The organism is Methanoculleus thermophilus, from assembly GCF_001571405.1.
Taxonomy (GTDB): domain Archaea; phylum Halobacteriota; class Methanomicrobia; order Methanomicrobiales; family Methanoculleaceae; genus Methanoculleus; species Methanoculleus thermophilus.
Genome location: NZ_BCNX01000007.1, coordinates 57,672 through 114,330 on the forward strand (window position 1 = coordinate 57,672; position 56,659 = coordinate 114,330).

The following is a 56,659-nucleotide window of genomic DNA, read 5'->3' on the forward strand; positions in this document are numbered from 1 at the left end:
GCGGGAAGAGGGCGTAGGACTGGAAGAGGTGGCCGATATTTCGGTTCTCGGCGGGGATATCGATCCGCTCTTCATCCGAGTAGAGTGTCCGGTCTCCGAGAACGATCTTTCCACTCTTGGGGGTGAGGATGCCTGAGATCAGGTTCAGTACCGTGGACTTGCCCGCTCCGTTCTCGCCGATAAGGACGAGGGTTTCACCGGGTTGGACTGAGAACGCGACGTCGAGGGTAAAGTCCCGGAGGTGTCTTGTGACGTGGACGGAAAGCATCAGTACCTCCTCCTGGCGGCGATCTTCACCGCGGCAATCACCGCAAACGATATCATCACGAGGATGATGGCAAGGCTGATTGCGGCGTCGAGATCGCCCTGCATGGTCGTATAGATAGCAAGCGGCATCGTCTGGGTCCTGCCCTGGAAGTTCCCGGCGAACATGATCGTGGCGCCGAACTCTCCAAGCGCTCGGGCGAAGGAGAGGATTGCCCCGGAGACGAGCCCGCCCCACGCGAGTGGAATGGTGATCCGGAAGGCGACGGTCGCGGGCGATGCTCCGAGGGTTCGCGCAGCATCCTCGTAGAGGCGGTCGACCGCTTCGAAACTTGCTTTCGCCTGCCGGATGTAAAACGGCGAGGCGACAAAGACCTGAGCAATTACGACCGCAAGCGTGGTGAAGGCGATATGGATGCCGAAGATATCGAGGTACTGCCCGATAACTCCACGGCGTCCGAACGCCATCAGCAGCGCAATGCCCGCCACCGCTGGCGGGAGGACTATAGGGAGATCAGTGAGGGTGTCGACCAGTTCCCTGCCGCGGTACTCCCGCCGGGCGTTCACCAGGGCAAGCGGCGTCCCGAAGAGGACAACGATCGCCGTGCTCACCGCCGCGGTGATGAGGGAGAGCGCGAGAGCGTCGAGCACCACCGGTTCGCCGAGCGAGCGGAGGAACGCCTCCGGCGATATGCGCAGGAAGAGCGAGACTACCGGCAGCGTGATGAAGAGGAGAAAGATCCCAAGGAGGACGGCAGTGAGGAGGGCAAGTGTCACCCTCCCAAACCGCGTCCGGCTGCCGGAGGCGAAGGCCTCACGCTCAGGCAGGGATCGGGTCAAATCCATACTCAGTCAGAATGGCGCTGCCGTCCGGGCCCCGGACGAATGCTATGAATGCCTCTGCCTCGGCCTTGTTCGGCGACTCCGCAAGGATACCGAGCGGATAGGTTGCCTTGACGTTGTACACGGCCGGGATCTCGATCCGCATCACTTTCTCGAGGTCGTCCTTGGAGACGTCCGACTTGTAGACGATCGCCGCGTCCGCCTCACCGAGCGCGAGCTTGGGCACCACGGAGCTCACCGCCGTCTCCTCGGAGATAACGTTTGCCATCACGGCGTCCCGGTATGCCGGGCCATATGCGGAGTCTGCAGCCAGTTTATCGAGCATCTGCCGGGTGTAGTCCCCGAAGGGGACGTCCTTTGTGCCGATGACGAGTTTTACACCAGATTTGTTCAGGTCGGCAAGACCCGTGACCCCTGCCGGGTTGTCGACCGGGACGATCAGGGCGAGATTGTTCTCAAGGAACGGTGTCACGGTGCTGTTCACCATGAACCCGCCGTCCTGGAGGGCCTGCATGTGCTTTGTGCTCGCAGAGACAAAGATATCCACGTTCGCCCCCTGTTCGATCTGGGTGCGGAGCGCCTGTGAGCCGTCGAATACAAACTCGACCTTGACGTTCTCGTTCTGCGCCTCGTAGGCTCTGCCGATATCCGTGAAGGCTCCTGTGAGCGATGCGGCCGTAAAGACAGTCAGGGTCGTCTGCTCGGGTGCGGAGGTGGTCGTACACCCGGCGACCAGGAGACCGGCGACCATCAGCAGAGATATGGCAGCAAGAGCTACCCGGGATGTTCTTATCATATGTGCATCACTCGTAAGAGAATTGCGGCCCAATATATTTAATTTAGCTGATTTAAGCCCAAATTAACGAGATTTGGTTTACGAAACTGCAGAGCATAAAAATGTACGCAATATCTGCAGGCCTGCCGCCCAAACAGGGGTGAGGTAGGAGTATCAGACGATACTGCACAAACGCAGGTCACCCGATTGCCGGAGTCGATGAAAAATGGTTTAAAGAGAGACGAAAACGCCGATGCGGCCCAAAATAAGAAGAATCTCCATCCTGGACATCCCCAGCGCAGGGGCGCCTTGCAGCCGGTAGGCCGTATCCGGAAAGATATGCTGGCAAAGGCGCTTTTACCCGACCCGTGGCAGTCTCGTTCGATCAGGTGCGCCGCCGCTTCATCTCGTCCAGAAGTTCACGCCGGACATCTTCGATGCGCTCGTTCACCATCCGAACGAGGGGTTCGTCCTCGTAGAGATCGTACGATGTGGTCCCCCGGCACCGAGTCTCTTCGAGCGTCTTAGCCTTCGTCAATTCCCCGATAACGGACTGAGCCATATTCGAGTACTCACCGCGATCAACCTTCTCCTTCAGCCACCGGTACAGGTGACCCGGGAGCCGAACACCCACCTGCTTGCTTGAGATATTATCGGGGGATTCCATCTTCCTATTCAGGTATCCGGCAGAGCAATTATATTATAGTGTTTTTATTCTTCTCGGGAGATACCATAGGATACCCATAGGTATCATTAAACGATCGCGACCCCCATAATGATCCATGAGACAGAACAGAATGGTCGGCCCGCACCGGCTGAAAAGTGCAACGGGGGCGGAAAAGAGATGGTGCTGCATCACCTGGAGGGGGATTGGCAAGTGCGCGATTTAGACGCGACCCGAAAGACAATATGGCAGTCGCGCACCGCCGGAGGAGGCGGGCCTGTTTCCTGCCCCATCTGCGGGTGTCGGAGCCGCATAAAGGACTTCGTCTCCATCAAACCGCAGATGCATGCTATCCACCAGTGTCTTGGGTGCGGCTGCTGGTTCGACGATCTTGGGCCGGCATGCCCAACGTGCAGATCCTCCGGCGAATATCTTGGGTATGTCGATGTCCCCGGGCGCGGCATATATACACAGTATCGGTGCCGGAGATGCGGCCATGGGTTTATGCTCAAGATGCAGGAAAGCACAGATGACCGCCAGCAGAACTGATGGGGAGCCGATCCCTTCTCTCCAGTACCTGATATTCAAGGGAAAAAGAGTGGTGTTTTATGTCCCGATAGCCCAGCTGGCCATGTACTTCTCCTGCTCGGGCGTCAGCCGGTCGATCGAGAGGCCGAGCGCGGCAAGTTTCAGCCGTGCCACCTCTTCGTCGATGGCGGACGGGACGTCATGGACACCCGGAGCAAGTTTACGCCCATGCTTTGCAACGAACTCGGCAGAGAGAGCCTGGACGGCGAAACTCAGGTCCATCACCTCGATGGGGTGGCCCATCCCCTTCGGTGTTGCAAGGTTCACGAGCCTGCCTTCGGCAAGAACGTGGATGGTCTTGCCGCCGAGGATGTATGTGTCGATACCGTCCCGACGGACGATGGAGTCCGAGTGCGATTCAAGCCAGTCGACGTCGATCTCGACGTTGAAGTGTCCGGCGTTCGCAAGGATCGCCCCGTCATTTAAGTTCGGGAAATGCCGCTCGGTGATGATACTCGTATTGCCGGTGGTGGTGACGAAGATATCACCTAACGGCGCCGCCTGGTCCATCGTCATGACGTCAAACCCATCCATGTGCGCCTGGAGCGCCCTTCTCGGGTCGACCTCGGTCACGATGACCCGGGCGCCGAGGCTCCGTGCTTTCTGCGCGAGTCCCCGACCGCAGTAACCGTAGCCCGCGACAACAAACCGCTTGCCAGCGACGAGGACGTTTGTCGTGATCATGATCGAGGCGAGCGAACTCTCCCCGGTGCCGTGTACGTTGTCAAAGAAGTGCTTCATCGGGGTATCATTGACAGCAATGACAGGGAACTTGAGCGCCCCGTCCCGCTCCATCGCACGGAGCCTGTGGATGCCAGTCGTGGTCTCCTCGCACCCGCCGATGACCGTATCAAGCACTTCCTGGCGCTCGGTATGGATGCGGTAAATGAGGTCCATGCCGTCGTCGATGGTGATCGCAGGGCTGGCATCGAGCACCCGGTCGATGGCCGCATAGTACTCCTCGACGCTTGCACCCCGGCGAGCATAGGAGTGAATCCCTTCCCGGGTATTGAGCGCCATCGAGACATCATCCTGGGTCGAGAGGGGGTTGCACCCTGTGATATGCACCTCAGCTCCACCCGCTGCAAGAGTCTCGACCAGCACCGCAGTCTTTGCCTCGACATGCAGGGCCATGCCGATGGTCATACCGGAGAAAGGTCTCTCCTCGACGAAGCGCTTCCGAATGGACGCGAGTACCGGCATATACTGCCGCGCCCATGCAATTTTCAGGTCTCCTGACTCCATAAAACCACCAGACCGGTCTTTGCGCCCGGATATTCTTTGGTTTGCCTGTAAGGGTATCTTCTGTGAGTACTTAAACCTGAGGTAAGCGGAAGGTCATGGAGGCTCACAGCCCAAAACAGGGTTGTCGAACCCAAACCCATGCTCACGCGCAACGGGGATGCCGAAACAATCTGAGGTCTGAAACTATAGATCTGGAAGTCATCCCGAATACAGTGGACTGTGGGGGCAGCGCATCAAAAAACGGCGATCTCTCCCGAAGAGCCGTCTGCCGGGCTGGTGACCGAAAAATTGAGACGTGCAACCGCAACCATCAGATGACACCTCACCCTGCGGTCGGCCGCAGGTGCATGCCTGCCCCTCACAAAAAGAGAAGAACTCTCGAACCAAACCCTCATCACCTCCCGCTTCAAAACCACTACGCATGGTTTTGACCAAGCGGATCATCCCCTGCCTGGACCTCAAAGACGGGCGGGTAGTCAAGGGCACGCACTTCGTCGGCCTGCGCGACGCGGGCGATCCTGTGGAACTCGCCCAGCGCTACAATGAGCAGGGTGCGGACGAGGTGGTCTTCCTTGATATCACCGCCACCAGGGAAGACCGGAGCACAATCATCGACGTCGTGCAGCGAGCGGCCGATGAACTCTTCCTCCCGCTCACCGTCGGCGGCGGCATCCGGACAATCGACGACATGAAGCAGATCCTCCGTGCGGGTGCGGACAAGGTGAGCATCAACTCAAGCGCCGTCGCCGACCCGGACCTGATCACGCGTGGGGCGGAGCGGTTCGGCACCCAGTGCATCGTCGTCGCAGTGGACGTCCGGCGAAACTACAGAATGGAGCCGGGAAAGACCCCCGTTGCCCTCGCCGACGGCCGGGAGTGCTGGTATGAGGTCGTGACCCATGGCGGGAGCCGGGCCACGGGGATCGATGCCGTTGTATGGGCAGCGGAGGCCGAGGAGCGAGGGGCCGGCGAGATCCTGCTCACCAGTATGGAGACCGACGGGACAAAAGAGGGGTTCGATATCCCGATCACGAGAGCGATCTCGGAGGAGGTCGGGATCCCTGTAATCGCAAGCGGCGGCGTGGGGACGCTTGAGCACTTCTACACAGGATTCACGGAGGGAAAGGCTGACGCATGCCTTGCGGCAAGCGTCTTCCACTACGGGGAACTCACCGTCCGCCAGGTCAAGGAGTACCTGGCGGAGCGGGGTATCCCGGTACGGCTTTAAGATCAAGTGCGAACGCCGCGACCGAATGCTCAAGATCGAAGGCGGCGAGAACCGCCGGGTGAATCTCCCCAAAGACCCCGACTATTTTTCCATCGACGACGATATCCCCGCGGCGGCCATCGATAAACGCGGGATCGGTCGATTCCACGACCGTGTAGGGAAGCGAGAGTTCGCGGCAGAGGACGTCCACCGCTGCATACGCTTCAGAGAAGTCTGCGCCCGGGTGGATGCTGACCCCCGCGGCCTTCTGGAAGGTGACGCAGTCCTCGACCACGTCCCCCACCGCAAAGAGCCTCTGCGGGAGCTCGCGGTGCTTGTTCGCCTGGAGCGTCTCCATCAGCAGGGGAAGGAGGTCGGTTCTGACCACCGTCTGCTCCTCACTGATCGGGTGAAGAACCCGCAGGGTTCCGGGAGCGGGCTCGCGCTGCATCATTGAATACAGCACCCGCTCGTTTGAGAGGGTGAACGGGATCACCTCAAGATATCCTAGACCAATCATCACCGACCGAACCGCCCTCTCGATCGCAGTGATCGGGTGCTCCTTTGCGACCGTGGTGGTCGCCGGGAGGGCAGCATCGAAGTTCTCGATACCATAGGCGATCGCCACGTCCTCGAAGATGTCCCAATCGTGGAGGATGTCTGCGCGGTAGCAGGGGATGAGCACCCGAACATGCGAGTCGCCGTCGGGTTCGGCCTCAAAGCGCATCCGGCGGAGGAGCCGCGCCATCTCATCCGGCGTGAGGGGGATGCCGAGGAGGCGGGAGCACTCCGCGACCGAGACCACCCGCTCTGTCGGCGCAAGAGTGGGCATCTCCTCTCCCGCGACGGTGACGGTCTCGATCGTCGCCCCGGCCTCGGCAAGCGCCGTGCAGATGATATTAACCGCCGTCATCACCGCCTTTCTGTCGGTGCCGGTGCAGTCGAGCAGGATATTCTTCGTCGCCGTCGTGACCCTCGTCAGCTCGCCGTTGATGATCGGCGGGAAGGAGAGCACCCGATCGTTAGCATCGACGATCAGCGGGAACTTATCGAACTTCTCCACCAGGTGGGCGTAGTCCCGGCCCTTCGGGTGGTCGGAGAGGATCTCCTCCATCGTCATCTCCTGTTCGAAGTCGAGCGGGACGAAGGACCGGCTCCGGGGCGAGGCGATGTAGTGGAAAGGCGGCGTGACCTTATCCAGATCGTGAACACCAATCGCCACCTTGCTCCGCCCGCGTCCCACCGCCCAGTGAAGCGCCTCCTGGAGACCCATCAGGCTCTCGATAGCCTCCTCGTCAAGACTGACGTTCCGGATCACGGCCGAGTCCAGATACGGTCGGATATCGGCAAGACCCGGATCGACCGAGAAGGTGATGCCGGAGGGGCGGGTGGTGTAGACCGGAAGCCCCTCCTCGATTCCTAGGAAGCCGCGCATCGCCCGCGCGACACCTTCGGGAGAGTAGAGGTCCGGCCGGTTCGGGAAGAACTCAACGTCCACATGGTCTTCTTCTATTCGTTCAATATCGGCCCCGATCATAGGGATGCGGTCGATAAGCGTCTCTCGGTCGGTACCGGCCAGCCGCTCCAGGTACCGGTAGGGTAGTGTGATTATTGCCATATTACCGCCTCCCGCCGTAGGTTGGCGTCTCCCGGATCCACTCGACGTCGCTCCGGTAGAGCTGCCTCAGATCGCGCAGCCCAAGTTTTAGCATCGCCACACGGCTGATCCCGAGACCCCACGCGAGCACCGGGTGCTCGATCCCGAAGGGCGCGGTCACCTCCTCCCGGAAGATGCCCGCACCACCGAGTTCAACCCAGCCAAGCCCGTCGACGTAGACCTCCGGCTCCACGGAGGGCTCGGTGTAGGGGAAGTAGCCGGGGCGGAACCGGACCTTCTCAAAGCCCATCTTGGCGTAGAACTCCTTCAAGAACCCGAGGAGGTGACGGAAGTTGACACCTTCGTCCATGACGATCCCCTCGAGCTGCTCGAACTCCGCTAGATGAGTGGGGTCGATCGCCTCCCGCCGGTAGACCCGGCCTATGCAGAACGCCCTGACCGGGGGATTCGGGTGTGCTGCCAGGTGCTGGATCGAGAGGCTCGTCGTGTGGGTCCGGAGCACACACTGCTTTGCTTTCTCGGCACTCCAGGTGCCGCCCCAACCGGTGGAAGAGGTCTCGCCGCCGTGTTCGTGCATATCGCGGACACGCTCGTATCCCGCCGGGAGCGGCCAGCGCTCCCCAAGGAAGAAGGTATCCTGCATCTCCCGTGCGGGGTGGTCCTGCGGCTGGAAGAGGGCATCGAAGTTCCAGAAGGAGCTCTGCACAATCCCACCCGCCATCTCCTCAAAGCCCATATCGAAGAGGACGCGGCGCATCTCATCGAGGAGACGCTGGTATGGGTGCGTCTTGCCCGGGTAGGCGCGTTTTGGAAGCTTCGTGACGTCATAGCGCCGGAGCGGTAGGTTCTTCCATTCGCCGGAGAGGATCTGCTCACGGGTGAGCGTGCCCACCTCTTCGCGCAGATCAAGCCCTCCCGCAAGGAGTTCACGGCCACGGGGCGTGATCGAGACGGTGTAGGCGACGGTCTCAACCTCTTCGACGAGCCCGCGTCTTGCGAGGTCGGCGACCCCTTCACCGTCCTCGACCGCACCGGTCTCGCTCACCCTGGCGAATGCGGTTTCGTCAGGTCCCAGGGCGGCGTTGCCGGTCTTCTGCACGACCCCGTCCCGGATGGTGACCCATCCTTTTTTACGCATCCAGCCGATAGCGATCTTCGCAAGCGGGTGGGCCTGGAGGTCCCGCATCGGGATGGTCTCTTCAAAACTCTCAAGCACCTGCCGCTCGGGGAGGCCTCGTCCGGCATAGGCCCGCCCTTCTTCGGTCAGGACATATTGACGGGAGACATGCTTCTCCACGTCCACAAGCCCCCGCTCACTCGCGAGGTTCGCATACTGCACCACCGCCTCCCGGCGGGTCTCCATCCTCTCCGCAAGGGTGGCCGCGTCGGCCGACCCTGCCGGACCCAGCGCAACCAGGAGTTTCTTCTCGTTTAACGTCAGTTCCACAGTCACACTTCCTCTGCAAGATGCTCGACGGAATCCATCTTGTCCCGCAGTTCCGCAAGGAACGCCTGCACACGCTCCAGTGTCTCCTTTTTGCACTGCCCGCAGGTGAGTTCGCCGCTCTCACACCGGCGACGGAGATCGGCGAGTTCAATATCGTCCTCGAGCATGTGGAAGAGGTTTAAGAGGTAGACCGAACATGCGTCGGGCTCCCCCCCAAGACGCTTCTGCTCCTCAAGCGTCATCCGTCCGCCGGTCAGTGCCGCCATGACCTTCTTCTTGAGCGACTTGTCTGACTCATAATAACCAATCAAACTCTCGGGCACGCTGCTTGACATCTTTCCGCCCTGGAGCCCGGGCATGAAGATGTGGTAAGTCGACGAGGGGAGGTAGAACCCAAACCCTCCGTGAGCGATCTCGATCTTACGGACGGCATCCTCCACCTGGCTCATCGGAAGACCCACAAGATCGACATGGCCACCGTATTTTTTCGAGCCGGGGAAAGCCCGATGAACGGCCTCAAGAGCCTCATCTGGCGCGTTCTTCGACCGGACACTGATGTGATCGCCCCGGTCCTCGACCGTGAACATCCTGAGCTTATAGGCCACATCCCGGGTGAGCCGGATATGCGGGTCCTGGTCGAGGCCGACCGGGACGATGGTGGGCGCAGGGCCAGCATCGAGTTGTGGATAGAGGATATCGGCGACCTGGGTGACGACGCTCATGGCATGGGAGAGCGAGGTCTCGGGTCCGAACCCGTAGATCGCCGCCATCTCGGAGAAGTTCACCTTTGTGGACGCCTCGAATGCAAGGTCTTTTAAGCGCTCGTTCTTGCTCTGGTAGTAGGTCGTGCCCTTAAATCCAAGGGCATAGAGAGCCTTGAGGTACTCCTTTCCGTACTCGCGGCACTTCTCCCACGAGATGCCGCGGACCGCGTGCGCCTCCCGGTCGGCGATGGCAACATAGCCGTTCCCGCCCTGCTGGACGTGCCAGACCACCTCCTTCATGACCATCAGGTGCCCGAGGTGTGGGAGGCCTGACGGCATGAACCCGGTCAGCACGTGAAACGGGGTACGGTTCCGGATGGCGTCGGCTATCAGGTGGTAGTCCCGGTGCCCGACGACGATACCTCTGCGCATAAACGACGGTACCTCGGGAAGTCTCTGCGTGACCTCTCCGATCGGTTCGATGCCAAACTCGGCAAAGAGTCGATCTACATCGATGGTCTGACTGCTCGACCACGGATTCATCTCTGACGGCATGGATTGACGCTCACAGTTTAATTCGGGCAAATTCTATGTATCTGATATCGGTATTGTATACGCAGGCAAACAACATTTTCTTTTTGACGCTGTGAGCAAGCCTGACCGAGCGGGATACGGCGCTCATCGGCAAGGATGTCCCGGACGGAACGGCGTGGACAAGCATCTCGGAATGGCTCTTCTTCCCGGAGTAGACACGGAAGTGATGCCCGAACTTGTAGCCGGTCCTGGGAATGTAGCCCTTCTCCCGTAAATCCGAAAAGACCCGCTCTTTCTCCCTGATCTCGACGTCCGCCTCCGCCACAAGGTCAAGGAGCTGCTCTGCAGTCATCTCTTCGTTGTTGTGCGCAAGAGTGAGGCATTGCCGGCGCATGAGGTAGATCGATTCGACAGGGCGGAGAAGGAGACGCTCGGGATCAAGCCTTTTCCCGTACCAATCATCCTCGATCGAGGTTCCCGGCGGCAGATGGGCCAGCGCATAGGTTCCAAAGAGTGAGGCCATCACCGGAGTCGTGCATCCGGCCGGCTCCCCGACACCGGGGAGGTCCTGCACCCGCACCTCGTAGTACGTCAATTCGTCCTCATCGTCCACGACTGCGAGGAGGTACTGTTTGCGCATATTGACCGCAGCGAGGACGTCCTGGCTCAGCTGGTCGAAGTCGATGAGGTCACGCTCAGAGAGGACCCGAATCAAATATCGGGACTTTCCGGCTCCGGGTTTGTGACCGCGGCGGAAGACCCGGAAGTCGTGCGGACCGGGCTGGATCACGTATCCACGCTCGCGGATGTCATGGTAGACGAGATACCTGCGGATAAAGTTAGGCTGACCGGCGAAGAGACCAAGCAGGGTATCAAAGTCAAAGTCCATCACGGTGATCTTACCGCGCCCCATGAGGTAGAGCGCTTCTTCCGGGGATAGCCGAAGACCGGTCCCTTCCAGCCTTCCATAGCCGCCCTGCTCATAGAGTACGCGCCCTTCGCTCTTCAGGCGCACCCAGGTTCCGTCGAATGTTGCCAACACGCACTAAAACTATAGGGAGTTCACGTTCATTAAGGGATTGTCGGCGCACCGGTAAGAAACCAGTATGTTTTTTGCACGTTGCACCGCATCAGTGATCGATTCCATGACAGGAAGAGTTCGAGAGATCTGGCAACCGAAAACGGTCATGGCAGTACTGCTCATCGCAGTGCTGCTCTCGATGGGGATGGCCTCTGCAGCCACGACAACCCCAACCATTGCCTGGAATGCGTCATTTTCACCGGAGAGTTACAGCAAATTCGATGCTGTTGCACCGATCACAGACGGCGGTTATATCGCTCTCGGCTTCGCTGTTACAGATCTCTACGGCGGTAGTGAGTACACGGTGCTCATAAAGACCGATGGTCAGGGAAACGAGGTGTGGTCGAAGAGATTCCCTGATATGGCACCGGCCTCGGTCGCAGAAACCGCCGATGGAGGCTATATCATCGGCGCTTATAACACCAGCAGAACCGTGGTGGACCAGCGGTTCGTCTACCAGGGCAGCTCGTTCCTGATCCGAACCGACGCCGCCGGGACGGAAGAGTGGCGGCAGGTCTTCCCGGACATGAAGGTCTCAGCAGTCCAGCCGACCGCCGACGGAGGCTACGCTGTCATCGGCTGGCTCTGGAACCCACTCGGATCGGAGAGCGACACGACGGCGACCATCATAAAGACCGACGGCAACGGCCAACCCACCTGGAACCGGACCATACCCGGAAAAGCTGCATACGCAGGGATCGTTACTGCCGATGGCGGGTACATCATCGGAGGGACAACATCGCCCTTCAACAACGATCTCGGGGATGCCTTCCTCCTCCGCCTGGATGCCGAGGGGCAGACGCTCTGGGAGAGGAACTACCAGGCCCCGGTCGTCTACGATATCACGGAGACCGATGACGGGAGGTTCTTCTACACAAGCAATTACTGGTACGGACTCGTTGAAGAGGATGGCACCGAGGTCTGGCTCAAGAATATAGAGGGCTTAAGCGGGCATGCCGCCGCTCTGCAGCCCGGAGGCTACGTGGTTGCAGGCACGAACGCGAGGACCAGTGAGGGGTTCATCTTCGGGACCGATGAGGACGGGACGATTCTGTGGAACAGAACGTTCCCTGATGCTGGAATCAATGCAGCAAGCGGCGCACCCAACGGTACCTACACCCTTGCTGGCATTCGATACCCATCAGATGGCTCCAGCACCGCCTGGCTGATCAACCTCGAAGGGGTGACGGCAGCCCCTACCGGGACTCCTACACAGGCAGCACCGGGATTCGGTGCGATCGGTGCCGGGGCTGCTCTCCTCGTGCTTGCAGGAAGGAAGTGGAGAGGGTAACTCCCCGTCACACCGCTTTTTTCGCCTAAAGGCCATCTTTTCGGAAGTACAGGTACGTTCCCCCACAGAGGATGATGAGGGCGAGCAGGGCGAAGATGAGGTTTGTATATTCCCCGGTCCAGAATTGCGGATCGAGTCCGTCCATGGCCATCTCTGCTATGCCCTCCTCAGAAACCTCGGCACAGAGCGCATACAGACCGGAACTGGAGATCTCAGCTGAGATGCTCCAACTCCCGGGATGGACGGTAGTGATAGCCTCCTCCCATGCATCTGCTGACCGGTTGTAGCGCTGCACAACGAGTCTCTTCCTATCGTCATCGTAGAGTGCCTCCCACTGATCCTGTGAGAAGTTGAATACGAGGGTCGCCGGTTGTGAGAGAGCAGCCCCATCAGGCCCAATGAGGCAGGCAAACCCGGTAAACACGTATCTACCCTCCCCTGAGATGGGAGGCACGCTATCGACGTCGAGAGACTCGAGGGTCACCGTCGTAACCGGCGCACCGGAGGTCTTGACTGCGCTGATCCCTCCTGCAATCGTGAGAGAGACCAGACCGTCGGGCGAGACGAACTGGAGAGCTGAGACCGCGGGGTCGGCCCCTGAGGGGGAAGTAGCGGTTGGTCTCGGCGTCGGTCCCGCAGTCGAGGCCGGCGTACGCCAGCCAGGGTCTGTCCAGGCAAGGCTGCCGCCACCACCGCCTCCCCCTCCGCCTCTACCTCCGCCACCGCCGCCTGACGACCCGCTGCCTGGCGACGTCTGCGTTGGAGTCGGGGTTACATTCACCGTCGGTGTCGGGGTTGCGCTCGCCGTTGGGGTGACTGTGGGGGTGACGTTCACCGTTGGTGTCGGGGTTACGGGAACTGTTGGAGATTCAGTGGGCGTTACCGGCACTGTTGGAGATGGAGTAGGAGTTATGGGCAGTGTTGGAGATACGGTGGGGGTCGGCGCAGGAACTACCTGGATATACCCGTGCTTTACCGCAGTCTCGTTCTGGAAAGCACTCCCCACCATCAGGCTGACGGTATAGGTCCCGGGGTTTAGGTATGTGTGCTCCGGGTTCTGCTCCGACGAGGTCACGCCGTCCCCGAAATCCCAGAGCCAGGACTCCGGTCCGCCGGTCGAGGTGTCCGTGAACCTGACGGAGAGGGGTGCGGTTCCGTTCACGGGGTCGGCCAGGAAGGAGGGCTCAAGGCGCTCATAGACGGTTATGAACCCGTACTCCGTGTGCGTCAGATTGATCCCCCCGTACGTGCAGGTCAGAGTTACATTGTAAACCCCGGGACGGCGGTAGGTGTGCATCGGGTCCCGGTGAGACGACGTACCGCCGTCCCCGAAGTCCCAATACCAGGATCTCGCGTAGTTCGGTTCATCGCCTAAAAACAGGACTTTGAGGGGCACAGGCCCCGCCAGTGGTCTAGCCTGGAACTGGATCTCACGTATTTCCAGGGGACCCACATGAATGAGTTCGCTCTTTGTGACGGTGTCGGACCCAAACTCGTTGCTCACCGTGAGCGAGACCGTGTAGTTGCCCGGGAACTCGTATAAGTGCCATGGATTTCGCTCCGTAGAGGTATATCCGTCACCCAAATCCCAGAACCAGGTCTCCGGGCCGCCGGTCGAGCGATCGGTGAACCTGACGAAGAGCACCGCGTTCCCTTCGGTCGGGTTTGCCGAGAACTCCGCCACCGGGATTGCTCCGCGGAAGTAGGTGAAGGCGTAGATATCCGACCTCTCGCCGCGGCCGTTCTGCCAGACGATCCGATCATTGCTGACGGCCGGGTAAAGCTGTTCGGTCGAGGAAGGAGCGACCGGCATCTGCTTATCCGTCCCGAGAGCAAGGTCGCAGATGTAAATGTTCCAGGTCCCGTCCCGCTTGTCCTCCCAGGCGATGAGGTCGCCATCGATCGCCGGGGAGACCTGTTCGGCCGGGTCATCGGTGATCCTCTGCTCCCCGGCGGCAGGGTCCTCGAGGTCGAAGAGATAGATATCCGGAGCTCCGTTCCGGTAGTCCTCCCAGACGATCCGGCTCCCCGATATCGACGGGTAGGTCTGGCGTGCACTGTTTTCGGTGATCTGACGCCGCTCCCCGGTCAGGATATCGTAGAGCCAGATGTCTCCGTTTCCGGAGCCCTCTTCCCAGACGAGATACCTCTCCGAGAGCGCGGGCCTCCACTCGGTCACCGGCGAGCAGGAGATGAAGGTCTCGTTGCCTGTCCCGATATCGTAGAGGCAGATATCCGTGCTCCCGCTCCGTGCATCGTACCAGGCCACACGTTCCCCATAAATGACGGGCATCCACTGGTCGGTCGGGTCGTCGGTGAGCACCCTCGTCACGCCACCCGATAGATCAAAGAGACAGATATCCAGGCTCATGTTCAGGATCTCCTCCCAGACAATGTAATCCCCTGACACGGACGGGGATCCCCCCTCGCCCGCAACGCTCCACGCCCTGACGCCGGGACCGCTCGAATAGTAGATCGACTTTCTGCCGTCGACCCAGACGATCATATCTCCGTCAATGTCGGGGTACTCCTGTGGTCCCGCCTCGATAGAGACCGGGACTACATTCCCTGGAGCCATCTCCCCGGCCATGGAAGGCGATGCCAGTAATCCAAGGGCAACGACGGTACATACGAGAATCAGAATATTACATCCAGTCATGTATTACCACCATGATGAGAACGCCCCCCTTCGTCCCATACGATGGTACCTGTGCGCACACCGGGAGAGCAGAATACTCTCCCGGGCGCACAAATGGAATCCTATGAAATCCAGGAGACAACCGGATTTCTCAGGGTAGAGGGTTTGCGCGTTGAAGGATAGAATAGTCTATATAAAAATATTTCTATAATCTAGAGGTGTCGAGGAGAATTTTTATATTAATATAAAAATTTCAAGATGCAATATACCCCGGGTGCCAACGGAACACAACCTTCGGCACGATCTCACCAGAGGAGCGTCCAGGGGAGCTTACGCCCCCGCAAGCTCACGGACCTTTGCGATATTTCCGGCATCGTTTCGCCTCCCGTCGACCGGCGTCTCGCAGATGAGGGGAAGACCGCGAACGCCCGGGTGACGGAAGACGTGCCTGAATCCCGCCTCCCCGATGGACCCAAGCCCAATATGCTCGTGCCGGTCAAGCCCGCTCCCGAGCTCGCCCTTGCAGTCGTTGACGTGGACGACGCGGAGACGGGATAGACCGATCAGGTCATCGAGTTCTCCAAACGCAGCCCCGACCCCTTCCGCCGTCCGGAGATCGTAGCCGGCAGCAAAAGCATGACAGGTATCAAAACAGACCCCAACTCTCCCGTCGGCATCGATCCCATCAAGGATCCGGGCAAGGTCGGCGATGGTCGACCCGACGCTGTTCTTCTCCCCGGCGGTATTCTCAAGGAGGAGCATCACGCCGCTCTCCCCCGCATCGGCGAGCGCCCGGTTGACGGCAGCAATCACCCGCTCCCTCCCTTCATCGGCCCCGGAGCCCCGGTGATGCCCGAGGTGGGTCACGAGGTAGGGTATCCCGAGGAGACTGCACCGCCGGAGTTCACCGGTAAGCGCCTCAACCGACTTTTCATAGATCGCATCGTCAGGCGAAGCCAGGTTTGGGAGGTAGGGCATATGGTCGACGACGGGACCAATCCCCGATGCGCTCAGCGCCGCCCTGAACGCATCGATTGAGGCGGGGTCGAGATCCTTTGCCTTCCAGCCCCGGGGGTTACGGGAGAAGATCTGAAATGTATCACAGCCCGCATCGATGGCCCGCTGGATCGCAAGATCGATCGAGCCGGCGATGGAGACGTGGCATCCCACCAGAACCATACTCTAACTCTCGGCGCCGGGAGTCTTTAGGCCTTCCCCCGCCCGACCTCGCGGAGCACCGCCGCCCCGAACTCCCGGGTGCCGGCGTCGCCTCCGAGATCGGGCGTCCGGATGCCTGCAGAAAGCACCCGTCCGACGGCCGCTTCCATGGCCGCTGCTGACGCGGGGTCCCCGAGGTGGGCGAGGAGCATCGCGGCGCTCCTGATGGCAGCAACGGGGTTTGCAATGTTTCTCCCCGCAATATCCGGAGCGCTCCCGTGGACCGGCTCAAAGAGAGCGTGCCGGTCTCCGATATTCGCACTCGGCAGCATCCCGAGTCCTCCCACCAGGTAGGCGGCGGCATCGGAGAGGATATCCCCAAACATATTGGTCGTCACGATCACATCGTAGCGGTCCGGGTGCATCAAAAGATCGAGGCAGAGCGCATCGATGTAACTCGTCCTGCAGGGAACCCCCGCCCGGACGGCCTCCGCAGTGCAGATATCGACGAAGAGGCAGTCGGACTTCAAGACGTTTGCCTTGTTCCCGACAGTGAGGTGGCGGCGGGACTTTGCAAGGGTGCAGGCATAGCGGGCGATCCGCTCGCTCCCCTGCCGTGAGACGACCCGGAGAGTGCAGGCCCGAACAGGCTCCGTCCACTCGATGCCGGAGTAGAGCCCCTCGGTGTTCTCCCGCACGATGACGACATCGACCCCCTCGCCCCGGATGGGACGGACGTTCGCGTAGAGGTCGAGAGCCTTGCGGATCTGGACAAGGACGCTCCGGTACTCCGGGTCCGGCGGCGTCGTTATGGCACCAAAGAGGATGGCGTCCGCCGACCGGAGATCGGCGATCGTCTCCTCATCGCAGGCGCTCCCGGTCCGCTCCCACCGGCCGTAGCCCACCTCGACATCGAAGAACTCGAGGTCCGGACGCACCGCCTCAAGGAGGTCCCGGGCGACCGGGATGACCTCGTGCCCGATGCCGTCGCCCTCAACGACCGCGACCTTCACCATGCTGCTCCCTCCATGCGGCCACGACCCGCCGAACCGCGTCGGCAATATCCCATGGCGACGCTCCCCAGTGGACCACGGCGCCGAACCGGCCGTTCCAGTGCCCGATCCCGGCCCGTTCGCTCCGGCAGCATCGCGCGATGAAGGGCTCGGCCGCGACCGCCTCGAGCGGGCAGATGTTCTCAACCACAACACCGTCCCCACAGCACTCCCGCACCAGGTCTCTTCCCGTCTGGCAGCCTGCAACCCGGTCGCCCGGCCAGACCGGGTCGGCATCGAGGGTGCGGGAGAACCCAGCAGCACGGCAGGGGTAGACGTCGGCCCCGAACTCGCGGATATCCCGGACGTGGTGCTCGAAGATGACCTCGAGGTCGCCAAAGATCCCGGTCTTCTCGAGGTCGCCGATCGTGGCCGAGAGGTGCGGGCGGGGCGGGGTGATATCATAAACGTGGATGTGGAGGAACCCTGAGAGGTCCGGGTCGAGCACGAATGTGGTCTGCTCGCCATGCCCGGTGAATACGGTGCACCGGCGGCCGGACCGCAAGGCTTCCTGTACTAAGAATGTTCGATCATGAATGTTCACGCGATCCGGGTAGCAGTAGACATCGTCACCGGAGGCAAGTACCCGACGTGCTATCACCTTTCGCATCAGCCCGGTCCCGTTCGGGTCGGTCTCCACCTCAAGCACCTCGGTGCCGCTAGGTCCCTCATGGATAAGATAGCGCGAGAGGAAGTAGGCCCGCTCGCCGTACGGCATGGTGGTCGCGGACCCGACAAACTTACAGTGGGTGGGAAAGATCATCGGCGCGACCTCCAGTATGGAACCAGCCCGCCGGCCCGGAGGATGGCGACCATCCTCTCCGAGAGCGGGCGGGCGGGATACCGCTTCCCGTCCACCTCCACCCACCCCGCATCGAGGTCGAAGGCGACATGGGCGCCGTCGGTGCAGGGGACGGTGGCCTCGATAACCGGGAGACCGACGTTGATGGCGTTCCGGAAGAATATCCGGGCGAACGACTCGGCGACGATCCCGACAACCCCGGCCTCCCGGAGGGCGATGACCGCCTGCTCCCGGGACGACCCGCACCCCATGTTCCTTCCGGCGACGATGACCGCACCCGAAAGGCGGCCGGCAAGTGCCGGGTCCAGGTCCTCGAAGGCATGCTCCGCCCAGACCGAGCGGTCTTTCGTCCTGAGGTAGCGGCCCGCGATGATGAGGTCGGTATCGATGTCGCTCCCGATACAGACTGCCGGTCCGGCTCCCTGCACTTATACCACCTCCGGGACGGTTATCTCACCGGCAATAGCGCTCGCGGCGGCGGTGGCGACTGACGAGAGGTAGATCTCGCCCCCGACGCCCATCCGGTTCTTGAAGTTCCGGTTGGCGGTGGAGAGACAGACCTCACCCTCGCCGAGCACGCCGGCGTGCGCACCAAGACACGGCCCGCAGCCGGGAGTCATCACCATGCACCCCGCCTCCACAATATCCGCGAGGACGCCGGTGGCGATTGCCCGGGCGAGCACCGCCCGCGAGGCTGGGATGACCAGGGTGCGAACCGCAACCTTCTTCCCCCGGACGATCCGGGCGAACCGGGCAAGGTCCTCGTAGCGGCCGTTCGTGCAGGTCCCGACGAAGACCTGGTCGAGATGCGTCCCTGCGACCTCTTCAACCTCCCGTACGGTATCCACCCGGTGCGGGACCGCGACGAGGGGCACGATATCGGCGAGATCGATATCCAGGGTTCGCTCATAACGGCACTCCTCCAGTGTCTGGGGCGATGCTGCAATTCCGTACTCCGAGAGATAACGGATAGTTGTCGTGTCGGCATAAAAGATCCCTGCCTTTGCTCCGGTCTCAACCGCCATGTTCGCGAGCGTCAGCCGCCCGTCCATGGAGATCGTCGCCGCTCCATCGCCCACGAACTCCAGCGCCCGGTAGGTCGCCCCCTCCATCCCGAGTTTTGCAACATAGGTTAGAGCGAGATCCTTTGGTTCCGCCGCACCGGAGAGCGTGCCCGAAAGATTGATCGCGATCGTCTCCGGGACGCGGAACCACGTGGCTCCCGAGGCCCAGATCGCCGCCATATCTGTTGCCCCCACCCCGGTGGCAAACGCACCGAAGGCACCGAGGGTGCAGGAGTGGGAGTCGGCCCCGACGACGACCATGCCGGGCCGGACGATGCCTTCGCTCATCACCTGGTGACAGATCCCGGTGCCGGCGTCGGAGAGTTCCACCCCCGATGCCCGGGCGTACTCCCGGAGCTCTGCCTGGAGGGTCGCAGTTGTACCGGTGTTTGCCGGGACGATGTGGTCGAATATGAGATGCAGGCGCTCTGGGTGTGGGAGCCGCTCCACCCCCATCTCCCGGAGCGCTTCCCGGGTGAGGACGCCGGTTCCGTCGTGGGCAAACGCGAGATCGACCTCACGGTCGACGTAGGTCCCCGCCGGTCCGCCGAGGATTCTCTCAGAGAGCGTGCTCACGGGAGGACCTCCTCTTTTGCCTGCCGGAGAAGCCCGCAGAGCACCTCCGGGGTGACGCTGCACTTCCCCTCACTCTTCTGCTTCACCTGCTCGAGCACCCACCGCACCTCCGCATCGGAGAGGTCGAACCCATGGGCTTTTGCGATATGCTCAAGCGCCCGCCTCCCGGTATGCTTCCCGAGGACAAACCGGCGTTCGCCGCCCACCAGGTCCGGGGGGATGTATTCGTAGGTTGAGGGGTCTTCAAGGATGGCGGCGATGTGGATTCCGCTCTCGTGGGCAAAGGCGTTTTCGCCGACGATCGGCCGGGTGCGTTCCGGGGCCACGCCCGAGCACCCGGCAACCAGCCGCGAGATCTCCAGCAGGCGGCCAAGATCGTAGCGGTCGACTCCGCCTTTCATCCGGAGGGCGACGAGCACCTGCTCAAGCGCCGCATTGCCCGCACGCTCCCCGATCCCGTTGACGGTGGTGTGGAGCTGGAACGCCCCGGCGGCCGCGGCTGCAATGGTGTTTGCGGACGCAAACCCGAGATCGTTGTGGCAGTGAATACAGAGCGGGAGAGGGGCCGCATCGAGGATCTCCGAGACGATCGCATGAATCTCAAGCGGTGTAAGGCACCCGACGGTATCCGCGAAACTGACAAGGTCGGCCCCGTACTCGGCACCACGGGTATACATCTCAATAAGGAACGCCGGGTCGGTCCGCGAGGCGTCCTCAGCCGCAAAACGCACCTGAACACCGTGATCGGAGGCGAACTCAACCATATTGAGAGCGTCTTCGAGCACCTCCTTGCGGGGTTTGCGGTACTTGTGCCGGATATGGAGGTCCGAGGTCGCAATGAAGATGCTGACCATGTCAACGTCGCAATCGAGCGCCGCCTCAATATCGGGCTTGAGCGCTCGCGCGAGGCAGCAGACCCGTGCATCAAGACCGCTCCGGGCGATGGCGGCGACACACTCCTTCTCGGCCGTCGAGACCACGGGGAAACCGGCTTCAATCACCTCCACGCCGATCTCGTCAAGCAGTTGTGCAATAGCCATCTTCTCGTCACGGGTAAACGAGACGCCGGGGGTCTGCTCCCCGTCTCGCAGCGTTACATCACAGATCTCGATATGCCACGGTTTCATGTCGTCCACCATTGGGGCAGGCGCCTTCGACCACCACCGTCCTGGGCCCTCCCTTTGGGGGAATAAGGAGCCGGCGAAGCGTTGCCGTGTCATCCGCGGCACAGACCACCGGATCGGCCCAGGCGATGTAGCGAAGGATCTCGGGGACGGGGTGACCTCCGGTCATCCCCATCCGGTTGTTCGCGAGGACTATACAGAGGAGGGGAAGTTTGCGCTCGTAGACATCGATGAGAGCATTGATCCCGGAGTGCAGGAGCGCGTAGTCGCCGGTGAGCGCAACGCCCGGTCCGGTCGCCGCTACAGCGACCGACGAGCCGAGCCCATAGGTTGCGATACCGACACGGTAGGGTGGGTTCATCGCGAGGATGGCGCATCCGGCGTCGCAGACCGCCCACATCTTTCGCTCGCGGAGTATGCCAAAGACCGGATGGAACGGGCAGTCCCGGCAGAATGTCCGCGAGTAACCTCGCAAAGCGTGCCGCTCCGGCTCTCCGGCAATGTCGGGAGGAGCGAGCAAGCGGTGCTCCCGGAGGAAGGGACGGCCGACCTCGTGAACCTCAACGGGTGCGTCCGGGCCTATGGGGGGCGGGTAGACGGTGACAATGCGGTCTTTGCCGCCGGAGAGCCGGTTTAGCGGCGATGATCGCGACCAGGCAAACATCGCTGCGGTCCGCCGGTCCGCGGCCTCTGCCCGGCCGGCCATCGTGAGGTCCGGGTCTGCAAGGCAACCCTTTCGGTCGCTCCGGGGAACGGGGATGTCCGGCAGATCGGCGTCAAGGAGGTCGGGCGTGACCCGAAGGATCGCGACCCTTGAGAAGGTCTCGGAGGCCTCGAACGCCGCCTCGACCGCCGGACCGAGCGTCTCACCGTCCGGTTCCAGCACCGGGACCTGCGCCACCTCGCCGTAGTAGCGGGAGTCCTGGACGATGTCTGAAGCCGCCGCACGCACGTCGTCGCCGACGACCACCACAACACCCGCCCGGAGGCCCTGGACGGTGGCGTGCACGAGCGGGTCGGCACAGGCGTTGAGGCCGACGTGCTTGACGATCACAGCGGCCCTCCGCCCGGAGAGAGAGTCGCCGAGGGCATACTCGAGCGCAGTCTTTTCGTTTACGGTGATCGCAGCACCCGCCGAGGCGGCGAGGTCCGATATCGGGTAGCCGGAAACAGTATAACATCGATCGGCCGACCGGAGGAGAGCGAGAGCAAGCGCCTCTGATCCCTTCATGCGTCCCTCCCGGGCGCAAGGTCGCACCCAGTGCATGCCGCGCACATCGTCAGCGTCCTACGCGGATCAAGCCCGGCCTCCCGGAGAACCCTCTCATGGACCCTATGGAGCCGGAGCAGCCGTTCGGCGGAGGGGCGGGGCCGGTCGGCGAGGGCCGCCGCCGGGGTGAGCGGCCGGAGGACCGGGATGACACCGATCGCGGCGAGGTCTTCCATCACCCGCTCCAGGTCATCGTCGGTCTCCCCGAGGCCGACGATGATGTTCGAGTGGACTCGATCCTTGCCGAAGAGTACGACGGAGGAGGCGAGCGCCTCCCAGATCCCGTCCCAGGAGAGACCGGGGCACATCTCGCGAAAGATGCCCTCCGTCGCCGCCTCGATGTTGAACTTCACTTCCGCAACACCGAGCGCATGGAGCCTGACCGGGGTTTCTGGCCCCGGATAGATCGAGACGCCGATGGGAAGATCAAAGTGGCGGAGCGCCGCAACGACCTCAAGGACATAAGCCTCCTCCTCTTCGATCGAGGAGGCGACACCGCTTGTGATTGCAATGGCATCGATACGGTCGGCGACATCCTCGACCATGCGGACGATCTCGGCAACCTCTTTCCGGCGGCCAGGGAGATCGGGTACCGGGCAGTAACGGCAGTGAAAGATACACGTTCCGCTGACGGTGATATAGGCCTGGCGGGGACAGTGGTGGGCGGCAGGCTCGAGGACGCCGCGGAGCGCGCTGCCGTCGATGAAGAGGTCGGCCTCGCCTCTCCCCCGGTGGACGATCTCGATGGAACTTGCCTCGTTGATGCCGAGGCGGACCCTTCGACCGCCGCCATCGGAAAAGAAAAGTGAACCGGGCGACCCGGCAGAGGGGCCGGCGGTCGAATGGGAGATGTAAGGCTCCGCAGGCTCTCCGGAGAGGCGGACGGAGCCCACCTCAAGCAGCCGGGCTTTCAGCCGGATCCAGTCCATAGCGCCAGTGCCTCCTCATACCGCGTGGCAAAGGGGATCGCCGCCACCGCCCCGATCATACCTCTGCCGTCCATGACGATGGAGAGGCGTTCGTCGTCGAGTGCAGCAAGGTCGTCATGAGTGACCTCGCCCTGCTTTACGCGTCTTCCAAACGCTTCGAGCGGCGCGGGATCGAACCCACGCCAGACCGCCATCCCGGTATCATCCGAGAGGGTGTACTCCTCCAGATACTCATGGAAGCGCCGGACCAGCCCGGAGGGGTCGGTGGTGGCAAACTCGCAGGCGATGGCGACACAGTTCTTGGTCCGGTAGGGGACGGGGTAGAGCTGGACGATGGTGTGGGAGAGGTAGCGGGAACGGTCGTCCTCGACGGCTCTCGCGATGTTGTGGGCCAGCGTCCAGGTGGCTCCTTCCTCCGGAGTATCGGTGTCGTCGATCCCGATGATCACCCGCTCACGCCGGGGAAGCCAGATGGTTGAGCCCGCAAGCCGCCCACCGCCGGCAGGATCGCTCTTTTCGCGGATGACGCCTTTCGCGGTGGCACGGCAGATGGATGCGCCTACGCCGCCGCCGCCAAGACCACGGTAGGTGACGGCGATCTCGTCGTCATCAACGGCGACAGCGGCGATCCCCGCCGGGAAGAAGGAGCCCTGGAGCGCGAGGTCGACGTTGCCGGTCGAGAGCAAGTAGCGGTTGGTTGGACCAACGGTGCGGATAGAGCGGACGAGAGGGCTCTTTGCATAGTGGTGCTTCACCCACATCGCCCCGCCGATGCAGTCGAAGAACTCGATGAGTTCTACCTGCCTACCGTTCTCATCGGCCACCGCGACGATCTGCGGATACCGAATTATGTATGGATCAGAGAGTCTCTCCATAAAGTCCAGCCGCCTCAGCGCCCCGGTTCCCCCAGAGAACGGCACCGAGCGCTCCAATCCGACCTTTTCGTCCGTTCGAGTCGATGAATTGGACGCCCATCCGGGCGGCCTCGGCTTCCGCCTCCTCGACCGTCAGGAGCTCGGTCTTGACCCGCTTTAAGTAGGGAGATTCTTCCGCGAACGTGATCCCTCGGTAGACCGCGATACCGGTGTCGTTGCTGACCGCACCCGACTCGACAAAGTCACGGACGTACTCGAGGAGCTCATCTACCTTTCCGGGTCGGACGGCAAAGTTCAGGGCGGAACTGACACAGTTTGTGGTCTTCTTCGGGACCGCCGGGTTTAACTGCACAAGGCGCATGTCCAGGTACTCCACCCCGGGGATCTTGCAGCCCTCGGCGCACTTAAGCGCGAGGACCCACGTGGCGCCCTCCTCGCGGGTGTCGGTATCGTCGATCCCGATCGTCACCTTCTCGTAGAGCGGGGATGTGATCCTCACCCGGCAGATCCGGGCTCCTCCGATCCGGAGGTCTTCTTCGGATGGATACTCTGCCCGGGTCACCCCTGGCGCCTGGGTCAGACAGGCGGCGATGCCGACACCGGCACCCGCAATCCCCGACCAGGTCGTCACCACCTCGTCCCCGACAACCTCGACCCCCTCAAGCGCCTGGCCGCCGATCTCCTTGCTTGCAGCCCCGAACTTCGCCGGCGAAACCCCCAGTCGAGCGAGCATCGTCATCGTCGTGCCCTCGACGTGACAGGACTCCACCGCACCCCTCGCCCGTACCCGGTTCGCCGCGTCCCACTCGATGGTCCCTCGGGCCCGGCACTGCTCGCGAATCTCCGCAAGACCGGCCTTCTGATCGACCATAACGAGGTACTTCATCGAGAACATCGGCCCGAACCGGGCCCTGACTTCATCAGGCGTGAGTGTAATCATGATGTCACCGAAATTATCGTTAACAAGAATGTCGTTGATAACGGTATTTAAGGGGATCGATCGGGTGGGGGCAGATGGCGGAGATTCGGCTCCCTGGAGGGTGAGGAGGGGGAACGGGCGGTTGTTTCACGCGGTTGAGGGAGATGGGGTGGTGGGTATGTGGTATGCAGGGACTAGTTTTCCTATAACGAAAGAACAAGCGAATAGCGATGGAAAGCCCATACTCTGGACCGTGGGGGCTATCGCACTTGGGGGGAGGGGCTGACGGGGAGTGCGACGGTCCGAAGGACCGGAGCTCGAGCACCGATAGGTGCGAGGGGGGATACTCCCCCCTCCCCTGTCCCCACCCCCCTGCGAGGCGATTCCCCCCAGGAATCCGTGCTGTTGCTTGAGACGGAAGTTTAATCCAGTTTCTTCACAGAAGTCGCTCAGGAACCTATGTTAGAGGTTTACGGCTGACCGACAACACGATTCTGCAGCCCATCAGAGCATCAACTTGGGTAACTCCAGCAAATATTAGATTTCGTAACGGTGTTTCAATATAGGTGTCCCAGCACCTTCAGCGCACCATGAAGCCTTCACCGGCCCCAATGGCCACCACAAAAAAAGAGATTTAGAGATAGTCCGCCAGAACGTCCTTCAGCTCGAACTTGAACGGTCCGAGGTTGCCGCCGAAGTTCCCGGCGCTGATGCGCACTACGCCCGGCACCTTGGACGCCGCCCGGATACCCTCAGCCATCGCGGTCTTGACCGAGTCCTCGTCGACACCGTCGATGACGATCTCGTAAATTGCCTTGACGCCCTCGGGGACCTTGCTGTCCTCGACCTTCTCGCGGAGGGTCGGGCAGTAGGCCTCGTTCGTGCTTGCGCCCATGAACTTGTACTTCTTGCTCCCGACCTTCGAGCCGCTTGCAACGATGCCGCCGGGGAATGGCGTGATGACACCGCAGACGCCGCTAATGGCGTCGATCGCCGCCTGGGCAGCGGTGAGAGCAGCCATCTGATTCTCGCCCATGATGAAGAAGTTGCCGCCCGCAACACCCTTGACGATGCCGAACTCCTCCTCGCCGATGTACTCGCCCTCCATGATCGGGATGGCCCATACCGTCCTGCCGCCGACCTCACGCTTCTCCTCGTAGCCGTCGCCGAAGAAGTGGAGCTTGACCGGGATCTTCTCCGGGACCTCGGCGACGACGTCGGCGAGACCGTCAAAGACCGCCGTCGTCGGTGCCGTGAGGACGCACTCAGCGAGGCGCTCCACGACCTGCTCTTTGAGTTTCTTCTTGCTCGCGCAGATCAGGATCGCATAGCCGGGCCGTCCGTCGGGGGTCTCGTCGGCGGGAACAAAGCAGTCGATGCCTGCCTCCGCCGGACATCCGATGGTCGAGGTGGCAAACCCAACAGCCTCAACTGCTGCCTTGTATGCCCATTCCTCAGTGACGGCGGTAATAATGGGCCGTGCCACCCAGGTCGGAAAAGCTTCTGCGTAGGTGTCATCGATAGTTACGCCATTCAGTTCCATGAATAAACTACACCTCGTTTGCTACAATGTTACAATCCGGACAGAATAAGGTTTCTTTTTTTTCTCGAAAAAGGGCGAGCAGGCCATTTATGCTGCCGGCGATCAGAGCGGCATGGTTGCCCAACACCTTCGGTCGCTCATCGAAGACCCACTGCTCCAGGCAGGAAAACAGTATAGGGATCGACGAACGAGATCTGCAGCCATCCGGAACCACGAGCTCCTGTGGGAGGAATCATGTCACGGGGTAGAGGTTGCGGGAGAGGGGTATGACCAGAGGCGAAGTGAAAACTCCAGCACCCGGCATGAAGGGAGGAGAGACGATGGATGCGAAATTCGTTGCTTCTCCAACCGCGCAAGAGATACCGGACATCAGAAAAGAGCGGAACAACAATGATCTTGTGGCTTCTGGGAGATCTTACCTGGTCTCAACGCTACTGACCGGGACTGGCCACCGATTTTCAGCAAAAGGGTAAATCCACAATATAACCATTTCGTTTTCTTCATCCACTAAAAAAAGGGATATATGCCCACGTTTTGAGTATCGGACCAACATAGTAACTTCCTTAATTTATAAAATCTAAGAGATAATCAGTATTCTGGAATATAAGGCTGTCGAATTTCAGAAAGTTTATGTATATTCTTTGACAACTCTTTTTATATCGATTTTAAATCGATCAGATCTGGTGCGTGATACCATGGCATTTGCATTGCACATCAATATGGAACGATGTACAGGCTGCAATAATTGCGTGGTGGCATGCCCTGTGGATGCTCTTGAGCTCCATACCGAAGATCCGGTAACCAAGGAGAAGATCTACAAGGTCAAAGACGGCAAGGCTGTCATCCTTGATTTCAACTCCGAGCTCTGCGCCGGTTGCGGCGTCTGCGTCCAGGCCTGCCCCTATGAGGTTATTAAGCTTGTAGGACCGTGGGAGACCCAGTCTAAGGCCCGAAAAGTAGTAGTATAGGAGTGATCTAGAGTATGGCACTGTTTCCAAAGTATTCCAAGACTCAGGAAGGTCAGAATGTCATCATGGAGCAGAGACTCCTGAAGGCAGTCAACAACCTGATCCTGAACGCAGAGACCTGCACAGGCTGCGGTATCTGTGTCGATGCCTGCCCAGAAGAGGCAATCGCGCTCGGCCCTGTCGGTGCGGCACGCCGTGGGGCAGTTAACAATGCAGCACCCGTCGATGTCAACCCTGAGAAATGTTCGTATTGTGGTGTCTGTGTCATCATGTGCCCCTTCAATGCTATGACCCTCAAGATCGATGGGGAAGAGAGGCTCCCGATCCTTGAGCGGGAAGGATTCCCCACATACGACATGGTCACCGTGATCGACGAGGAGAAATGCAGCCGGTGCACTACCTGTGATGAGGTCTGCCCAAGAGACGCCATCGCACGTGACGTACCCGCATTTGAGGGCGGCGACGAGGCAGGCAGGCCGCGCCAGACCGCATTGCAGACCAAGACCACATTTACCGTAGACACCGAGAAGTGCGATGTCTGTGGCATCTGCGGCGAACTCTGCCCAAGCATCACTGTTGCCCGCAAACCTGCAAACCCCGAGACCGGCAAGATCGAAGGGGACGTCCTGTGGGAAGAGAGCACCTGCGATGCATGCAAGATCTGTGTGGAGGCCTGCCCGCAGGAGGCAATCACCGTCGAGCGGGAAGTCATCAGCGACAAGCTGCCCGGCAAGGTTGAGATCGAGCAGGAGAACTGCTGCACCTGCACCTGGTGTGTTCACACCTGCCCACAGGAAGCAATCACCGTTGAGAAGCTCTTCGAGGGAGAGATCGAGATCAACCCCGAGAAGTGCCCCGGCGGCTGCTCGACCTGTGTTGAGGTCTGCCCCTGCAATGCACTCTACCTGCCCGCCCCCGTCCCTGCAAAGGAGATGAAGGGAGAGATTGAGCCTAACATCGCCATCAACAAGGACTTCTGCATCCTCTGCGGCGCCTGTGTCAACGCCTGCCCGAGCGAGGACGCAATCATCCTGCGGCGGACGGCCATCCGGATGAAGGACAAGGAGACGGACCTCTTCAAGAGGATCAAGGAGAAACTGCTCACCCCAAGGACATCGAAGGTGAAAGAGGCCACCCCCGGAGAGGTCGAAGTCAAAGTTTTGGAAACAGCAGAAGAGGCGTGAGGGATAGCCAATGGCAGTAAAGAAAGAATACATTGACCAAAAACTCGCTGAGAGACTCCGGGACAGGAAGTTCTACGCTTCTGACAGCAACCCCGAGTTCCTCAAGGAAGTTGAGAAGATCGGGCAGACGGCCGCCCACATGTGCTACCAGTGCGGTACCTGCACAGGATCGTGCCCCTCGGCACCCCGGAGCTCATACCGCATCCGGTTGTTCATGCGCAAAGCGGTCCTCGGACTCGAGGAAGAAGTCCTCACCGACCCGGACCTCTGGCTCTGCACGACCTGTTACAGCTGCACCGACCGGTGCCCCCGTGACCTCGCGCCGACCGACGCGATCATGGCGATGAGGAACCTTGCGTTCAAGCGCGACATTGTCCCGCGCAACTTCCTCCAGACCGTCCAGTTGATCTACAAGACCGGTCACGGCGTCCCGAACAACGACGCAAACCGGGCTGCACGCAAGAGACTCGGCCTTGATGAGGAGCCCGAGACGACGCACAAGTACCCGGAGTACCTGCCCGGAATTCGGAAGATCCTCGACCACTACAAACTGAAAGAGAATGCGGACAGAATTCTCTCGGAGGGAGAGTGAAAACCATGAGCAACAACAGACACCAATACGCATTCTTCCTCGGGTGCATCGCCCCGAACCGCTACCCCGGCATCGAAGCGGCAGCCATCGAGACCAGCAAGAATGTCGGCATCGACCTCCTGCCCCTGAAGGGCGCAAGCTGCTGCCCGGCACCGGGTGCCTTCGGTTCGATTGACTTAAACGTCTGGTACGCAATGGCGGCCAGGAACCTGGTACTCGCCGAGCAGATGGGCATGGACATCGCCCTGATCTGCAACGGCTGTTACAAGTCCATCTGGGAAGTCAACCACAAACTGAAGCACAACGACGAGCTCCGCGATGGAGTCAACGAAGTGCTCAAAGAGATCGATATGGAGTTCAAGGGGACCATCGACGTCTGGCACCTCGCCGAGCTCTACTACGACCCGGAGATCGTGGGCGTCAAGAAGCTCGCCGATAGTGTCAAGCGCCCCCTGACCGGTGCGAGAGTCGCCGTCCACTACGGCTGCCACATGATGAAGCCGCGCAAAGAGCGGCACTTCGGGAACACCGAGAACCCGATGTGGATGGAAGAACTCGTCGCCGCACTCGGAGCCGAACCGGTCCAGTACCGCAACAAGATGCAGTGCTGTGGAGCCGGTGGCGGTGTCCGTGGATACGATATAGCGCACGCGCTCGATATCACAAATGAGAAGCTGATTAACATGGAAGAAGCGGGTGTCGATGCAGTCACCGATGTCTGTCCATTCTGTCAGCTCCAGTTCGACCGCGGCCAGCTTGAGATCAAGGAGAAGTTCGGTGTTGCTCACAGCATCCCCGTCCTGCACTACAACGAACTCCTGGGACTGGCACAGGGCATGAGCCCGGAAGAGCTTGCACTCGACCTGCATGCCATCAATGTTGAGCCATTCCTGAAGAAGATCCTGTGAGGTGCAAACACATGGCAGAAGTCAAGAATAAAGAGGCAAGAATTGGCGTTTTTGTGTGCCACTGTGGTACCAACATCGCAGGTACCATTGACGTTGAGGCGGTAAAGGAATACGCCAAGACGCTCCCGAACGTCGTCGTCGCTGATAATTACGCGTATATGTGCTCCACACCCGGCCAGAACATGATCGTAGAGGCCATCAAGGAGCAGAAACTGACCGGAGTCGTCGTCGCGGCCTGCACCCCCCGCCTGCACGAACCCACGTTCCGCAACGCAACCGCAGCAGGTGGCTTAAACCCCTTCCGGTTCGAGATGGCAAACATCCGCGACCAGAACTCCTGGGTACACATGCACCAGCCCGTAGAGGCTACCGAGAAGGCAAAGGATGCAGTCAGGATCGCCGTGGCAAAGGCAGCCCTGCTTGAGGACCTCGTCCCGAAGAGTGTTCCTGTCGAGAAGGCAGCCATGGTCGTCGGCGGTGGTGTCGGCGGTATGCAGGCAGCTCTCGACCTTGCAAACGCAGGGATCAAGACCTACCTCATTGAGAAGAGCCCGACCATCGGCGGCAGGATGTCCCAGCTCGATAAGACCTTCCCGACGCTGGACTGTTCGCAGTGTATCCTGACACCAAAGATGGTGGATGTCTACCGCAACGAGAACATCGAGCTCCTCACCTACACCGAGGTTGAGGCGGTCGAGGGATACATCGGCAACTTCGATGTGACCCTCCGAAAGAAGGCACGCGGTGTCCTCACCCCGAAAGAAGCAGAAGCCCGCGGCATCGTCGGCGGCGGCTGTACCGGCTGCGGTGACTGCGCAAACGTCTGCCCGGTCATCAAGCCGAACCCGTTCGAGCTCGGCATGGCCCCGAGGAAGGCGATCTACATCTACCACCCACAGGTCTCTCCGCTGATCTACACCGTCGACTTCGACGCCTGTGTCAAGTGCGGTCTCTGCGTCGAGGCATGCGGTGCGAAGAAGGCAATCGACCTCGAGGCAAAGGATGAGTTCATGACCGTCAAGGTTGGAACTGTCATCCTCGCAACAGGATACGAAATCTTCCCGATCGAGAAGAAATTCGAGTGGGGTTACAAGAACTACGACAACGTCATCACATCGCTTGAGTTCGAGCGTCTGATCTGTGCATCCGGCCCGACCGGCGGTCACCTTGTCCGCCCGAGCGACGGTGAGACCCCGAAGAGGGTCGCGTTTGTCCTCTGTGCAGGCTCTCGTGACACGACCGGTGTCGGCAAGCCGTACTGCTCGCGGTTCTGCTGTATGTACTCGCTCAAGCACGCCCACCAGATCATCGAGAAGATCCCCGGAGCGGTGCCCTACATCTTCTACATGGACATCAGGTCCTTCGGTAAGATGTACGAGGAGTTCTACTACCGCATCCAGAACGAGGGTGCGAAGTTCATCCGCGGCAGGGTTGCAAACATCACCGAAGACCCGGTGACCAAGAACCTCCACGTGCATGCAGAAGACACGCTCCTCGGTCGGCCTGTCGATATGGAAGTCGATATGGTCGTGCTCGCGGCAGCCATCCAGCCCACCGCAGAGACCGAGAAGACCCGCAGGCTCTTCGGTGTCTCCTGTTCGCAGGACGGCTGGCTCCTCGAGGCACACCCGAAGCTGAACCCGTGCGGTACCACCACTGCCGGTGTCTACCTCGCCGGTACCTGCCAGGGGCCGAAGGATATCCCCGACACGGTCGCCCAGGCAGAGGGAGCAGCATCCGCAGCGTCCATCCCGATCCACAAGGGAGAGGTGGAGCTCGAGCCTTACTTCGCCCAGTGTATCGAGGAGAAGTGTGCAGGATGCGGAATGTGCGTCTACCAGTGCCCCTACCAGGCCCTCTCGCTCGTCGAGAAGAATGGTCGCAAGGTCATGCAGGTTACCGAGGCCAAGTGTAAAGGCTGCGGCACCTGCGGAGGGTTCTGCCCCGGCGGAGCCATCTGGATGCAGCACTTCGCAACCCCACAGATCATCGCACAGATTGACGCGTTCCTCCTTGGAGGTGAACAGTAAATGGCAGACGAAAACTGGAAGCCCAAGATCATCGCCATCATCTGCAACTGGTGCTCGTACGCAGGTGCGGACCTTGCAGGTGGCGCCCGCATACAGTACCCACCCGACGTCCGTTCCGTCCGTGTGATGTGCACGGGCAGGGTGGATCCGCTCTTCATCCTGAAGGCATTCCAGGATGGGGCGGACGGCGTGCTCGTCTCCGGCTGCCACTTCGGCGATTGCCACTATCTTGAGGGCAACTACAAGGCAGCAAAGAGGATGTTCCTCTTAAAGAGTGTCCTCAAGAACATTGGTCTTGACGACAAGCGTCTCAGAATGACCTTCGTCTCCGCATCCGAGGGTGCGAAGTGGGGTATGGTCATGGAAGACGTCGTCAAGACCATCAAAGAGCTCGGCCCAAGCCCGCTCAAAGAACTTGCCAGATAAATATACAATACCAGACAGGGGATGAATAAAAATGGCAATCAGAGTGAACTTGATCACGGGTCGCAGCATCCAGCAGGGGGTGTCGATGGAGGCGGGGAAGGAAAAACCCGCCTACACCGCCGCCTGTGGGATTATCGAACTCGACCCAGTAGATTTTAAAAAATTGGGAGCGTTCCGTAATACGAACGTCCGCGTCACCAGCGACTATGGCAGTGTCGTCGTCAAGGCTGTTGAGGCAACCCAGGGTCCCCACCCCGGTGTAGCATACATACCCATGGGTCCATGGGCGAACATGGTGGTCAACCCGGACACCTACTCAACGGGGATGCCAACCTTTAAAGGTACACCTGTCACGGTGGATATCGCCAAGAACGAACCTGTCCTCAGCTCACTGGAACTGGTGCGCAAGGCATGCAAGGGTGAACAGGCATGACCAAGACTATAACTGATGTTATCTGTCCGTTCTGCGGAACGCTCTGCGACGACCTCGAGGTCGTCGTCAGTGATGATGGAAAGCAGCTGCTCGAAGTATATAATGCATGCGCCATCGGAGCTGAAAAATTCCTCCACTCCCAGGCAAAGGACCGTATTACCCGCCCCCGCATGCGGCAGGAAGATGGATCCTGGAAAGAGATCACCTACGACGAGGCAATCGAGTATACCGCACAGATGCTCGCCAATGCAAAGAAGCCCCTGATGTACGGCTGGAGCTCAACGAATTGTGAAGCCCAGGCTCTCGGGTCTGAGCTTGGTGAGATTGTCGGAGCGGTCATGGACAACACGGCAACCGTCTGCCACGGAACATCCCTCATCGCGGTTCAGGACATTGGTATCCCAACCTGTACGCTAGGTGAGGTCAAGAACCGTGCCGACCGGATCGTCTTCTGGGGCTGCAACCCGGCGCACGCCCACCCGCGGCACATGTCCCGCTACTCGATCTTCCCCCGTGGATTCTTCACCGGCAAGGGCCACAAAGGCCGCAAGGTGATCGTCGTCGACCCGCGCCCCACCGACACCGCAAACGTTGCGGATGTCCACCTCCAGGTTGAGCAGGGACGCGACTACGAGCTCCTCAACGCATTCCGCGTGGCGTTCAAGGGCGAGAAGCTCCCCGACGTCGTCGCAGGGATCCCGAAAGAGAAGATCTACGAGGCTGCCGAGACGCTCAAGAGCGGTCGATTCGTGATCATCTTCTTCGGTATGGGCGTGACCCAGTCGCTCGGGAAGAACCACAACATCGACGAAGCCATCGCAGTCACCCGTGACTTAAACGAGTACACGAAAGCAGCCATCATGCCGATGCGCGGGCACTACAACGTCACCGGCTCCGGCCAGGTCTGGGGCTGGCTGTTTGGGTTCCCCTTTGCTGTGGACCTCTCCCGTGGATACGCCCGCTATAACCCCGGTGAGACGACGGCAAACGATCTGCTCCGCAGGGACGAAGTAGATGCTGTCTTCGTGCTCGGTAGCGACCCCGGTGCACACTTCCCGTTCAGTTCGGTCAAGAAGATCTACGACCGCCCGTCTGTCGCGATCGACCCGCACGAGACCCCGACCACCGAGGTCTGCAAAGTCCATGTCCCGGTCGCCTTTGTGGGCGTCGAGGTCGGCGGATGTGCATACCGGATGGACAACGTGCCGATTGAAACGAGAAAGGTTGTCGAGCCCCCGGAGGGCATGATGACGGACGAAGAATTCCTCAGCCGCGTTCTTGCACGCGTCAAGGAGATCAAGGGGGTATAAGCGTGGCAGAATATCTTATCAAGAATGGATTTGTCTTCGACCCGGTCCTGGGGATTAGAGGAGATAAGGCAGATGTTGCCATCAAGGACGGCAAGATCGTCGAGACCAGCGCGGTCAAGAACCCGAAGGTCATCGACGCCACCGGTAAGACCGTCATGGCCGGCGGTGTCGACATCCACTCGCACGTTGCCGGTCCTAAGGTCAACGTAGGCCGGAACTTCCGCCCCGAAGACAAACTCTTCACATACAAGCCGAGAAATGGCATCGAGCGGATGCAGGGCGGATTTTCAGTCCCGACAACGATCCGAACCGGCTACAACTACGCCCGCATGGGCTACACGACCGTGATGGAAGCGGCCATGCCGCCGCTCTACGCCCGGCACACTCACGAGGAGATACGGGACACGCCTATCCTCGACCAGGGAGCCTACCCGGTCTTCGGGAACAACTGGTTCGTGCTCGAGTATCTCAAGAACCACGAGATCGAGAACACTGCCGCCTACATCGCCTGGCTGCTCCGCGCCACAAAAGGCTACGCAGTCAAGGTCGTCAACCCCGGCGGCACCGAAGCCTGGGCCTGGGGTCTGAACTGTGAGAACATTCACGACCCGGTTCCCTACTTCGACATCACGCCGGCCCAGATCGTGAAGGGACTCATCGAGGCAAACGAGTACCTCGGTCTCCCGCACTCGATGCACGTTCACACAAACAACCTCGGGAACCCCGGCAACTACACAACAACGCTTGATACATTCAAACTCTCGGAGGGCATCAAGCCGAAGAGCAAGTTCGGCCGCGACCAGGTGATGCACCACACCCACGTCCAGTTCCACTCCTACGGAGGCGACTCCTGGGCAAACGTGGAGTCGAAGGCGAAGGAGATCATGGACTACGTGAACTCTCATGACAACATCACCATCGATCTGGGTCAGGTGACGCTCGATGAGACCACGACCATGACCGCCGACGGGCCGTTCGAGCACCACCTCACTGAATTGAACCACTTAAAGTGGGCGAACGCCGATGTCGAGCTCGAGACCGGGTCCGGCGTCGTGCCCTACGTCTACAGCCCGGACATCAAGGTCTGCGCCATCCAGTGGTGTATCGGTCTTGAACTCGCGCTGCTCGCAAAGGATCCCATGCGGGTCTTCATGACCACCGACCACCCGAACGCCGGGCCGTTCATCCGCTACCCGAGGATCATGAAGTGGCTCATGAGCGAGGAGTCGAGGAAGCAGCAGTTCGACGCCTTCAAGTACAAGGACAAGGTCATCGATGCGACCAACCTTGCCGGCATCGACCGCGAACTCGACCTCTACGAGATCGCGCAGATGACCCGTGCAGGACCGGCAAAGGCGCTCGGTCTCGCACACATGTACGGCGGACTTGCGCCAGGCCTCGAAGGAGATGTCGCAGTCTTCGACTTCAACCCGAACGAGCCCTACGCGCCCGACGATATCGAGAAGGCGTTCTCGAACGCAGAGCACCTCTTCAAGTCCGGTGTCCAGATTATCAACAACCACGAGATCGTCTCGAACGGCAATAAGCGGACGCTCTGGGTGAATACCAAGGTCAACGAGAACCCGCAGGTGATGCGTGACGTCAAGGAGAAGTTCCTCCGCTACTACACCGTCACGTTAAACAACTACGAGGTCAGCGGACACTATCTCCCGAACCCGTACGTGATTGAGGTTGATGCTACACAGTGAGGTGCAAGGATGGAGACTGTTACACTCACCATAAAGAACCAGCCCGAACTGTACCTCGAAGCCGAGACCATCTCCCCTGACGCGCTTGCCGGGAAAAAGGTAGAGGAGATCCTCGGTCTCCCGGTCTATGTAGGCCGCGAGCAGCACCGGCTCGGGGACTACTTTGATGTATCCGGCAAACCCGGAGCAACACCTGCTGAGACAAAGATCGTCCTCAACGGTGATCTCTCCCGGGTCAAGTACATCGGCACAAAGATGACCGACGGCGAAATTGTCGTCAACGGCGATGCCGACATGTATGTCGGCGCCTGGATGCAGGGCGGCAAGATCACAGTAAACGGGAACGTCAATGCCTTTGCCGGAACCGGCATGAAGGGCGGAGAGCTCATCATCAAAGGCAACGCCGGAAACTACCTCGGCGCCGCCTACCGTGGAGACTGGCGTGGCATGCAGGGTGGTAAGATCACCGTCACAGGTAACGCCGGAAGCGATGTCGGCACCTTCATGAACGGCGGTGAGATTGTCATCGGTGGAGACGTCGATGTCCATGTTGGCACCCACGCCGAAGGCGGGAAGATCGTTATCAAGGGCAACGCGAAGAGCCGCCTTGGCGGCCAGATGGTAGAAGGCGAGATTTACGTCTTTGGCAAGATCGATGTCATGCTGCCCGGGTTCGTATACCGCGAAGATGTCGATATCGAGGTGGACGGCGTCAAAGGGCGGTTCGCTCTCTACGAGGGGGACATCGGAGAGCGCCACCGAAAGAGAAAAGGCCAGACGATCTATGGTAAGTTATACCAGCGGATCGAAGCCTGAACATCTTTTTTTTGTTACATATTGGAATGTGCCAGCTGCCGGAGAAATAATATAACCGGCAGATAAAGTGTAGCATAAAGTAACACATTTTAAGTATATCATCCATCTTCAGGAAGGTACAATACAACTTGTTATTTCTCTGCGATCTTCCGAATAATGCCAAATAATTAATATTGCACTTTATGTATATATCAGAACATAGACATAAATAGCAATGCTTATATCATCGGAGAGGATTACTATCTCTTTGTCCCACGAGGACGTGCAGTAGTCACCAGCAGACACAGGCAGCGATACTTTTAGCGTTCATTTCACAGTTCTGGATTGTATGCATTTAAGAGGGTAATGGAGGAAGATTATGGCAAAATACAAAGAGACTATTGACCTGTACGATGATGCAGGCAAGCTGTTGAAGAGTGGCGTGCCGCTTGAAAAGATCAGCCCGGTTAGCAACCCGGCGATCAGAAAGATCATCGACCTCACCAAGAGGACGGTTGCGGTCAACCTCGGTGGCATTCAAGAGGGCCTGAAGTCCGGAAAAGTAGCAAAGGGTTACGTTCTCGGCCGTGAGATGAACCTTGATATCGTCGGCAACAAGGACGCAATCATCGGAAAGATCAAGGAGATGGTCCAGGTCGAGGATGGTGACGACACCAACATTCGCGAGTTCAGCGGTGGCAAGCTCATCCTCGTCGAGGTTCCCAGCGCACGCCTGCAGGCTGCATCCACCTACGATGCCGCGATCACGGCAGTCGCAGCCGCGACCACGTTCTCGATCGTCGAGCAGTTCGATATTGGAGCGTTCGACGCACCGATGGTCAAGACGGCAGTCTGGGGCTCGTACCCGCACACGATGGACCTCACTGGTGCCAACGTTACGTCCATTCTGTCGATCCCCCAGAACAACGAAGGTCTCGGCTACGCGCTCCGGAACATCCCGGTCAACCACATCGTCATGATGACCGGCAGGAACGCAATGCAGGGTGCCGCACTCTCGTCCACCTTCGAACAGGCAGGAATGTTTGAGATGGGTAACGCCATCGGACCGTTCGAGCGTGCCCAGCTGCTCGCCTACGCCTACCAGGGCCTGAACGCAAACAACCTGGTCTATGACCTCGTCAAGGCCAACGGTGCGACTGGAACCATCGGTACGGTCGTCCAGAGCCTGGTCGAGCGGGCCATCGAGGACAAGGTCATCACTCCGGGCAAGAAGGGCGGATACTTCCAGTTCTACGACACGAAGGACCCGATGCTCTGGAACGCCTACGCTGCTGCGGGAACTATGGCGGCCACCATGGTCAACTGTGGTGCCGGACGGTTCGCCCAGGCAGTCTCTTCGACGCTCCTGTACTTCAACGACCTGCTTGAGCACGAGACCGGTCTCCCCGGCTGTGACTATGGCCGTGTGATGGGTACCGCCGTCGGATTCTCGTTCTTCAGCCACTCGATCTACGGTGGTGGCGGCCCCGGTATCTTCAACGGTAACCACGTCGTGACCAGGCACGCAGCCGGTGTGGCCATCCCATGTGTGGTCGCCGCGGCAGCGCTCGACGCTGGAACCCAGATGTTCTCGCCGGAGAGCACCTCGAAGATCTATGCCGACACCTACGGCAAGGTCGACGTCTTCAACAAACCGCTCCAGCAGATTGCACAGGGTGTGTAAATAACACAAGGATACTGATGACCGAAGCCATATACCCTCAGGTTCGAATCGTATCTGCGCGATTCCTCAGACCCGATACGGTGGAACACCTCCTGAACAGACTGATTCAGGTCGGCGGGATTCGCCGGATGTCCATTAACGGACCAAGCATTCCGGCCACCATTCCTTATGGTCCGGCACGGGGAAAACCCAACCCCCATCCGGACCGTAAGGTCATCCGTGTCGGAGACCAGGATGTCCAGCTCCGGGTTCAGGTTGGAACAATCATCCTGGAACTCGAGGACGAGTCGTACATTCCGGCAATCGGGGAGGCTGTCGATGAAGTCTTCGCCGATAAGGACTTCTCCTGTACCGTCCAGCAGGGACGGTTCATGAAGTCTCAGCCGACGGTGTCCGACTACGCGAAGTACGGACCTGACGCCGACAGAGAGATACTCGGGCTTGTCGATCCGAGAAGGAAAGACGGTCCAATAATAATTCAGGGAAACAAGTGACATGCCTATCGGAAGAGTTACACAGGTTGTTGATTGCCGCGAGAGCATGGGGATGGGGAAAGGAGGCGGTCTTGCCCAGCGTGGGACCATCTCTGAGGCCAAGTCCCCGGATGTGATCGTGATTGGAATGTCCCCCGGCCGCAGACACGTTACAAAACCGGTCTGCGATATCACCTCCGGCCTTCGGAGGGAGGGGGCGGAGTTCTCCGTGACGACGCTTGTTCTGAACGCAGGCAGCGGAGTCCCGGCGGATTCCCCGGTCGCAGGTCACGTTCTCGGAGCCTATTTCGGGTTGACGGAGAAGGAGATAGCCCAGATCGAGCAGCACAAGGTCGCTATCCTTCACCATGGGAACGTCCGCTCCCATGTAGTGCATAAGGTCCGGTTTATCCTTGAGCACGCGAACATCAAGGCAATCGTCGTCTCCCAGGTCCCGATCGACTTCGAGGATCTCGCAAAAGAGGGGATCAAGACAGCGGTGGTTATGCCGCCGCCAAACCAGGTCAGAACAAAAGGCATAGTGGTGGATATCGTCAGCGGCGTGACACGGGGTCAGACACCTGGTAGGGAAAAATTGGCAGAGGTCGTTCGTGCCGTTATGAAAGTGCTAAAAAGCCCAACATGAGGTGAATGTAAACATGGCATACAAGCCCCAATATGGACCGGGAACATCCATCGTCGCCGAGAACCGGCGCAAGCAGATGGACCCCAACCACAAGCTTGAAAAGATGCGTGATGTGACCGATGAGGACATCGTGCTGATCCTCGGCCACCGCGCCCCCGGATCGGCGTACCCGAGCGCCCACCCGCCGCTCGCCGAGCAGCAGGAGCCCGACTGTCCCATCAGAAAGATTGTAACCCCGACTGACGGTGCGAAGGCAGGCGACCGGATTCGCTACATCCAGTTCGCGGACTCGATGTTCTTTGCTCCCTCGCAGCCGTACCAGCGGACCTACACTGAGTGTTACCGCTTCCGCGGCATCGACCCCGGTACGCTCTCCGGCCGTCAGATCGTCGAGTGCCGTGAGCGTGACCTCGAGAAGTACGCAAAGGAACTCATCGAGACCGAACTCCTCGACCCGGCCCGCACCGGCATCCGTGGTGCGACCGTGCACGGTCACTCGCTCCGTCTTGCCGAGAACGGCATGATGTTCGATATGCTCCAGAGGAGTGTCCTTGGCGAGGACGGAGTCGTCCGCTACGTCAAGAACCAGATCGGCGAGCCTCTCGACCGTGCGGTTGCCGTCGGCAAGCCCATGGACGAGAAGTGGCTCAAGGCCCACACGACGATCTTCCACTCGCTCGGGGGCACTCCATTCCGTGACGACGCCGAATACATCGAGTACGTCCAGCGCATCCACACGCTGCGGACGAAATACGGGTTCCTTCCCAAGGAGTGATTGAATATGGCAAAGATTGAGAGAACCCAGAAGCTGTTCCTGAAGGCACTCAAGGAGAAGTTCCAGGGGCAGGACGTTGAGTCCGAGACCGCCGAGTTCTACAAGTTCAACGGTGTCCGGCAGTCTCCCCGTAAGATGGAGTTCATGAAGGCAAGCCGTGCGATCGAGATGGACCGCGGCATCTCCATGTACGACCCCGAACGCTGCCACCTCGGCGGTATCCCGATGGGCCAGCGCCAGCTGATGACCTACGAGGTCTCCGGCACCGGTGTCTTCGTGGAGGGTGACGACCTGCACTTCGTCAACAACGCTGCGATGCAGCAGATGTGGGACGACATCAGGAGGACTGTCATCGTCAACATGGACCTAGCCCACCAGACCCTGCAGAAGCGTCTGGGCAAGGAAGTTACTCCTGAGACGATCAACGAGTACCTCCACATCTTAAACCACGCGATGCCCGGTGCGGCCGTCGTTCAGGAGCACATGGTCGAGACCCACCCCGGCCTCGTCGACGACTGTTACGTCAAGGTCTTCACCGGCGACCAGGAACTCGCCGATGACCTCGAGCCCCAGTTCGTCATCGATGTCGAGAAACTCTTCCCCGCAAAGCAGGCCGAAGCGCTCTCCGCAGCCGTTGGGAAGTCCCTCTGGCAGGCGATCCACATCCCGACCACGGTCGTCCGGACTTGTGATGGTGGAACGACCTCCCGGTGGTCTGCAATGCAGATCGGTATGTCCTTCATCGCCGCCTACCGCATGTGCGCCGGTGAAGCGGCCGTCGCCGACCTCTCCTACGCCGCAAAGCACGCAGGCGTCATCCAGATGGCCTCCCACCTGCCCGCCCGGCGTGCCCGTGGCCCGAACGAGCCCGGTGGTCTTGCATTCGGTCTCTTCAGCGACATCATCCAGACGAACCGGAAGTATCCGAACGACCCCGCGAAGGCTGCCCTTGAGGTTGTCGGCGCCGGAACCATGCTCTACGACCAGATCTGGCTCGGCTCCTACATGTCCGGTGGTGTCGGATTCACCCAGTACGCAACCGCGGCCTACACCGACAACATCCTCGACGAGTTCACCTACTACGGTATGGACTACATCAAGGACAAGTACAAGGTCGACTGGAAGAACCCGAGCCCGAGCGACAAGGTCAAGCCGACCTACGATGTCGTCAACGACATGGCAACCGAGGTCACCCTCAACGCCATGGAGCAGTACGAGCAGTTCCCGACGATGATGGAGGACCACTTCGGCGGATCCCAGCGTGCCGGTGTCATCGCCGCCGCATCCGGTCTGACGGCCGCGATCGCAACCGGAAACTCCAACGCCGGTCTGAACGGATGGTACCTCTCCATGCTCCTGCACAAGGACGGATGGTCGCGTCTCGGCTTCTTCGGCTACGACCTCCAGGACCAGTGCGGTTCCGCAAACTCACTCTCCATCCGTGGGGACGAGGGTGCGATCGGCGAGGTCCGTGGTCCGAACTACCCGAACTATGCAATGAACGTCGGTCACCAGGGAGAATACGCCGCTATTGTCGGCAGTTCCCACTACGGCCGCGGCGACGCGTGGTGCTTCGACCCGCGGGTGAAGATCTGCTTCGCCGACCCGGCGCTGAAGTTCGACTTCTCCGAACCCCGCCGCGAGTTCGCGAAGGGTGCCATCCGCGAGTTCATGCCTGCCGGCGAGCGTTCGCTCATCATTCCGGCCAGGTAAACCCAAATCAACTTTTTTTTCTTTAGAGTAACCCAAGATGTATAATACGGTCATATCAAGCGATTTTTTACATTTCATTGCGATATCGGCGCAACTTTTCGAAACCTTTAATTAAGTCATAAACAACTGTTAAATGAACCAAAAAGGTTTTGAACTTATACTCCGGTGCCCTGCGCACCGGAGGAGGATGCTGAATGGAAGAGATCGTGTTTGGCATCGGCATTACCGCATTGGCAGGTGCACTTGCAACCGTTGCCGGCGCTGCGGAGGACGTTGAGTCTGATATCGGATCACAGGGTGATCCGAACTCGCAGGTTCAACTGGCCCCGCAGATGGGGTATATTCACCGTATCTTCAACAAGGCAGTTTCCGGTGAACCCCCCGCGTACGGCCTCTGGGTTGCCCTGGGTGCAGGCCTTGCCTGGGCATTCATGACGATGCAGATAAACCCGATACTTGCAATAGTGCTCGGGAGCGCTCTCGCGGTCTTCGTGCAGGGCGTATATGCGACAACCGCATATCTCGGTCGTACTGCAAGTCTCGCCAAGTTCGGACAGCCGGTTTACATCGACATCCTAAAGTCGATGACGACCGTGACCATGGCACACGCGTTTGTGGCAATCTTTACCACGGTCGCGATGTGTTACCTGATGATTGTCGCACTCGGCCACCCCTTCCCGCTCCCGTTGCTGGGTATTGTATGGGGTATTGCGCTTGGTGCGGCCGGATCTGCAACAGGTAACCCGTTCTACGGAAAGGAGCGGCAGTACCAGGAGCAGAAGTTCGGAGCCGGTGTTCCGATCTCCGCATCCGGAAACATCGTCCGCTATGCCGAAGCAGGCCAGCGGAACTCACTTGACAACGGTTTCTTCAGCGCCAAACTCGGCGGTCCCGCATCCGGGATCTGTTTTGGCCTGATCGTCTTCTTCGAACTCTGGCGTACCGTGGTCTTCGAAGAGCTCAACGCCTGGGGACCGGTCATCGTCGGTGTTGTCGTGATCCTGATCTTTGCCATCATCGACCGTTACATCGAGGTCTGGGCAAGGAAGACCTTCGGACCATACACGACTTCTGAGGAGGCATCGTCATGACCGCACTCGGAGGACCTAAACAGACTGCAGGAGTCCAGCCCCCAACTGGGATGGGTCTCGCTATCAGCATTATTCTTATCATCGTAGCGCTTGCGCTCGCCTACTTCCTCGTGCAGATGGCAGGGGTGATCGCTCTCGTCGGCATCATCATCGGCGGCGTCCTGATCGCGTTCGGTGTTCACTTCGTCCCGGTTGGTGGTGCTCCCGCTGCAATGGGACAATCACCAGGCATCGCGACCGGTGTCGCCATGCTCGCTGCGGGTGCCGGTCTTGCCGGCCTCTTCGGTGGCGCATGGGCCGCTCCGTTCGGATTCGGTGTCGCCCTCGCGGGCGGTGCGATCGGTGGTGGCCTCTTGATGGCAATCACCTGTACGATGGTCAACGTCATCTACATCTTCGGCATGGGTATCCCGGCCGCCTCGGGTAAGGTCGAGAAAGACCCGATCACGGGCGACACCTTCCCTGAGTACAAGAGCCAGGGTACCGAGGGACACGGCCTTCCGTTCATCTCCTGGGTCGGCGGTGTCGTCGGCGGTGTGCTCGGAGGTCTTGGCGGAACGCTCATCTACCTTGAGCTCGTCGAGGTTTACCAGACGCAGCTTTCTGCAATCCTGGGCGCAACGGTCGACCAGATCGCGTCCGTCGCCATCTCGCTTGCCGGTATCTTTGCAATCGGCATCTTCCTGATGAACGCCGTACTTGCCGCATACAACATCACCGGTACTATCGAAGGGCCGCATGACCCCAAGTTCAAGCGGTTCCCAAGAGCAGTCATCGCAGCCGCCGTGGCATCCGCTGTTGCGGGTATCTTCGCGATCGGGCTGCTCGAACTGGTGGGGGTATTCTAAATGTCAGTGAAAGTTGAAGTCGGAGCAGGCGGCATCCCGCACAACCGGATCCTGATCTACGGTCTTGTGGGATCGCTTATCCTCATCTACCTGACATACCTGAACACGATCACCGGTACTCAGTACTTCTCATTCTTCGGTGGACTTGCCGCCGTCGCGGCACTCCTCTGGGGTACTGATACGATCAAGCACCTCTGCAGTTACGGTCTCGGTACCGGTGTCCCGTCAGCAGGTATGATCGCGCTCGGATCCGGCGTCATCGCCGCGCTCGTCGGAGCTACGACCGGTATCTTCGCACCCATCGTGACGATCATTGTCGCCGCGATCATCGGCGGGGTTGCCGGGATAATGGCAAACCACATCGTCCGGATGGACATCCCCGTCATGATCGCCTCATTGACCGAACTTGCGATCGTCGGCGCTATGACGGTGCTCGGCCTTGCAGCCATGACCGCCGGGACGTTCCAGTTCCTTGGCCTGATCTCGGGAACAATCGTCATCCTCGGATTCGTCGTAGAGACTTACGAGGCATCTGTCATCGGCGGTAGCATCATTGCCGTCATCTTCATGCTCGGCGCAATTGCCATCCAGCACTCCTTCAACGCCTGTCTCGGACCAGGGGAGAAGCAGGACCGGACACTCATGCTCGCTGCAGAGTGTGGATTCCTCTCCATGATCCCCATCGCGATCATCTCATTCGCGTTCATCGCGTTCCTTCCGGCTCTCATCTCACTGCTGGTCTCGGTCATCGGATGGTTCTACACCTACATGCGGTATATCGAGCTTGCGAAGCGTGACGCTTATGCGTGGCTTGACGCGCAGCCGATCCTCGAACCAGAGGGAGGTGCCTAAATGGCGTACGTTCAGGTGCTGCCCGAGTTCGGACTTGTCGCCGACCCAATGGTCGGTATCGTCACCACCGCCGGTGTCTCGTACACCCCCGTACTTGAGCAGGTGGCGGAACTTGAGAAGATCACCGACGACCTGGTGGGCATGCTCTCCGGAGAGGGCAACTTCCTGGCATCGTTCCCGAACAGGGACGGTGTGCTCAACATCGCCGGAGGCGTGACCGCATTCTGGTACGGCATGGCAGTCGGCCTCCTGGTTGCCGGTGTCGTCGTATTTGGACTGCTGTGAGGTGAAGAACATGGTTGAGAAGAAATCACCGGCCAGCGGATGGCCGATCATTCAGGGCGACTTCCACACGGGAGATCCGCAGAGTTGTGTCGCCGTCGTCACCATGGGATCCCACCTCGACGAACAGGCCATCTGTGATGCCGGAGCGGCAATCGCCGGGTCCTGCAAGACAGAGAACCTCGGTCTTGAGAAGATCATCGCGAACGTCATCTCCAACCCCAACATCAGGTTCATCCTCTGCTGTGGTACGGAGGTCAAGGGACACCTCTCCGGCCAGAGTTTCATGGCTCTGCACGATAACGGTGTCTCCGGCGGTAAGATCGTCGGCGCTCAGGGTGCCATCCCGTTCATCGAGAACCTCTCCGACGAGGCGATCAAGCGCTTCCAGGAACAGGTCGAGATGGTCAACATCATGGAAAGCGAGGACATGGGCACCATCAAGGCCAAGATCAACGAACTCAAGGCCAGAGACCCCGGTGCGTTCGGCGCGGAACCCATGGTCGTCGAGGTCAAGGAAGCCGGTGGTGAAGGCGCAGAAGAAGTTACCGGCGAAGTACAGCCGCTCTCTGGCGAGCTGGCATTGATACACGCACGGATGAAGATCATCGAGCAGATGGTCACCGACATCGGGTACCGCAACAGGTTTGCCGCCGGTGTCTACTCAGGCAAGATTGAGGGTCTCATGATCGGTCTGATCGTCTCGTTCGTGATCCTGGGGTTCATCTTGCTGGGGTGAGATAGATGGCAGAAGAAAACACACAGGCAGGTCCCATCCGGATGGCAGCAATCAACGAGATGATGGGCTCCATCCGTTACAAGGCGCAGATCCTTGCCCGGACAACCAAACTCGAATCGGGAATCATGGGAATGGGGCTCATCGGATTCTCTATCGGATTCCTTGTAGCCCTACTCATGATTGTGATTCCGGCACTGCTGCTGGGGGCGATCTAACATGGTTGAGAAGAAATCACCGGCCAGTGGATGGCCAATCATTCAGGGCGACTTCCACACGGGAGATCCGCAGAGTTGTGTCGCCGTCGTCACCATGGGATCCCACCTCGACGAACAGGCCATCTGTGATGCCGGAGCGGCAATCGCCGGGTCCTGCAAGACAGAGAACCTCGGTCTTGAGAAGATCATCGCGAACGTCATCTCCAACCCCAACATCAGGTTCATCCTCTGCTGTGGTACGGAGGTCAAGGGACACCTCTCCGGCCAGAGTTTCATGGCTCTGCACGATAACGGTGTCTCCGGCGGTAAGATCGTCGGCGCTCAGGGTGCCATCCCGTTCATCGAGAACCTCTCCGACGAGGCGATCAAGCGCTTCCAGGAACAGGTCGAGATGGTCAACATCATGGAAAGCGAGGACATGGGCACCATCAAGGCCAAGATCAACGAACTCAAGGCCAGAGACCCCGGTGCGTTCGGCGCGGAACCCATGGTCGTCGAGGTCAAGGAAGCCGGTGGCGCCGGCGCAGAAGTTGTCGTTGCAGGCGCAAACCCACAGTTCCTTGAGATCGAAGAGAGGCTCAATGCCATCGAGAAGAGGATCGAGTTCGTCGATGCCGAGATTGCCCAGCGCGTCGGAAGGAAGATCGGGCGCGATATCGGCATCCTGTACGGACTGGTCGCAGGTTTGATTGTATTCATGATGTTGTTGGTATTACTGCCCAAATTGATAGGGTACGTATAAAGGAGGATTGACGAATATGTTCAAATTCGAAAAAGAACAGGCGGTACACGATTTCAACGGTATCAAGATCGGTGGACAGCCCGGCGAGTACCCGCGGGTTCTCGGTGCATCGATCTTCTACAACAAGCACGAGACCGTGCTTGATGACCACACTGGCAAGATTGACAAAGCAAAGGCAGAGGCGCTCTGGAACCGCTGCCAGGAACTCTCCGACATCACCGGAGTCCCCCACTTCATCCAGATCATCGCGGAATACGGTGAGGCGTTCGAGAGTTACATCGACTGGTTCTGCAGCATCGATGACAAGACTGCGTTCCTGATGGACTCGTCGGCACCGCCCGCACTTGCACACGCCTGCAAGTACGTTACGGAAGTCGGTGTTGCCGACCGTGCGATCTACAACTCGATCAACGGTTCGATCACGCCGGAGAACATCCAGGCGCTAAAGGAGAGCGACGTCAACGCCGCTATCGTCCTCGCGTTCAACCCCGGTGACCCGACCGTCCGTGGCCGTGAGCAGGTGCTCACCAAGGGAGGCGTTGCCGGACAGGAAAAGAGCATGCTGGCCATCGCTGAGGAATGCGGTATTACCCGCCCGATCCTCGACACCGCAGCAACCCCGCTCGGTCTCGGCTCCGGTGGCTCGTTCCGTGAGATCCTCGCCTGCAAGGCCATCCACGGTCTCCCCACCGGTGGTGCTTACCACAACATGACGGTCTCCTGGACGTGGCTCAAGCGCTGGAGGAAGAACGTCCTCGCCGAGCAGTACAAGGGCAAGGACGTCCTTCTGGAGCAGATGGCTCACCACCACTTCGGTGGCTTTGAGGGCATCCGCCAGGCCGCATGGTCGAGCCCCGACATCGGGTGCAACATCATGGCCGCCACCCTCGGTGCCGACCTGATCATGTACGGGCCCATCGAGAACTGTGAGGGTGCCGCCACTGCTATCGCCTTTGCCGATATCGTGCTCGCAGAGGCAGCCAAGGAGTTCGGTATCGAGCCCAAGACTCCGAACCACCCGCTCTTTAAACTCGTCTAACCCTTTTTTTCAGGACCGTTCGCACCGGGACTGATCAATTCCACACGAGTTCTTCAGCCAGGCAATCGCCCGATGGCCGGCTATGAACGGTCGATGGCGCCTTCAGCGATCTTTACACCCCTGCAATCTATCCGCTCCTTCCGGTGGACAGACGCTATAGACCGGATACGCGACTACACAAAATTTGCTGTTTCCTTGAGATATCACTGGTTAAAAAAGAAGGATGCCCGGAGTCAGAATCGCTGCTGCTCAGGCCAACTCGATATGCCCGGCGATCCGGAGTTTCCCGCCCTCGAGGTAGTGGAGCACCGCCGTGTCGCCCGGGAGGTAGACGAGATCCTTTTCGAGCGCAAGCGTGAGCGTCGGCTGCCGCCAGTCCCCATCATCCCGCACCGCCTCAACCCGCGCCGGGATGAACTGCATCCAGTGACCGAGGTGGAGAACAGTTCCTACGGCAAGCGGTGCCGGCCAGTACCTGACCAGGGTGGCTCGTGCCTCGATATGAGCCCCGGTCCGGATGTTGGGGTCGCTCGAGAGGACAAAACCTCGATCGAGTTCGTCGGAGTCGATGTTCTTGAGCGCGATCCCCACGCGGTCGCCTTCAGCGGCCCAGTCAAAGTCGTCGTCGTGCTTCTGGATGGACCGGACCGAGATCGCCTTCTCCCCTGGGTAGACCTTCAGGGTATCGTGCTTGTGGATACCCCCCCGCGCCACGACGCCGAGGATGACCGTCCCGATGCCGCGGACGTTGAAGTGGTGGTCGATGGGGATGGTTCCAGAAGCATCGGCACCGGGCTGGGAGGAGGGGCGGGCATGCGCCGCGCCAAGCATGAGATCGCGCAGCGCGATCGGATCAGCGTCTACGAACTCGTAGTGCTCAAGCACTGTCCCGCGGAAGAGCGGGGCGACCTCTTGTTGGGTCAGGTAATTCTGGAGGATGACGTAACCCCGCTCCACCCGCGCCTCATCGAGCATCAGTACCCATTCCCCGAGCGTCGGGGTGATCTCGCCGACAACGACAAGAGCCACATCAGCGAGCGATACGGCATAAAAGAGCGGAGCCAACCGCTCGGGATACCGTGTCGGTTCGATGAAGGTGACGGTATCCTCACCTTTCTTGAGGTTGTAGAATGTGATATCGGAGGTCGTGCCTTTCTTCCCGAGGTCCTTCGCGTACCCTGCGGGTCCCAGCACGGCAACATTCAGATTGCCCATATGCCAGATCGTTTGGTTATGCAGGGGTATGAGGTTTGCTCCATGCAGTTAGAGGGGAGAGATTCGCACATCGACGGGATCATTTGCATATACACCCGATCCAGGGTGAGAACCCCCACAGATAATCCAGATAGGTTTTAACAAAGTAAAATTAATTTTTATAACACACCTATGCGGAGAACGGCACCGATCATCATCGTAACACTCACCGGCGTGCTTCTCATCAGCATGGCCTCCGCGGTCGCTCTCGGACCAAGCGGGATCTCCCCTGGCTCGCTGTTTTCCTCGGATAGCGCCTGGATGATCCTCTGGGAGATCCGGTTGCCGAGGGTGATCGCCGCAGCGCTGGTCGGGTGCGCACTTGCCGTAGCAGGCACGGCCATGCAGGGGTTGTTCCGCAACCCCATGGCCGACCCATACATCATCGGTACCTCATCGGGCGGGGCGCTCGGGGCCACGATCGCGATCGTCCTCTTTGCCGGCACGGGACGCCCGGTACTCGCGTTCATCGGGGCAATGGTCGCAACATTCACCGTCTACTTCGTCGCCCGCAAAGGCGGCAAGATCCCGATCGAAACGCTCCTGCTCTCCGGTGTCGCCCTCTCAACGCTTCTGTCGGCACTCCTCTCCTTCCTCATGTATACCGCAGGGCAGAGCCTGCACCAGATTATGTTCTGGCTGATGGGAGGGTTCTGGAACATATCGTGGAACGACGTCTTCGCCGCCCTCCCTATCCTGATCGGGGTTGCAGGGATCTATCTCTTCGCACGCGACCTCAATATCCTCGCCTTAAACGAAGAGGACGCGACCCATCTTGGGGTGAACGTCGAGCGTGTGAAACGGATCCTCCTCGCACTGAGCGCGTTCCTGGCGGGCATTGCCGTCTCGATCGCCGGATCGATCGGGTTTGTCGGCCTCATTACCCCGCACGTTATGCGGCTGATCGTCGGGCCCGACCACCGCGTTCTCTTCCCTGCAGCCGCGCTCGCAGGAGCCATCCTCCTCGTATGGGCAGATACGCTCACAAGAACCTTCACGAGCGACATGCCTGTTGGCATTATAACCGCCTGCTTCGGCGCACCGTTCTTCATATACCTCCTCCGGAGCCGGATGAAAGCATGAAACCGATTGAGATCATCGATATCGACGTCTCCTACGGCGCCAAAAAGATCCTCGAAGCGATCACGTTCAACGCAGACGCAAGTGAGATCCTCGGTATCGTCGGGCCGAACGGATCGGGGAAGACGACGCTCCTGAAAGCGATGAGCCGGGTTGTCGCCCGGGATAACGGAGATATCCGGCTTGAGGGACGGGATCTTGACTCATTCGAGCATCGTGAACTTGCGCGCAGGGTTGCGGTCGTTCCGCAGGATATCTCAATCGGCTTCGATTATTCTGTGCGCGACGTCGTCATGATGGGCAGGCACCCCTACATCGGAAGGTTCGCCTCCGAGACGGCCCAGGATATGGAGATCTGCGATCGCGCCATGCGCCTTGCGAACGTCGCACATCTCGCCGGGACCTCGGTGCGTGACATCAGCGGCGGGGAGCGCCAGCGCGTGCTCATAGCACGGGCGCTCGCACAGGAGCCGAAGATCCTGCTCCTCGACGAAGCAACCTCGAACCTCGACGTCAGCCACCAGGTCGAGATCCTCAACATCATCCGGGATCTTGCGGAGGAGATCACGGTCGTAAGCGTCTTTCACGACTTAAACCTTGCCGCACACTACTGCGATCGGCTCCTGCTCCTCAAAGATCGGAGGGTCTACGCCCTGGGAACGCCCTCCGAAGTCCTGACCCGTGAGAAGATCCGCGAGGTCTTCGGGATGGAGGTGCTCGTCAAATCGCACCCGCTGACGGGGAGACCATACGTCCTGCCGGTGTATATGCACCAGTCGGGTTCGGGGGGGAACCGACGGGTGCACGTAGTCTGCGGCGGGGGGACGGGCTCCGATATCCTCCACCTCCTCCATACTGCGGGTTTCGCGGTCACCTGCGGTATCTTAAACGTCCTCGACACGGACTACGGGACGGCCATGCACCTCGGTATACCCTGCGTCGCAGAACCCCCGTTTCACAATATCACCCCGAAATCACTCGCGGGCCTCCGGGAGTGCCTTGACGGCGCAGATACCGTCATCGTTACGGCAATGCCGATCGGCAAGGGGAACCTCGACAACCTCCAGGTGCTGCTCGACTATCCCAAAAAGCCCATAATCTTCTACGCAAGAGACCACACCGCCCGGATGGAAGACTTCACCGGAGGCGAAGCCTGGGCGGTGCTGACAAACCTTGAGGCGCGCGGGGCGCACCGAATCGAAGGGGCGGCGGAACTTCTTGCCTATCTCTCGCGGGACGGGTCCGGGTGCGATCGCACCCCCTAACGCCAAGCACGGTGAAATGCACAGGATCGTTTGGGAAGGGGAATGAGAGGCCTATGACAAGTAAGCGCCTTTATGCCGCACCGTGAATCCGATTTGTAAATAATGACTTCAACGCAACTATACTATAGTTATGCAAACCAAGCGCCTGTTACTCATCGTTACATCGCTCATCGTGCTGCTCCTGCTTGCCGGGACGGTCGGTGCGACACCCACAGACGACGGCGAACGATCCATAACGGTGATCGACGACTCCGGGAAGACCGTCCTCATCCAGGGAGAACCGCAGAGAATCGTCTCGCTCGCGCCTTCCAACACCGAGATCCTGTATGCCCTCGGGCTTGAAGACCGCATCGTCGCCGTCACCGAACGCTGCGACTATCCCCCGGCAACAGCAGATAAACCGAAGGTAGGCGGTTTCAGCACCGTCAATATCGAGAAGGTGATCGCTATGGAGCCCGACCTGATCTTCGCCGCGCCCGCCAACACCGACGAAGTCATTGACCGCCTGCGATCGCTCGGGATGACCGTCGTCACCCTCGACCCGCAGACGATCGACGGCGTCCTGCACGACATCGAACTTGCCGGACGGGCGACCGGGCAGGAAGAGCAGGCATCCGTGCTCATCAGGGAACTTCAGCAGCGTATAAGGGCTGTCACCGAGAACCCGGCCGAGAGCCCGGCCGACCATCCGTCCGTCGCCCACGTCATCTGGTACGACCCACTCTGGGTCAGCGGCCGGGGGACGTTCCAGAACGAGGTGATTACGCTGGCCGGAGGAATCAATGCGTTCGGTTCCATCGAGGAGTGGGGAATCGTCAGTCTTGAAGAGTTCATCGTTACGGATCCGGATTATATCCTCGTCAGTTCCGGCACCGGCATGAGCAAGGAGGGGTACGACGTAATCTACGACTACTTCATGAACGAACCCCGGATGCAGAATCTGAAAGCGGTCAAGAACGGTCATGTCTACGTTGTCGACGCCGACACCGTCAGCCGGGGGGGACCACGGATCGTGGATGCGCTTGAAGAGGTGGCAAGAGACCTCCGCCCGGATCTCTTTGATGAGCCCGCTCCGAAAGCGATCCCTGCAACCCAGGCGCCTGGATTCGGTCTGATTCCACTCGTCTGTGCGCTTTTCATCGTCCTCCGGCTCAGAGCAAAGAGATAGGGCCAGGAAGGTATACACACCAGATGCCGTATCCAGGGGTAATAACTCTTGAGTGACTGGAACTCGGGCTTCATGCCGCCGCGAGAGATAATTGGCTGCTCGACCTGCTGCCTGATGGACCGGCCACTCGAGGAGGCGCTCGGCCTCATTGCCGGCCGTACGGGCCTTGCGGAGATCCTCTCCGATGGTCCCCATAACCTCTTTCGGTCTGAAGTGGTCTGTCATTCGTTCGATCTCCGCTACACCGTCCATGCACCGGTAGCCGATATCAACATCGCGTCGGAGAACGAACACCTTCGAAGAGCGGCCATCAGAGTGATTGCAGACCTCACTGGAATATGCGATAGGATCGGCGCCGAACGGCTGGTCGTTCACCCGGGACACATCTGGGGAGAAGAGATGCGCGGGTCCGCGCAGGCTGCTCTCGACCGATCGCTTGAAGACCTCGCCGCAGTTCAGCAAGAGGTGAACGTCCGGTTCGCCGTCGAGAATATGGGAGCGTGGGAGGTCTGTTTCTTCCGGGAGCCGGGGTTCCTCGACCGCCTTGCGGACCTCGGTCTTGGGTTCGCCCTCGACGTGGGGCATGCCCACACAAACGGCAACCTGGAAGAGTTTCTGGAGCGAGGAGGAGCAATTCATGTCCACCTGCATGATAACTGCGGCAATCGGGACGACCACCTGGCATGCGGGGAGGGGAAGATCGATTTTTGGCGTGTAATCGCGGCCCTCCCCCGCAACGTCACGATGATCGTCGAGCCGACCCGGTTTAACCAGTTTGAGAAGAGTCTCGAACACCTAAAGCATTACAGTTCCTTCCCGATCAGCCGTTCCACCGCCGCGCGGAACCCGCGAAACGCTCCCGAGACCTCAGGGCCTTCTGAGCCCGGATAGGCGTTTGCGCCAGAAACGACGATCGCCCGTCCGTCCATATCCAGCCTCAGGTGCCAGTACGTGACGTCGCAGCAGGAGTGAGCGGAGAGATACTCCGGCTCCCATTCCCAGACGCCGAGCCGGTCGACGGTTTCCCGGAACTGCGCCCACTCCTCCGGAGCCGGCGATGCCTCCATCACCTCCCCGGAGTAGCCGCCGGCACTTGCCCGCTCGTAGAAGAGCCGGCCTTCTGCGAGCCTGACATAGAGGGACGGCCCGACACTCCCGCCGATGTAGAACTCGAACGCCTTCGGAGGTGCACCGTTGCGCATACCGGGTTTATACGAGCAGCACGGCCAAATATCCTGCGGTTGCCAGGGCCATGCAACAGATACAGGCGACGTCGGCGCGGCCCGGCGAGAGGTTGCGCATCGGCGTCCGCCTGCCGGAGCGGTAGCCCCTGAGATCGATGGTCAGCCCGAGGACCGTGGCTTTCCCGAGAGAGTTTGAGACCAGCGGGATGATGATGGGAAAGAGCCCTCGTATCTTCCCGGCAAGGCCCTTTCCGGGGTTGTAGGCGCGGGCGAGCTGCGCTTCATGGATCCGTTTCCCTTCAAGTTGCAGGCTCGGGATGAACCTGAGGGCTATCAGGAGCATGAGCGTGTAGTCGACGGGCATGCGAAGGCGGTCCATGAGATGGACGAGATCGCGCGGCTGCGTCGATATGACCAGGAGCTGGAAGGCAAAGAGCATCGCCGCAAACCGAAGCGACATCGCAACGGCAAGGTCAACCGCGCCCGCCGTGATCGGAAAGGCCCCCCCGATCACCGGGACTGTGGGTGGGACCAGGTAGCCAAGGATAGCACCGCTTCGGATGGTGAGGACCGTGAGGAGGAGCAGGCTTGCCGCGAGAGAGAGGAGCAGAGGCACCTGGCGAAGAAGGTCGCGGGCGAGTCCGCTTGCTATCGCCACCACCACGACCGCCCCGGCAAGGAGCGCGAGCATCACGAGATCGCTCGTCAGCACCGCAAGGGCCACGACGAGGGCCGCAAAGATCAGTTTGGTGAGTGGGTGGAGGCGGTGAAAGGCGCTCTCCCTGGCGACGTACTGCATAATCTCAGACATGGTTCCTCCATACTGGCACTTTCGCTACCGATGATCCTTCCCTGTTCCATCCGTATGATCCGGTCGGCATACCTCTCTCCAAGACGCAGATCATGCGTCACCATGATGATCGCGCGCCCCTCCTGCCGTAAGCGTTCGAGAATCTCCATGATGCGCGCTGCCTCGCGGGCATCAAGCCCGGTCGTAGGCTCATCGAGCACGATGACCTTCGGCTGCATGGCGATGACGCACGCTATCGCGAGGCGCTGCCGTTCACCCCGTGAGAGCGACCGGGGGTAGTCCGTCCTTCGATGGAGGAGACCGACCTCCCGCAACGCAGCCTCAACCGGCTCATTGTTGCAGTGAGGATCGATATTCCGGACCCCGAAGGCCACTTCGTCCTCAACAGTCTCCGCAAAGAGCATGGTATCGGGGTTCTGAAAGACAAGGCCCACACGCCGCGCGAGATCCGCTATCGGGACGGTTGCCGCATCCAGTCCGTCGACAGAGACGCTGCCTTCGGTTGGGCGAAGCAGCCCGTTGAGATGCTTGATGAGCGTTGTCTTTCCTGAGCCGTTCTCCCCAACCACGGCCACGATCTCACCGGGAGCAACATCGAGATCGATACCTTTGAGGGCTGCAACCCCGTCATAGCGGTGGACGAGATTCCGAATGGATACGATCGCAGGTGCACCATTTTCAGGTGCTGTTACCGACTGGCGGCAAAAGGGGAGCCCATCGTCAGTTAGGTGGTGCAGAAGGGCATCTTGCATCATCTCTGCCAAAGACCCCACTCTTCTGATCGAACCGTCCTCGATGAGGATTATCCGATCCGCAATTTCAGTCAGTTCGTCGAGTTTCTGCTCGACGATGAGCACGGTCGTGCCCTCGTCCGCGAGCCGCCGGAGGAGGGAGGCAACCGCACGGGTCGCTCCAGTATCCAGTTCAGCGGTCGGCTCGTCAAGGATCAGGATCTCCGTCCCGAGAGCAAGGGTTGCTGCGAGGACAACACGCTGCTTTTGCCCACCGGAGAGGGTGTGCGGCGCCCGGTCCGCGAGATCGACGATCCCGGTCGCCTCCATCACGTAGCGGAGCCTCTGCTGCATCTCCTCCCGGGGGATTCCGAGATTCTCTAGACCTGAGGCCACCTCCTCTTCGACGGTCGTAAAGATGAGCTGAGCATCGGCATCGTCAAAGACCACGCCGACGCTCCTCCCGATCTCGCCCATGTTCCGGTAGTCCTGGACGTCTTTACCGAGGATGGTGACTGTCCCCTCGATGATGCCACCGTACTCGTGATGGAGGATGCCGGATGCTGCAAGACAGAGGGTCGTCTTCCCCGCCCCGGTAGGCCCGGTGACGAAGACGATCTCGCCCCGCCGGATATCAAGGTCGATTCCCTTGAGGGCCGGTGTTACGGAGCCCGGGTAGGTATAGGAGACCCCCTGAAGGCCAAGGACTGTCTCCCGCTCGATCTCAGGGCTCATCGACCTGATTCACACTCCGTGTCGGGACCGTCTGCCTGGTCGAACGCATCAATGCCCGCGATGCCGGCACCTCGAGCACCTGGCTAACGACAGCGTTCACCGCTGCAGTGATGAGGACGATCGGAACGGTGACTGCAAGGAACGCACTGACGGTCCCGAACGTCCCAAGCACCGTTGGGGCCACCGCGAGGAGTGCGACAAGGATGAAGGTGAACCCGCTTGCGAGGGTGGCTAGAAGCGTCGTTACGGCCGGAGCGAAGACGATCCGGTCTTTCAGTGCCAGGTAGGCCCCAAGGCAGACGACCGCTCCGATTGGCTCACTGATGAGATTTGCCGGCGGGAAGATCGAGTGGCTGAGAAGGGCACAGATGATACCCGCGACAATGCCGATCCCGAGTGCCTCGCGGAGCGTTGGCAGAGCAAGAATGATAGCAAGGCTATAGAAGGCGATCACAAGGTTCGATACGATGGGACCGGGGATCAGGAGGGACATATACCTGATGATGGCCCCTACGGCAAGGAGTATGCCGACAACTGCAATATATCTCGACTTCATGGTATCAATATACAATATGGCGTTCGACAGCGGTCCGGTTTGAGTGATGAAACGAGTTACGCACGCCAACGTGGCTGAGGGAGCGGCCAGAAGAGCTCCTGCGGGGTGGTCGCAGGGAAGGCAGAGGGGATGGATCTCCCCGACACCATCGGATACATCACAGTACATAGATGTACATTTATGTATATATAATCGACGATCTGTTAAGAG

The 56,659-nt window shown here is 59.9% G+C and carries 57 protein-coding genes (1 of these 57 running past the window's edge); 31 read left to right on the top strand and 26 right to left on the bottom strand.

Annotated elements, in window-relative coordinates; genetic code table 11:
- From MCUTH_RS06090 to MCUTH_RS06105, 4 genes are all read right to left on the bottom strand, one after another.
- Positions 1-268, bottom strand: the beginning of a protein-coding gene (locus tag MCUTH_RS06090) for a sulfate/molybdate ABC transporter ATP-binding protein (RefSeq protein WP_066957131.1). The gene continues 452 nt to the left of window position 1, outside the view; the window shows 268 of its 720 coding nt (coding positions 1-268); the start codon lies at positions 266-268; its stop codon lies beyond the left edge, outside the window.
- On the bottom strand, positions 268-1,110 hold the full coding sequence (locus tag MCUTH_RS06095; protein ID WP_066957135.1) for an ABC transporter permease: 843 nt from the start codon (positions 1,108-1,110) through the stop codon (positions 268-270). The genes MCUTH_RS06090 and MCUTH_RS06095 overlap by 1 nt, the downstream gene beginning before the upstream one ends.
- A complete protein-coding gene (modA, locus tag MCUTH_RS06100; protein ID WP_066957139.1) occupies positions 1,085-1,903 on the bottom strand; it encodes a molybdate ABC transporter substrate-binding protein in 819 nt (272 codons plus the stop codon). The genes MCUTH_RS06095 and modA overlap by 26 nt, the downstream gene beginning before the upstream one ends.
- A gap of 364 nt (positions 1,904-2,267) precedes the next feature.
- Positions 2,268-2,549: a hypothetical protein gene (locus tag MCUTH_RS06105; RefSeq protein WP_066957142.1), complete on the bottom strand. Its 282-nt coding sequence runs from the start codon at positions 2,547-2,549 to the stop codon at positions 2,268-2,270.
- Positions 2,550-2,759: 210 nt separating this feature from the next.
- Here MCUTH_RS06105 and MCUTH_RS11365 point away from each other — a divergent pair, with 210 nt between their 5' ends.
- Positions 2,760-3,095: a hypothetical protein gene (locus MCUTH_RS11365; RefSeq protein WP_083524818.1), complete on the top strand. Its 336-nt coding sequence runs from the start codon at positions 2,760-2,762 to the stop codon at positions 3,093-3,095.
- A gap of 57 nt (positions 3,096-3,152) precedes the next feature.
- Here the strand turns inward: MCUTH_RS11365 and MCUTH_RS06110 are convergent, their stop codons facing one another.
- Positions 3,153-4,379, bottom strand: coding sequence for an adenosylhomocysteinase (locus MCUTH_RS06110; RefSeq protein ID WP_066957145.1), 1,227 nt, complete (start codon positions 4,377-4,379; stop codon positions 3,153-3,155).
- Between the two features lie 421 nt (positions 4,380-4,800).
- Here MCUTH_RS06110 and hisF point away from each other — a divergent pair, with 421 nt between their 5' ends.
- On the top strand, positions 4,801-5,607 hold the full coding sequence (gene hisF / locus MCUTH_RS06115) for an imidazole glycerol phosphate synthase subunit HisF (protein WP_066957148.1): 807 nt from the start codon (positions 4,801-4,803) through the stop codon (positions 5,605-5,607).
- Here hisF and pheT read toward each other — a convergent pair.
- Genes pheT through endA form a run of 4 tightly spaced genes read right to left on the bottom strand, consistent with a single transcriptional unit; the run spans position 5,564 to position 10,931 of the window.
- Complete coding sequence (gene pheT / locus MCUTH_RS06120) at positions 5,564-7,204, bottom strand: phenylalanine--tRNA ligase subunit beta (RefSeq protein ID WP_066957151.1); 1,641 nt, start codon at positions 7,202-7,204, stop codon at positions 5,564-5,566. The genes hisF and pheT overlap by 44 nt on opposite strands.
- Before the next feature lies 1 nt (position 7,205).
- Positions 7,206-8,651, bottom strand: a complete 1,446-nt coding sequence (pheS, locus tag MCUTH_RS06125; protein WP_066957154.1) for a phenylalanine--tRNA ligase subunit alpha — start codon at positions 8,649-8,651, stop codon at positions 7,206-7,208.
- A gap of 2 nt (positions 8,652-8,653) precedes the next feature.
- Positions 8,654-9,910 carry a tryptophan--tRNA ligase gene (locus MCUTH_RS06130; RefSeq protein WP_066957157.1) on the bottom strand — a complete coding sequence of 419 codons (1,257 nt, stop codon included), beginning with the start codon at positions 9,908-9,910 and terminating at the stop codon, positions 8,654-8,656.
- Between the two features lie 10 nt (positions 9,911-9,920).
- Positions 9,921-10,931, bottom strand: coding sequence for a tRNA-intron lyase (gene endA, locus MCUTH_RS06135; RefSeq protein ID WP_066957160.1), 1,011 nt, complete (start codon positions 10,929-10,931; stop codon positions 9,921-9,923).
- A gap of 91 nt (positions 10,932-11,022) precedes the next feature.
- Here endA and MCUTH_RS06140 point away from each other — a divergent pair, with 91 nt between their 5' ends.
- Complete coding sequence (locus MCUTH_RS06140; protein ID WP_236707437.1) at positions 11,023-12,261, top strand: hypothetical protein; 1,239 nt, start codon at positions 11,023-11,025, stop codon at positions 12,259-12,261.
- Between the two features lie 25 nt (positions 12,262-12,286).
- On the opposite strand, the gene MCUTH_RS12070 is transcribed toward MCUTH_RS06140, so the two are convergent.
- The 12 genes from MCUTH_RS12070 to fhcD form a co-directional block, all read right to left on the bottom strand.
- Complete coding sequence (locus MCUTH_RS12070) at positions 12,287-14,839, bottom strand: PKD domain-containing protein (protein ID WP_330219240.1); 2,553 nt, start codon at positions 14,837-14,839, stop codon at positions 12,287-12,289.
- 390 nt (positions 14,840-15,229) lie between these two features.
- The gene (locus tag MCUTH_RS06150) at positions 15,230-16,078 is read right to left on the bottom strand and encodes a deoxyribonuclease IV (protein WP_066957170.1); all 849 of its coding nucleotides are present in this window, start codon (positions 16,076-16,078) and stop codon (positions 15,230-15,232) included.
- 26 nt (positions 16,079-16,104) lie between these two features.
- Positions 16,105-17,073 (bottom strand): isocitrate/isopropylmalate dehydrogenase family protein, encoded by a 969-nt coding sequence (locus tag MCUTH_RS06155; protein ID WP_066957173.1) that lies wholly within the window; start codon positions 17,071-17,073, stop codon positions 16,105-16,107.
- The gene (locus tag MCUTH_RS06160) at positions 17,051-17,872 is read right to left on the bottom strand and encodes a DUF7714 family protein (RefSeq protein WP_066957176.1); all 822 of its coding nucleotides are present in this window, start codon (positions 17,870-17,872) and stop codon (positions 17,051-17,053) included. Before MCUTH_RS06160 ends, MCUTH_RS06155 begins: the two co-directional genes overlap by 23 nt.
- Positions 17,869-18,339 carry a LeuD/DmdB family oxidoreductase small subunit gene (locus tag MCUTH_RS06165; RefSeq protein WP_066957179.1) on the bottom strand — a complete coding sequence of 157 codons (471 nt, stop codon included), beginning with the start codon at positions 18,337-18,339 and terminating at the stop codon, positions 17,869-17,871. The genes MCUTH_RS06160 and MCUTH_RS06165 overlap by 4 nt, the downstream gene beginning before the upstream one ends.
- Complete coding sequence (locus MCUTH_RS06170) at positions 18,340-19,551, bottom strand: 3-isopropylmalate dehydratase large subunit (protein WP_066957181.1); 1,212 nt, start codon at positions 19,549-19,551, stop codon at positions 18,340-18,342.
- Positions 19,548-20,678 carry a homocitrate synthase family protein gene (locus MCUTH_RS06175; protein ID WP_066957718.1) on the bottom strand — a complete coding sequence of 377 codons (1,131 nt, stop codon included), beginning with the start codon at positions 20,676-20,678 and terminating at the stop codon, positions 19,548-19,550. The genes MCUTH_RS06170 and MCUTH_RS06175 overlap by 4 nt, the downstream gene beginning before the upstream one ends.
- Positions 20,650-21,906, bottom strand: coding sequence for a thiamine pyrophosphate-dependent enzyme (locus tag MCUTH_RS06180; protein WP_066957184.1), 1,257 nt, complete (start codon positions 21,904-21,906; stop codon positions 20,650-20,652). Before MCUTH_RS06180 ends, MCUTH_RS06175 begins: the two co-directional genes overlap by 29 nt.
- Entirely contained in the window at positions 21,903-22,874 is a 972-nt protein-coding gene (locus MCUTH_RS06185) for a radical SAM protein (RefSeq protein ID WP_066957187.1), read from the bottom strand. Before MCUTH_RS06185 ends, MCUTH_RS06180 begins: the two co-directional genes overlap by 4 nt.
- The gene (mmp11, locus tag MCUTH_RS06190) at positions 22,856-23,749 is read right to left on the bottom strand and encodes a methanogenesis marker protein 11 (protein ID WP_066957190.1); all 894 of its coding nucleotides are present in this window, start codon (positions 23,747-23,749) and stop codon (positions 22,856-22,858) included. The genes MCUTH_RS06185 and mmp11 overlap by 19 nt, the downstream gene beginning before the upstream one ends.
- Positions 23,733-24,689 (bottom strand): tRNA(Ile)(2)-agmatinylcytidine synthase, encoded by a 957-nt coding sequence (locus tag MCUTH_RS06195; RefSeq protein WP_066957192.1) that lies wholly within the window; start codon positions 24,687-24,689, stop codon positions 23,733-23,735. The genes mmp11 and MCUTH_RS06195 overlap by 17 nt, the downstream gene beginning before the upstream one ends.
- A 613-nt stretch (positions 24,690-25,302) precedes the next feature.
- Positions 25,303-26,211 carry a formylmethanofuran--tetrahydromethanopterin N-formyltransferase gene (fhcD, locus tag MCUTH_RS06205; RefSeq protein WP_066957197.1) on the bottom strand — a complete coding sequence of 303 codons (909 nt, stop codon included), beginning with the start codon at positions 26,209-26,211 and terminating at the stop codon, positions 25,303-25,305.
- A 266-nt stretch (positions 26,212-26,477) separates the two neighbouring features.
- Between fhcD and MCUTH_RS11575 the strand changes: the two genes are divergently transcribed.
- The 24 genes from MCUTH_RS11575 to mtrH all read left to right on the top strand — a co-directional run bounded on the left by MCUTH_RS11575 (position 26,478) and on the right by mtrH (position 47,665).
- The gene (locus tag MCUTH_RS11575; protein ID WP_150468737.1) at positions 26,478-26,684 is read left to right on the top strand and encodes a hypothetical protein; all 207 of its coding nucleotides are present in this window, start codon (positions 26,478-26,480) and stop codon (positions 26,682-26,684) included.
- A gap of 222 nt (positions 26,685-26,906) precedes the next feature.
- Complete coding sequence (locus tag MCUTH_RS06210; protein WP_066957199.1) at positions 26,907-27,179, top strand: indolepyruvate ferredoxin oxidoreductase subunit alpha; 273 nt, start codon at positions 26,907-26,909, stop codon at positions 27,177-27,179.
- Positions 27,180-27,193: 14 nt separating this feature from the next.
- Positions 27,194-28,363, top strand: a complete 1,170-nt coding sequence (locus tag MCUTH_RS06215) for a 4Fe-4S binding protein (protein ID WP_066957201.1) — start codon at positions 27,194-27,196, stop codon at positions 28,361-28,363.
- Positions 28,364-28,373: 10 nt separating this feature from the next.
- Entirely contained in the window at positions 28,374-28,955 is a 582-nt protein-coding gene (gene hdrC, locus MCUTH_RS06220) for a CoB--CoM heterodisulfide reductase subunit C (protein WP_066957203.1), read from the top strand.
- A gap of 5 nt (positions 28,956-28,960) precedes the next feature.
- On the top strand, positions 28,961-29,863 hold the full coding sequence (gene hdrB / locus MCUTH_RS06225) for a CoB--CoM heterodisulfide reductase subunit B (RefSeq protein ID WP_066957205.1): 903 nt from the start codon (positions 28,961-28,963) through the stop codon (positions 29,861-29,863).
- Between the two features lie 11 nt (positions 29,864-29,874).
- Complete coding sequence (locus tag MCUTH_RS06230; protein WP_066957207.1) at positions 29,875-31,893, top strand: CoB--CoM heterodisulfide reductase iron-sulfur subunit A family protein; 2,019 nt, start codon at positions 29,875-29,877, stop codon at positions 31,891-31,893.
- Entirely contained in the window at positions 31,894-32,319 is a 426-nt protein-coding gene (locus MCUTH_RS06235; protein WP_066957209.1) for a hydrogenase iron-sulfur subunit, read from the top strand.
- Between the two features lie 31 nt (positions 32,320-32,350).
- Positions 32,351-32,752, top strand: coding sequence for a molybdopterin dinucleotide binding domain-containing protein (locus MCUTH_RS06240; protein ID WP_066957211.1), 402 nt, complete (start codon positions 32,351-32,353; stop codon positions 32,750-32,752).
- A complete protein-coding gene (locus tag MCUTH_RS06245; RefSeq protein ID WP_066957213.1) occupies positions 32,749-34,062 on the top strand; it encodes a formylmethanofuran dehydrogenase subunit B in 1,314 nt (437 codons plus the stop codon). The genes MCUTH_RS06240 and MCUTH_RS06245 overlap by 4 nt, the downstream gene beginning before the upstream one ends.
- Positions 34,063-34,064: 2 nt before the next feature.
- Positions 34,065-35,771, top strand: coding sequence for a formylmethanofuran dehydrogenase subunit A (locus MCUTH_RS06250; RefSeq protein WP_066957215.1), 1,707 nt, complete (start codon positions 34,065-34,067; stop codon positions 35,769-35,771).
- Between the two features lie 9 nt (positions 35,772-35,780).
- Positions 35,781-36,587, top strand: a complete 807-nt coding sequence (locus tag MCUTH_RS06255; RefSeq protein ID WP_066957217.1) for a formylmethanofuran dehydrogenase subunit C — start codon at positions 35,781-35,783, stop codon at positions 36,585-36,587.
- A gap of 358 nt (positions 36,588-36,945) precedes the next feature.
- On the top strand, positions 36,946-38,250 hold the full coding sequence (mcrB, locus tag MCUTH_RS06260; protein ID WP_066957219.1) for a coenzyme-B sulfoethylthiotransferase subunit beta: 1,305 nt from the start codon (positions 36,946-36,948) through the stop codon (positions 38,248-38,250).
- 17 nt (positions 38,251-38,267) lie between these two features.
- Positions 38,268-38,744: a methyl-coenzyme M reductase operon protein D gene (gene mcrD, locus MCUTH_RS06265; protein ID WP_066957221.1), complete on the top strand. Its 477-nt coding sequence runs from the start codon at positions 38,268-38,270 to the stop codon at positions 38,742-38,744.
- Between the two features lies 1 nt (position 38,745).
- The gene (gene mcrC / locus MCUTH_RS06270; protein WP_066957223.1) at positions 38,746-39,369 is read left to right on the top strand and encodes a methyl-coenzyme M reductase I operon protein C; all 624 of its coding nucleotides are present in this window, start codon (positions 38,746-38,748) and stop codon (positions 39,367-39,369) included.
- A 13-nt stretch (positions 39,370-39,382) separates the two neighbouring features.
- Positions 39,383-40,144 carry a coenzyme-B sulfoethylthiotransferase subunit gamma gene (gene mcrG / locus MCUTH_RS06275; protein ID WP_066957225.1) on the top strand — a complete coding sequence of 254 codons (762 nt, stop codon included), beginning with the start codon at positions 39,383-39,385 and terminating at the stop codon, positions 40,142-40,144.
- 6 nt (positions 40,145-40,150) lie between these two features.
- The gene (gene mcrA / locus MCUTH_RS06280) at positions 40,151-41,857 is read left to right on the top strand and encodes a coenzyme-B sulfoethylthiotransferase subunit alpha (RefSeq protein WP_066957227.1); all 1,707 of its coding nucleotides are present in this window, start codon (positions 40,151-40,153) and stop codon (positions 41,855-41,857) included.
- Positions 41,858-42,051: 194 nt separating this feature from the next.
- Positions 42,052-42,948, top strand: coding sequence for a tetrahydromethanopterin S-methyltransferase subunit E (mtrE, locus tag MCUTH_RS06285; RefSeq protein ID WP_066957229.1), 897 nt, complete (start codon positions 42,052-42,054; stop codon positions 42,946-42,948).
- Complete coding sequence (gene mtrD, locus MCUTH_RS06290) at positions 42,945-43,796, top strand: tetrahydromethanopterin S-methyltransferase subunit D (RefSeq protein ID WP_066957231.1); 852 nt, start codon at positions 42,945-42,947, stop codon at positions 43,794-43,796. Before mtrE ends, mtrD begins: the two co-directional genes overlap by 4 nt.
- On the top strand, positions 43,797-44,648 hold the full coding sequence (gene mtrC, locus MCUTH_RS06295) for a tetrahydromethanopterin S-methyltransferase subunit MtrC (protein WP_066957233.1): 852 nt from the start codon (positions 43,797-43,799) through the stop codon (positions 44,646-44,648). It begins immediately after the preceding gene.
- Positions 44,649-44,933 carry a tetrahydromethanopterin S-methyltransferase subunit MtrB gene (gene mtrB / locus MCUTH_RS06300; protein ID WP_066957235.1) on the top strand — a complete coding sequence of 95 codons (285 nt, stop codon included), beginning with the start codon at positions 44,649-44,651 and terminating at the stop codon, positions 44,931-44,933. It begins immediately after the preceding gene.
- A gap of 10 nt (positions 44,934-44,943) precedes the next feature.
- Positions 44,944-45,669: a tetrahydromethanopterin S-methyltransferase subunit A gene (gene mtrA / locus MCUTH_RS06305; RefSeq protein WP_066957237.1), complete on the top strand. Its 726-nt coding sequence runs from the start codon at positions 44,944-44,946 to the stop codon at positions 45,667-45,669.
- A 5-nt stretch (positions 45,670-45,674) separates the two neighbouring features.
- A complete protein-coding gene (locus tag MCUTH_RS06310; RefSeq protein ID WP_066957239.1) occupies positions 45,675-45,884 on the top strand; it encodes a tetrahydromethanopterin S-methyltransferase subunit F in 210 nt (69 codons plus the stop codon).
- Position 45,885: 1 nt separating this feature from the next.
- Positions 45,886-46,626: a tetrahydromethanopterin S-methyltransferase subunit A gene (gene mtrA, locus MCUTH_RS06315; protein ID WP_066957241.1), complete on the top strand. Its 741-nt coding sequence runs from the start codon at positions 45,886-45,888 to the stop codon at positions 46,624-46,626.
- A gap of 16 nt (positions 46,627-46,642) precedes the next feature.
- Positions 46,643-47,665 (top strand): tetrahydromethanopterin S-methyltransferase subunit H, encoded by a 1,023-nt coding sequence (gene mtrH, locus MCUTH_RS06320; protein ID WP_066957243.1) that lies wholly within the window; start codon positions 46,643-46,645, stop codon positions 47,663-47,665.
- Positions 47,666-47,914: 249 nt separating this feature from the next.
- On the opposite strand, the gene MCUTH_RS06325 is transcribed toward mtrH, so the two are convergent.
- Positions 47,915-48,880, bottom strand: coding sequence for an EF-Tu/IF-2/RF-3 family GTPase (locus MCUTH_RS06325; protein WP_066957245.1), 966 nt, complete (start codon positions 48,878-48,880; stop codon positions 47,915-47,917).
- A 171-nt stretch (positions 48,881-49,051) separates the two neighbouring features.
- Between MCUTH_RS06325 and MCUTH_RS06330 the strand changes: the two genes are divergently transcribed.
- From MCUTH_RS06330 to MCUTH_RS06345, 4 genes are all read left to right on the top strand, one after another.
- A complete protein-coding gene (locus MCUTH_RS06330) occupies positions 49,052-50,002 on the top strand; it encodes a FecCD family ABC transporter permease (RefSeq protein ID WP_066957246.1) in 951 nt (316 codons plus the stop codon).
- Positions 49,999-51,264, top strand: coding sequence for a heme ABC transporter ATP-binding protein (locus MCUTH_RS06335; RefSeq protein WP_066957248.1), 1,266 nt, complete (start codon positions 49,999-50,001; stop codon positions 51,262-51,264). Before MCUTH_RS06330 ends, MCUTH_RS06335 begins: the two co-directional genes overlap by 4 nt.
- Positions 51,265-51,394: 130 nt before the next feature.
- Positions 51,395-52,432: an ABC transporter substrate-binding protein gene (locus MCUTH_RS06340; RefSeq protein ID WP_066957250.1), complete on the top strand. Its 1,038-nt coding sequence runs from the start codon at positions 51,395-51,397 to the stop codon at positions 52,430-52,432.
- A gap of 48 nt (positions 52,433-52,480) precedes the next feature.
- The gene (locus tag MCUTH_RS06345; protein ID WP_150468717.1) at positions 52,481-53,323 is read left to right on the top strand and encodes a sugar phosphate isomerase/epimerase family protein; all 843 of its coding nucleotides are present in this window, start codon (positions 52,481-52,483) and stop codon (positions 53,321-53,323) included.
- Here MCUTH_RS06345 and MCUTH_RS06350 read toward each other — a convergent pair.
- From MCUTH_RS06350 to MCUTH_RS06365, 4 genes are read right to left on the bottom strand one after another with little or no spacing between them, the layout of a single operon-like run.
- Positions 53,236-53,634, bottom strand: coding sequence for a hypothetical protein (locus MCUTH_RS06350; protein WP_066957254.1), 399 nt, complete (start codon positions 53,632-53,634; stop codon positions 53,236-53,238). The genes MCUTH_RS06345 and MCUTH_RS06350 overlap by 88 nt on opposite strands.
- A 7-nt stretch (positions 53,635-53,641) precedes the next feature.
- Positions 53,642-54,427: an energy-coupling factor transporter transmembrane component T family protein gene (locus MCUTH_RS06355; protein WP_066957256.1), complete on the bottom strand. Its 786-nt coding sequence runs from the start codon at positions 54,425-54,427 to the stop codon at positions 53,642-53,644.
- Entirely contained in the window at positions 54,358-55,893 is a 1,536-nt protein-coding gene (locus tag MCUTH_RS06360; protein ID WP_066957258.1) for an ABC transporter ATP-binding protein, read from the bottom strand. The genes MCUTH_RS06355 and MCUTH_RS06360 overlap by 70 nt, the downstream gene beginning before the upstream one ends.
- Positions 55,883-56,449, bottom strand: a complete 567-nt coding sequence (locus tag MCUTH_RS06365; protein ID WP_066957260.1) for a hypothetical protein — start codon at positions 56,447-56,449, stop codon at positions 55,883-55,885. The genes MCUTH_RS06360 and MCUTH_RS06365 overlap by 11 nt, the downstream gene beginning before the upstream one ends.
- Positions 56,450-56,659 lie beyond the last annotated feature (210 nt).

What these genes read in the sequence shown, in the direction of transcription:
- mtrB (WP_066957235.1), top strand. Translation starts at nt 44,649, where the DNA reads ATGGCGTACGTTCAGGTGCTGCCCGAGTTCGGACTTGTCGCCGACCCA.
- MCUTH_RS06365 (WP_066957260.1), bottom strand. Translation starts at nt 56,449, where the DNA reads ATGAAGTCGAGATATATTGCAGTTGTCGGCATACTCCTTGCCGTAGGG.
- MCUTH_RS06335 (WP_066957248.1), top strand. Translation starts at nt 49,999, where the DNA reads ATGAAACCGATTGAGATCATCGATATCGACGTCTCCTACGGCGCCAAA.
- hdrB (WP_066957205.1), top strand. Translation starts at nt 28,961, where the DNA reads ATGAGCAACAACAGACACCAATACGCATTCTTCCTCGGGTGCATCGCC.
- MCUTH_RS06235 (WP_066957209.1), top strand. Translation starts at nt 31,894, where the DNA reads ATGGCAGACGAAAACTGGAAGCCCAAGATCATCGCCATCATCTGCAAC.
- MCUTH_RS06110 (WP_066957145.1), bottom strand. Translation starts at nt 4,379, where the DNA reads ATGGAGTCAGGAGACCTGAAAATTGCATGGGCGCGGCAGTATATGCCG.
- MCUTH_RS06230 (WP_066957207.1), top strand. Translation starts at nt 29,875, where the DNA reads ATGGCAGAAGTCAAGAATAAAGAGGCAAGAATTGGCGTTTTTGTGTGC.
- mmp11 (WP_066957190.1), bottom strand. Translation starts at nt 23,749, where the DNA reads ATGGAGAGACTCTCTGATCCATACATAATTCGGTATCCGCAGATCGTC.
- mcrC (WP_066957223.1), top strand. Translation starts at nt 38,746, where the DNA reads ATGCCTATCGGAAGAGTTACACAGGTTGTTGATTGCCGCGAGAGCATG.
- MCUTH_RS06310 (WP_066957239.1), top strand. Translation starts at nt 45,675, where the DNA reads ATGGCAGAAGAAAACACACAGGCAGGTCCCATCCGGATGGCAGCAATC.
- hdrC (WP_066957203.1), top strand. Translation starts at nt 28,374, where the DNA reads ATGGCAGTAAAGAAAGAATACATTGACCAAAAACTCGCTGAGAGACTC.
- MCUTH_RS06155 (WP_066957173.1), bottom strand. Translation starts at nt 17,073, where the DNA reads ATGGTGAAGGTCGCGGTCGTTGAGGGCGACGGCATCGGGCACGAGGTC.
- MCUTH_RS06245 (WP_066957213.1), top strand. Translation starts at nt 32,749, where the DNA reads ATGACCAAGACTATAACTGATGTTATCTGTCCGTTCTGCGGAACGCTC.
- MCUTH_RS06175 (WP_066957718.1), bottom strand. Translation starts at nt 20,678, where the DNA reads ATGAAACCGTGGCATATCGAGATCTGTGATGTAACGCTGCGAGACGGG.
- MCUTH_RS12070 (WP_330219240.1), bottom strand. Translation starts at nt 14,839, where the DNA reads ATGGCTCCAGGGAATGTAGTCCCGGTCTCTATCGAGGCGGGACCACAG.
- MCUTH_RS06255 (WP_066957217.1), top strand. Translation starts at nt 35,781, where the DNA reads ATGGAGACTGTTACACTCACCATAAAGAACCAGCCCGAACTGTACCTC.
- MCUTH_RS06185 (WP_066957187.1), bottom strand. Translation starts at nt 22,874, where the DNA reads ATGGACTGGATCCGGCTGAAAGCCCGGCTGCTTGAGGTGGGCTCCGTC.
- MCUTH_RS06095 (WP_066957135.1), bottom strand. Translation starts at nt 1,110, where the DNA reads ATGGATTTGACCCGATCCCTGCCTGAGCGTGAGGCCTTCGCCTCCGGC.
- mtrD (WP_066957231.1), top strand. Translation starts at nt 42,945, where the DNA reads ATGACCGCACTCGGAGGACCTAAACAGACTGCAGGAGTCCAGCCCCCA.
- MCUTH_RS06330 (WP_066957246.1), top strand. Translation starts at nt 49,052, where the DNA reads ATGCGGAGAACGGCACCGATCATCATCGTAACACTCACCGGCGTGCTT.
- MCUTH_RS06355 (WP_066957256.1), bottom strand. Translation starts at nt 54,427, where the DNA reads ATGTCTGAGATTATGCAGTACGTCGCCAGGGAGAGCGCCTTTCACCGC.
- MCUTH_RS06160 (WP_066957176.1), bottom strand. Translation starts at nt 17,872, where the DNA reads ATGATCTTTCCCACCCACTGTAAGTTTGTCGGGTCCGCGACCACCATG.
- fhcD (WP_066957197.1), bottom strand. Translation starts at nt 26,211, where the DNA reads ATGGAACTGAATGGCGTAACTATCGATGACACCTACGCAGAAGCTTTT.
- hisF (WP_066957148.1), top strand. Translation starts at nt 4,801, where the DNA reads ATGGTTTTGACCAAGCGGATCATCCCCTGCCTGGACCTCAAAGACGGG.
- MCUTH_RS06150 (WP_066957170.1), bottom strand. Translation starts at nt 16,078, where the DNA reads ATGGTTCTGGTGGGATGCCACGTCTCCATCGCCGGCTCGATCGATCTT.
- pheT (WP_066957151.1), bottom strand. Translation starts at nt 7,204, where the DNA reads ATGGCAATAATCACACTACCCTACCGGTACCTGGAGCGGCTGGCCGGT.
- MCUTH_RS06105 (WP_066957142.1), bottom strand. Translation starts at nt 2,549, where the DNA reads ATGGAATCCCCCGATAATATCTCAAGCAAGCAGGTGGGTGTTCGGCTC.
- mtrA (WP_066957241.1), top strand. Translation starts at nt 45,886, where the DNA reads ATGGTTGAGAAGAAATCACCGGCCAGTGGATGGCCAATCATTCAGGGC.
- MCUTH_RS06130 (WP_066957157.1), bottom strand. Translation starts at nt 9,910, where the DNA reads ATGCCGTCAGAGATGAATCCGTGGTCGAGCAGTCAGACCATCGATGTA.
- MCUTH_RS06360 (WP_066957258.1), bottom strand. Translation starts at nt 55,893, where the DNA reads ATGAGCCCTGAGATCGAGCGGGAGACAGTCCTTGGCCTTCAGGGGGTC.
- MCUTH_RS06340 (WP_066957250.1), top strand. Translation starts at nt 51,395, where the DNA reads ATGCAAACCAAGCGCCTGTTACTCATCGTTACATCGCTCATCGTGCTG.
- MCUTH_RS06325 (WP_066957245.1), bottom strand. Translation starts at nt 48,880, where the DNA reads ATGGGCAATCTGAATGTTGCCGTGCTGGGACCCGCAGGGTACGCGAAG.
- MCUTH_RS06180 (WP_066957184.1), bottom strand. Translation starts at nt 21,906, where the DNA reads ATGAAGGGATCAGAGGCGCTTGCTCTCGCTCTCCTCCGGTCGGCCGAT.
- MCUTH_RS06350 (WP_066957254.1), bottom strand. Translation starts at nt 53,634, where the DNA reads ATGCGCAACGGTGCACCTCCGAAGGCGTTCGAGTTCTACATCGGCGGG.
- MCUTH_RS06240 (WP_066957211.1), top strand. Translation starts at nt 32,351, where the DNA reads ATGGCAATCAGAGTGAACTTGATCACGGGTCGCAGCATCCAGCAGGGG.
- modA (WP_066957139.1), bottom strand. Translation starts at nt 1,903, where the DNA reads ATGATAAGAACATCCCGGGTAGCTCTTGCTGCCATATCTCTGCTGATG.
- mtrH (WP_066957243.1), top strand. Translation starts at nt 46,643, where the DNA reads ATGTTCAAATTCGAAAAAGAACAGGCGGTACACGATTTCAACGGTATC.
- MCUTH_RS06195 (WP_066957192.1), bottom strand. Translation starts at nt 24,689, where the DNA reads ATGATTACACTCACGCCTGATGAAGTCAGGGCCCGGTTCGGGCCGATG.
- mtrA (WP_066957237.1), top strand. Translation starts at nt 44,944, where the DNA reads ATGGTTGAGAAGAAATCACCGGCCAGCGGATGGCCGATCATTCAGGGC.
- mcrD (WP_066957221.1), top strand. Translation starts at nt 38,268, where the DNA reads ATGACCGAAGCCATATACCCTCAGGTTCGAATCGTATCTGCGCGATTC.
- mtrC (WP_066957233.1), top strand. Translation starts at nt 43,797, where the DNA reads ATGTCAGTGAAAGTTGAAGTCGGAGCAGGCGGCATCCCGCACAACCGG.
- mcrG (WP_066957225.1), top strand. Translation starts at nt 39,383, where the DNA reads ATGGCATACAAGCCCCAATATGGACCGGGAACATCCATCGTCGCCGAG.
- MCUTH_RS11575 (WP_150468737.1), top strand. Translation starts at nt 26,478, where the DNA reads ATGACCAGAGGCGAAGTGAAAACTCCAGCACCCGGCATGAAGGGAGGA.
- mcrB (WP_066957219.1), top strand. Translation starts at nt 36,946, where the DNA reads ATGGCAAAATACAAAGAGACTATTGACCTGTACGATGATGCAGGCAAG.
- mcrA (WP_066957227.1), top strand. Translation starts at nt 40,151, where the DNA reads ATGGCAAAGATTGAGAGAACCCAGAAGCTGTTCCTGAAGGCACTCAAG.
- MCUTH_RS06210 (WP_066957199.1), top strand. Translation starts at nt 26,907, where the DNA reads ATGGCATTTGCATTGCACATCAATATGGAACGATGTACAGGCTGCAAT.
- MCUTH_RS06215 (WP_066957201.1), top strand. Translation starts at nt 27,194, where the DNA reads ATGGCACTGTTTCCAAAGTATTCCAAGACTCAGGAAGGTCAGAATGTC.
- mtrE (WP_066957229.1), top strand. Translation starts at nt 42,052, where the DNA reads ATGGAAGAGATCGTGTTTGGCATCGGCATTACCGCATTGGCAGGTGCA.